This window comes from Uniformispora flossi, assembly GCF_049534875.1.
Classification (GTDB): Bacteria; Actinomycetota; Actinomycetes; order Streptomycetales; family Streptomycetaceae; genus Yinghuangia; species Yinghuangia aomiensis.
This window is the reverse complement of the sequence record NZ_JBMULZ010000001.1, coordinates 686438-744108: the sequence shown is the minus strand read 5'-3', so window position 1 is coordinate 744108 and position 57671 is coordinate 686438. Positions and strand designations below refer to the sequence as shown.

Here is a 57671-nt window from a genome sequence, read left to right as displayed (position 1 = left end):
CGACCGCTTCGGGTGTTCCTGTCCGCGCTCGGCATCTCCATCGGCATCGCCGCGATGGTCTCCGTCGTCGGCATCACCGGTTCCGGTCGTGCCGACCTCGACCGGCGGCTCGCCCGCCTCGGCACCAACATGCTCACCGTCAGCGCGGGGCGCACCGTCCTGGGCGACCCCGCGCAACTGCCCGCCGAGGCGGTGCCGATGATCCGGCGGATCGGCCCGGTCGACTCGGCGACCGCGACCGCGAACCTGACGGGCTTACACATCTACCGCAGCGACCTGGTGAACCCCGACGAAACCGGCAACATGCCCGTACTCGCGGCACGCACCGACCTCCTCGACACGATCGGCGCACGACTGGTGCAGGGGGCGTGGCTCGACGACGCGACCGCGTCGTATCCGACCGTCGTACTCGGTGCCAACGCCGCACACCGGCTCGGAGTGCTCCAACCTGGCGCCACCACCCAAGTCTGGCTCGCGAAACGGTGGTTCACCGTCATCGGCGTCCTGGAACCGGTTCCCCTCGCCCCGGAACTGAACTCCGCCGCACTGGTGGGCTGGGCCGAGGCGGGCGCCGAACTGGGCTTCGACGGACGGCCGACCACCGTCTACACCCGCACCCACGACGACGCCGTCACCACGGTCCGCGCCGTCCTCCCCGCCACGGTCAACCCCGAATCCCCGCACGAGGTCAGCGTCTCGCGACCCTCCGACGCCCTGGAAGCCAAACAGGCCGCCGACGGCGCCCTGACCGGACTGCTGCTCGGACTCGGCGCCGTCGCCCTGCTGGTCGGTGGCGTCGGCGTGGCCAACACCATGGTCATCTCGGTCCTCGAACGCCGTTCCGAAATCGGACTGCGCCAAGCCCTCGGCGCCACCCGCGCACACATCGGCGCCCAGTTCCTCGTCGAATCCCTGCTCCTCGCGGCCCTGGGCGGAGTCGCGGGCGCCCTGCTCGGCATCGGCGTCACCGCCGGATACGCCACCGCACGGGGCTGGCCGACGGTCGTCCCACTCTGGGCCTCCGTCGGAGCCGTCCTCGCAACCCTCGTCATCGGCGCGGCCGCAGGCCTGTACCCGGCCTGGCGCGCCTCCCGACTCGCCCCCACGGAAGCCCTCGCCGCACCATGAGGAACGGGCGCGGGCCGCTACGGGCCCGCGCCCATTCCGTCGCGCAACCGCGACGGGAGGGCCACCTCGGGGTCGATCTCGTGCGGCGGCCGGCGCAGCTTGTTCTCGGCCGCGGCGGGCTGGGCGGATTCCTCGCATCGTCGCCCATCCCGGCCCGGGCCTGTCTGCCCTGCCGGTCTGGGGCCGTTCGGCGTAGGTCCCGCAACACGCCGCCTGGCGTCCCGCCCGCGGGCGGACGCGGCTGTCAATCTGTCCTACGAAGATGTCCGCCGACGGCGCAGGTTTGTCCTGCGGGTCGTCCGGCGGAACGCTGGAACCGCCGACGACGGGGGAGACCGATGGCCGCACCGTCCTTCCATGACGGCAACGCCTTGGCGGGCCCGCTGTCCGCCGTCTTCGCCGCCGACATCACCATGGCCGTGCGGCGCTGCCCCGGATGCGGCACCGAGGCGACCGTCGCCGCACTGCACGTCTACGACGCGGGGCTCGCCGCCGTCGCGCGCTGCCCCCACTGCCACGACGTGGCTCTCCGCGTCGCCCGGCACGGCCAAACGCTGTGGCTGGACTTCGGGAGCGGCGGCGCCCTGCGCTTCCGGCTGGACGGCGAGTCCTGAAGTCCGCCTGACCGCACCGGTACCTGCGGCGGACGCCTCAGCCGAAACGCTCGGTGCGGATGCGGGCCTGGTCGTGACCCAGGCCGACCAGCAGGTTCGCGGCATGCTCGACGAAGGCGGTCGGCCCGCATACGTAACACCACGGCCGGTCGGCGGGCCGCCAACCGGCCACGTCCAGGTCGGATGCCGTCAGACGGCCGGCCGGGGGAACCCCTCCGGAGGCCGGCGGGTGTAGACGTACGCAATGCTCGCTCCCGTCCGGTCCGCGCCCATCCTGTCCAGATCGGACGCGAACCAGCGTTGGCCTGGGTCGCGCAGCGAATAGACCAGGCGGAACGGTGCCGGGCCGGAGGCCTCCTCGCGGGCCCTGAGCATCGCCATCAGCGGTGCCACGCCCGACCCTCCCGCGACCAGCAGCACCGGGTCGCGCCACTGGGGACGCCACACGAACCAGCCGCCCAGCGGCCCGCGCACCTGCACGTCCGCGCCGACCGGGAGTCCTTCGGCCAGGTACGGCGACACCTCACCGTCGGACACCGGCTGCACCGAGATCTGCACAGCCCCTTCGCCGTCGGCCGGAGCCGACAGCGAGTAGCTGCGCACCGCCTGGTAGCCGTCGTCCGCGGTGAGCCGCACATCCACGTGCTGGCCCGCAAGGTGCCCCGGCCACGAGGGCACCGCGAACACCAACGTGCGCGCACTTGCGGTCTGGGGGAATCGGTCGACCAATCGGGCACGCAACCACGCTCCGGTCACGGTCAGTCTCCCCAATACCTCTGCTCGCGCCACGGGTCCCCGTAGTCGTGGTAGCCCAGGGCCTCCCAGAAGCCCTGCTCGTCGCGTTCCATGAGCCGCACGCCCGACACCCACTTCGCCGACTTCCAGAAGTACAAATGCGGGATGAACATCCGTGCGGGACCGCCGTGTTCCGCGGTCAGCGGGCGGCCGTCGTACTCGTGGACGACCCACGCCTTGCCGCCCGTGATGTCCGCCAGGGGAACGTTCGTCGTGTAGCCGCCGAACGACTCGACCATCGCGTAGCCGACGTCCGTGCCCACGCCCTCCAACAGCACATCCAACGACACCCCGCGCCACACTGTGTCGAACTTCGACCAGCGGGTGACGCAGTGGATGTCCTTGCGGACATCCTCTTGGGGAAGGCGCTGGAATTCGTCCCACGTCCACTGCCGTCGGTCACCGCGGGCGTCCGTGACCGTGAAGCGCCAATGGGACAAATCGATTGCCGGTGTCGGCCCCGCCGACAGGACGGGGAATCCGTCCGCGACAAACTGCCCCGGGGGCAGCCGAGGGTCGTCGCTGCGATGAAACCGCTTGAAGCCCGGCGACAGCCCACTCACTCAGTGCTCCACTCCTTCGGCAACCTGGTCGCCACGATGGCAGGTTCCGGGAGGTGTGCCCGACTTCCGTGGCTCGTGTTCCCGCTTCACGGCCGATCACCACTCGAACGCCGCAACCTGCCGCCCGCGTCGGAGCGGTGGGCGGTGGCGGGGACATGCGCGTCGCGGAATGGGCTGTTGTGGTGACTTCCGTGTGCCGCCCCGAGAAGCGAAGATCGGGGCGTCCTAGGGTGGGCTGCATGGCGCTCCGCCCGCATCAGATCGGGCTCTTCCCGCATCTGTTCCCCCATCATCGGCCGGGGCCGGGCGCGCCTTCCCAACGGCCGTGGGCGGTGACGGCGATGGTTGCGGGCGGCGGCGCCGCCGGTGCCGCGGCACGCGTTGCCCTGGCGAGATGGACGCCCGACTCCGTGCCCGGGTTTCCTGCGACGACGCTCTGGGTCAACCTCTCCGGTTGTTTCGCGATGGGCGTGCTGATGGGCGTCCTCCACTGCCGCACGCATCCGTCTCTGTGGGCGGGACCGGTACTGGGCAGCGGCTTCCTCGGCGGCTTCACGACGTTCTCGTCGTTCTCCGGCGGCGTCCGCGCGCTGCTGGCCGCCGGACGTTACGCCACGGCCGCTTCCTACGCCGCGGCCACCGTGGTGGGCGGTATCGCAGCGGCGGCCGTAGCCTACGCGTTCGTCGAGCACCTGACCCGCCGGCCACGCGAGTGAGCGCCGCGGACTGGCTGCTGGTGGCGTTGGGTGCGGCGGTCGCCGCGCCGCTTCGCTACTGGGTCGGGGTGTTCCTGAAGCCGACGTGGGAACGACCTTTTCCCTGGGGCACGTTCACCGTCAACGCCGCCGCGGCGCTGCTGTTCGGCATCGCCGCCGAGATGCGGGTGCCGCAGGAATGGATCCAGTCGCTGGTCGCGGTGGGCTTCTGCGGGGCCCTGTCGACGTTGTCGACGTTCGCGTTCGAGGCCGCGGGCCTCCTGATGCGGCATCGGGCCACGGTGGCGGTCGTGTACGTGCTGGCTACTGTGGCGGCGGGCCTTGCGCTGAGCTGGATCGGCTGGCGCGTGGGCACCGCGGTGTGGTGACTGCCCCCGGCAATGCCGGTCGCGTCCGGCAATCAGGCGTCAGCACGCGCAGCCTGCCCCGACAGCCTGACTGTGTCTACGGCTGCCGGGGGAGGCTGCGCGGGCGCGGATCCTGCGTCGAGCGCCGGGCGGCCGGGGTCAGGCGTGGTGAGGCGTCAGGTCGAAGCGGTCCAGGTCCATGACCTTGGCCCACGCTGCGGCGAAGTCGTGGACAAGTGACTCTTGTCCGTCCGCGCTTGCGTAGATTTCCGCGAGGGCGCGAAGCTCGGCGTTGGATCCGAAGACGAGGTCGGTCCTGCTCGCGGTCCACCGAGGCTTGCCGGTGGCCCGGTCGCGGCCTTCGAAGACCGCGGCTTCGGGGCCGGTGGGCGCCCACCTGGTGCCTTGGTCGAGCAGATTGACGAAGTAGTCGTTGGTGAGAATGCCGGGCCGGTCGGTGAGCACCCCGAGCGACGACCCCTGATAGGTCACGCCGAGGGCCCGCATGCCGCCGATCAGCACGGTGAGTTCCTGTGCGGTCAACCGGAGCAGGTCGGCTTGGTCGAGCATGTGGTATTCGGCGGGAAGGGAGCCGTTCTTGCCGAGGTAGTTGCGGAAGGCGTCCGTGGCGGGTTCCAGGTAGCCGAACCCGTCGACGTCGGTGTGTTCTTGAGAGGCGTCCACCCGTCCCGAGGCGAACGGCACCCGCACCGGGTGGCCCGCGTCGCGTGCCGACTTCTCCACCGCGGCACACCCTGCGAGCACGATCAGATCGGCAAGGGAGACGCCCCGTTCCGGAGCGCGCTCGCTGTTGAACGCCTGCTGGACGTCCTCCAGAGCGTGCAGTGTGGCGGACAGTCGCTCGGGTTCGTTGACGGCCCAGCCGCTCTGCGGTTCCAGGCGGACGCGCGCGCCGTTCGCCCCGCCGCGTTTGTCGCTTCCGCGGAATGTGGAGGCGGATGCCCAGGCGATCCACACCAGGTCGGCGACCGGCAGGCCGGAGGCGAGCACGCGGCGCTTGAGTTCCTCGACCGCCGCGTCGTCGAGCGGGGCGTGGACCGGATCGGGCAGCGGGTCCTGCCAGACGAGATGTTCGGCGGCTACCTCGGGCCCGAGGTAGCGGGAGATCGGGCCCATGTCACGGTGGGTGAGCTTGTACCAGGCGCGGGCGAACGCGTCGGCGAACTCGTCGGGGTGGTCGAGGAAACGGCGGCAGATCCGGGCGTAGTCGGGGTCCACGCGCATGGCGATGTCGGTGGTGAGCATGGCCGGCGTACGGCGCTTGGACGGGTCGTGGGGGTCGGGCACGGTGTCCTTGCCCGCGCCGCCCTTGGGCGTCCACTGGTGGGCGCCACCGGGGCTTCGGGTCAGTTCCCACTCGTAGCCGAGGAGGATCTCGAAGTAGCGGTTGTCCCAGCGCGTGGGGGTGTCCGTCCAGATCACTTCGAGGCCGCTGGTGATCGTGTCGTTGCCGTTGCCGAAGTCGCTGCGCCAACCGAGGCCTTGCTCTTCCAGCGGCGCGGCCTCGGGTTCGGGTCCCAGACGGTCCACGGCGGCGGCTCCGTGGGTCTTGCCGAAGGTGTGGCCCCCGGCGCACAAGGCGACGGTCTCCTCGTCGTTCATCGCCATGCGCGCGAACGTCTCGCGGATGTCAGTGGCGGACGCCATGGGGTCGGGATTGCCGCGTGGGCCTTCCGGGTTGACGTAGATCAGGCCCATGGTGTCGGCGGCGAGCGGAGCTTGCAGTTCGCCGTCGTCCTCGTGCCGCTCGTCGGTGAGCCAGGTCGTCTCGGGACCCCAGTACACGGCCTCGTCGGGACCCCAGACCTCCTCGCGGCCACCGCCGAAGCCGAACGTCTGGAAGCCCATCGATTCCAGCGCGACGTTCCCGGACAGCACCATGAGGTCGGCCCACGACAACGCGCGCCCGTACTTCTCTTTGACCGGCCAGAGCAGCCGGCGTGCCTTGTCGAGGTTCACGTTGTCGGGCCAGCTGTTGACGGGGGCGAAGCGCTGCAGGCCGGCGCCGTTGCCGCCGCGGCCGTCGGTGACCCGGTAAGTCCCCGACAGATGCCACGCCATCCGGATGATGAAGGGCCCGTAATGGCCGAAGTCCGCGGGCCACCAGTCCTGCGAGGTGGTCAGAACCGCGAGGATGTCCCGCTTCACCTCGGGCAGGTCGAGAGCGCTGAACGCCGCCGCGTAGTCGAAGTCCGCCCCGTACGGGCCCGGCGCGGGCCGGTGACGGTCCAGGATCGCGAGATTGAGGCGGTCGGGCCACCAATGGCGGATACCGTCGCCCCGTCGCGGGTCCGCGCCCGCCCACGCGGCGGGGCATTCGCTCGAGCCTGTGTTCGCAGGCAGCGCGGCGTTCATGTCGAGGTCGTCATGGTCCTGAGGCATGTCCGACATCAAGGCCTTCAATCCGGGATGAGCGCCCCTCGGGGGCGGAACGGGATGGGAACTGACCAGACTGGGGGTCCTGAAGTAACCCTTGACAACAAATGATCACGTAATGATGCATATTTCGCCTCATTCACCGCTCTTCGCGACCTGATACGAACGAGTGGATTCGGGGCTCGGGCCCCCGCTCTGCGCCCGGCCGTCGCGCCCGCCGACCTCATGCGTTCCGGCCGCCCGCGCGACCCCGAGACGATGGGCCCGTCTGCCATACGTGTGAAAATGCGACTACGGAGAGTCATCTCTTGAGTTGCGAAGCGTGGCGACGCTTGATCGTCTTGAGCGGGGAGGGGACGCCGCCGACAACCGTCGGCGGGAACGCGGGACGCGCGGCCGAGCCGCGGTCCCGGCGACTCCAGCGAAAGGACCGGCGCATGCCTGTCTGCACGACGCGTGACGGTGTCGACATCTTCTACAAGGACTGGGGTCAAGGGCGCCCCGTGGTGTTCATCCACGGATGGCCGCTCAACGGCGACGCCTGGCAAGACCAGTTGAAGGCCGTGGCCGACGCGGGATACCGCGGCATCGCCCACGACCGGCGCGGGCACGGCCGTTCCACCCCGGTGTGGGACGGCTACGACTTCGACACGTTCGCCGACGACCTGAACGACCTGATCACGGGCCTCGACCTGCGTGACGTGACGCTGGTCGCGCACTCGATGGGCGGCGGCGAACTCGCCCGCTACATCGGCCGCCACGGCACCGAGCGGATCCGGTCCGCGGTCCTGCTGTCGGCTGTCCCGCCGATCATGATCAAGTCCGACAACAACCCCGAAGGCGTGCCGGACGAGGTCTTCCAGCAGATCAAGGACGGCATCCTCAACGAACGCTCGCAGTTCTGGAAGGACACCGCCGTAGGGTTCTTCTCGGCGAACCGCCAGGGCAACAAGGTGACGCAGGGCAACAAGGACGCCTTCTGGTACATGGCGATGGCGCAGACCATCGAGGGCGGCGTCAAGTGCGTCGACGCGTTCGCGTACACGGACTTCACCGACGACCTGAAGAAGTTCGACGTCCCGACACTCGTCGTGCACGGCGACGACGACCAGGTCGTCCCGATCGACGCCACCGGCCGCAAGTCGGCGAAGATCATCGCGGACGCCGAACTCAAGGTCTACGAGGGCGGCTCGCACGGCATCGCCGTGGTCCCGGGCGACAAGGAGCGCTTCAACCAGGATCTCCTGGCGTTCCTCAAGAAGTAGGTCGGACCGCCCAGGACTTCAGGGGGCGCGGCCACGACGTGGCCGCGCCCCGGTCGCGTTCCCATGGACGGCGGCGCTACCCACCCACCCCGGCGCGGAAAGAGGATGCACGTGGCAAACCGACAAGCGGACAGGGCCGTATTCGCGGGCGGATGCTTCTGGGGCATGCAGGACCTGTTCCGGCGCCTGCCCGGCGTTCTCTCCACCCGCGTGGGGTACGCCGGTGGCGACACCCCGAACGCCACATACCGCAATCACGGCGACCATGCCGAAGCGATCGAAATCCTCTACGACCCTGAACAGGTGGGCTACCGGCGCCTCTTGGAGTACTTCTTCCAGATTCATGATCCGTCGACGGCGAACCGGCAGGGCAACGACATCGGCCGCAGCTACAGGTCCGCGATCTACTACGCCGACGACACGCAGAAAAAGGTGGCTCTGGACACCATCGCGGACGTCGACGCCAGCGGACTGTGGCCAGGCCCGGTGGTCACCGAGGTCGAACCCCTGGGCGACTTCTGGGAAGCCGAGCCCGAACACCAGGACTACCTGGTCAAGTACCCCGAGGGCTACACCTGCCACTTCCCCCGCCCGGACTGGCGGCTCCCCGCAGGCGAGCAAGCCTGACCGCGCAACGACGCGGCGTCCAACCGCGGGATCTCCCTCTCCTCCGCGCCGGACGCCTTCACCTGGGTGCTGACCGCGCGCGGCAGTGTGGTGTCGGAGGCCACCCGGGACATCGGATCGCCCGGAGGCACCCGCTCCCACTCCGACACATCCTGTAACTCCGTGTCGGCAGACGAGGCGTATGGGACCTGGTCAGGTGACGCCACTGTGGGTCTGCCGCTGATCATGAGGAGCGCTTCCGTACCGGCCACAAAGGTTGGCATGTGCCGAGGGTGTCGGCTCGCGCGTGTTTTGACGCCCTCCGAATTGTCGTGCCGGCACATGCGCAGCCGTTGGAGCGCTGGTTCCAAGATCAGGGTGCGGTCGGGGAGTTGGTGGCGGCAGGTGCGGGTGCAACGCGCCTTGACCGCATCAGGAATGCGGTCTTGGTGCTCTTTCTTCGAGGTCGGCGACCAGGTTCCGGGCGATTAGGGCAGCGCGTGCGGCGGTCGGGCGCCGTGTGGTGCCGATGACATGAATGAGCCGGGTGACGTGCTCGATGGCGGCGTCGGACGAGGTTGCGGCGCAACCACAGCACCGCATGCGGGTGCAGGCCCGGTGCCGTGGAGAAGCCGGCGGCTGCCGCCGCCGAGTTTTGGGGTCTCACGCACAGCTTCCATTGTTTGCTCGTCCTCTCCGGAGCAGACCGGGCGGGAGCGCCGGCTGTGACGGTCGTCGGCGCGGCACCGGGAGCCGACGGCCGGTTCAACGCGAATGCCTGTCGCAAGCGGATTCCTGTCACAAACGGGGAGGCCGCCCTGTCCTGGTGAGCAAACCCTTTGGGAGGAAACCCATGAGCGCTGAGCACGCACATTTGCCACCCGGCGTCGAGGTGGTCGCGACCTTGCCGGAAGCGGGGGCCCGGATATCTGCCGAGGCCGAGGCGCGGACGATTCGTGTCACCTTGGCCCCGGGTGATCCCGGGGCGCCGCCGCACCGGCATCCCGGGCCCGTGTTCGGCTACGTGACCCAGGGCGAGATCCTGTTCGAACTGGAGGGGCAGCAGCCAAGGGTGCTCAAAGCCGGTGATGCCCTGTGCGAGCCGGGGGGTGACGTCATCCACTACCAGGGCGCCAACAACCTGGCGGACGCGCAGTCGCAGCTGGTGGTGACCATGTTCGCCCCGACCGGCACTCCCGTTCTGACCGTGGTCGGCGAGGAGGAGTTGGCCGAGCGACGGCACCTGCGGTACCCGCAGATGAATCAGGCCGACCGTCGCGGCGATGCCGACGTCCGCGGGATCACCACGGTGGAAAGCCTGCGCGAGCACCTGCAATGGGCCATCGAGCTGGAACACGCCACGCTGCCGCCCTATCTCACGGCGCTCTATTCGCTCGACCCGAACCGGAACGCGCAGGCGGTGGAGCTGCTGAGCAGTGTGTTCGTGGAGGAGATGATCCATCTCGCGCTTGCCGCGAACCTGCTGAACGCGGTCGGCGGACGGCCGCACATCGACACGCCGCAGATGCTCGCGCCGTACCCGCGGCCGGTACCCCACGCCGATCCCGCCATGGAGCTGTCCTTGCTTCCATTCGGGAAAGGGGCGCTTGCGATGTTCCTGCGACTCGAGCAGCCGGCGCACCCGGGCGACCCGGGGGAGAGCGACAATTACGAGACGATCGGCCAGTTCTACGACGCGATCGAGAGCGGACTGCGCCGCCTCTGCGCCGAACTCGGCGAGGAGAAGGTCTTCGTCGGCGATCCCGCGCGGCAGGTGACGGCGGGCCCGTTCGGTCACACGGGCGGGAAGCTGAGCCCGGTCACCGACCTTGCCACGGCGCTTGCCGCCTTGGAGGAGATCGTCGAGCAAGGTGAGGGCGCGGCTCGCACCGACGTATGGGACGGGGACATGGACATGTTCCACCCGCAAACCAAGGCCGTGTCCCACTACTACCGGTTTCAGGAACTCGCCGCGGGGCGCCGCTACCAGGCCGGTGACACACCGGCAACCGGTCCTACCGGCGAGGTGGTTGCGGTGGACCCGGCCGGTGTGTACCCGGTCCGCCCGAACCCGCGGCTGGAGGATCACCCGGTCGGCAGCGAGATCCGCACCGCGCAGGAAGCGTTCAACGAGACGTACTGCGAGGTGCTTGAGTTCCTGGAGCACGCGTTCGACGGCGAGCCCGAGATGCTGAAGATGGCGGTGCGGGCCATGTACGCGCTCGAGAAGAACGCGCGGGCGCTGATGGCGATGCCCGACGGCGAGGGCCTGAGGGCGGGCCCGACGTTCGATTACGTGCGCCCGGAGGACCGTCGCTGAACCAGGTCTCCCGCGCCCGAGGCGCCCGGCTGTCACCACAGCCGGGCGCCTCGTCGCGTTACGCGGACTTCCGGTGCAGCAGCCGTTCGCCCCCCGCTCGGCTCCGCACTGCGGAGCGCAGCCGGACTCGTGCCGGGCCGCGCTCGCTCTCCGTCGTGCCGCCCCAGATGCCCTCCACGGGGCCGAAGCTCCGCGCCCATTCCAGGCATGTGTCCTTGACGGGGCAGCCGGCGCAGACAGCCTTCGCCTCGTCGACCTGGACCGCATTCGGTCCGGCCCTGCCGATGGGGAAGAAGAGGTCGGGATCGGAGTCTCGGCAAGCTGCCTTTTCGCGCCAGTACACGGCAGCGCTTCCTTTCTCGTCACGGGTCGAGCGGGTCCTGCCGGCGCCGCCCCGCAGGGCGGTCACACGGTCGGCGTCGGTAGCGCGGGCTGTTTCATGCGCAGGCTCTCTCATGCGCAGGCCGCCTCGTCCCACCGGGCAACGCCGTCGTCGGTGAGTGCCGCTTCCAGACCGCGGAGTTCGCCCGTCCGGGCTGCCACGACGATCGCCTGGACCAAACGCCGATGGGCGTCCGGGTCGACCTGCTGCTGGTGACGGCGGTTGCGCAGCCTCTCCTGCGCGCGGGAGACCTGCTGTCGCGCGTTGGCGACCGTCAAGCCGAGGAGTTCGCCGATCTCGTCGTAGGAGTAGCCGAACGCCTCGCGGAGCACGTACGCGGCACGCTGCTTCGGCGTCAGGGCCCGGAGCAGCAGGAGTACTGCCTGCTCTACGCCCTCCCGCTGCTCGGCGAGTGCTTCCGGGGCCGTGCCGTTGTCCGCCGAGTCCGGGAGCCAGGGCGTGGCACTGGACTCGCTCCGCCTCCGCGCCGAATTGACCAGGTTGATGGACAGCCGAACGGTCGTCGTCCTGAGCAGCGCCAGCGGGTTCGCGACGACGGCGCGGTCCGTGCCCTGCCAGCGCAGCCACGCCTCCTGGATGACGTCCTCGGCGTCGCCCGGATCTCGGAGGATCCGGCCGGCGATCTTGAGCAGCCCGGGGCGGGCGCTGACGAACACGTGGGTGGCGTCGTTCAGTTCGGCCGTCGCGGATGCGGCGGTGACCGTCGCCGTCTGCGGGCTCTGCCGGGTTGTGATCGCAGATGTGTCCACGATCGGCTCCTTTGCTGCCTTGGTATCGGCGGCCTCAAGGCCGCCGATACCAAGTTCGCGCCGGCAGTCGATCCGTCGCGCCCCGGAACGTCCGTAGGCGACCCCGTGGTCACCCCGTGGTCACCACGTGGTCCGAACGAGTGCCCACGGGGGAGCGCGTTGCCGCGTAGGGACGATCGCGCCCGGCAGAGGGCGCGGAGCTGCGGAGCGAGCAGCACCCGGGAAGAGCGGACAGCCGGAGGTCAGGAAGGCGCCGGCTTGCCGCCCGGGAGCACCGCGCCGAGCTGTTTGCGGGACTTGATCCCGAGCTTCGTGAACACCTTCCGCAGATGCCACTCGACGGTGTGCGAGCTGAGGAAGAGCTGCGCGCCGATCTCTTGGTTCGTCAGCCCCTCGGCCGCCAGACGCGCGATCTGCGCTTCCTGCGGCGTGAGCGCCGCGTCGCTGCGCTCCGTGCGCGTGTGCACCGTTTCGCCGGTGGCCTCCAGCTCTTGGCGGGCACGCCGGGCGAAGGCTTCCATGCCGCCTTCGTCGAGAATCGCGTAGGCGGCGGAGAGTTGTTCGCGTGCGTCGCCGGGCCGGTTCTCACGGCGCAGCCATTCGCCGTACAGCAGTTGCGTGCGCGCCAGTGCCGTCCGCACCTGCGTGCCCTTGAGCGTCTCGATGGCTTCCCGGTAGTGGGCCTCGGCGGCGTCGCCTTCGCCGACCAGCGCACGCGCGGCCGCCGCGGTGCCCGACGCCCACGCTGTCTCGGTGGCCTGCGCGATCTCCGTGAGGCGGGCGGCAGTCTCGGCCGCGAGGCCGTGCTGTCCGCTGCGAGCCGCGGCCTCCACCAGCTCGGACAGGGAGGAAAGGGCGAGCCCCAGCTCCTGAGGGTAGGCGCAGCCTTGCACGGCCGCGGCGCATGCCTCCTCATACCGGCCGAGACCGTTGTACAGAACCGCCAGCGCCCACTGCGACGCGGTGAGCACCTTGCCCTCGCCGCTCAGGTTGCCGTCGAGGGAGACCGTTTCGATCGCCTGGAGCGTCTCGGCCTCGCGTCCCCTCCAGGACTCGATCACGAGCGACCCGTAGTGGGACAGGAAATGGCTGCCGGTTGCTTCCGCGATCGTCGCCGCCTCCGCGGCGAGCGAGTCCGCGTCGGCGAGGTCTCCGGCGAAGACCCGCGTCGCGAGGTGGAGCAGGAGGGCCGACGGCAGCACCGACAGGGCCCCGGTCTCGCGTGCCAGATGGACCAGCTTCTCGGCCAGGATGCTCCAGACCTCGAAGTCCCAGACGTTGTGGGCCATACGGCAGGCGAACGGGAGCCAGCTCAACGCTTTGTCCGCGGTGAACCCGCCGCACTTCAACGTGCTCAAGGCGTACCGCAGCTGCAGGGCGCCCGCGGTGTATCCGTCCGTGGTCGCCACGGCGAGGCCGTCGAGCAGAAGGTCCGTGGTCGCCGGGTACGGCGGCTGCGGCGCGGTGCGCACCGCGGCGGCGACCTCCTCGAGGCCGGGCCCGGTCGAGATCCGGCCCGCCGTCAGTGCCGCGTAGAAGGCGTCACGGTAGGTCTCGCGTGCGGCGCCGACATCGAGTGGCTCGAGTTGCTTGGCCGCGGTGAGCAGCAGCGGCACGGTGGCGCCGGCGCCGCGGGATGCGAAGGTGATCTGTCCGCGCAGCAGGCTGGCGCGGGCGCGCTGCCGATCGTCGAGGGTGTCCAGCTCGGCCACGCTCAGCAGTTCGAGCGCCGCGTCGAACGCGCCCGCCAGGTACTTGGCCCGGGCCGCCGCCAGCGCCCGGGTCCTCCGGCGGGCGGGATCGGGCGTCAGCTCGACGGCTCGTTCCAGGAAGGCCGCCGACGCGGCGATACCGCCTCGTGCCTGGGCCCGGTCGGCGGAGCCCACCAGTTCTCGGGCCACGTCCTCGTCCGGTCCCTCCGTGGCCCGTGCCAGATGCCATGCCCGGCGATCGGGGTCGGATCCGGCGTCGGTGGCCTCGGCCAATGCCCGGTGCGCGTCCCGGCGTTCCGAATGCTCCGCCGCGTGGTAGGCGGCCGTGCGTACCAGCGGATGCCGGAACTGCACCCGGGTGCCTATCGTGAGCAGCCCGGCCGCCAGAGCGGGAGCCGCCTCGTTCATGGATATGCCGAGGACGTCGGCGGCGCTTCGGAGCAGGGAGACGTCGCCGACGGGTTCGGCCGCCGCCAGCAGCAGAAAGCGACGGGTCTCCGCGGGCAGCGCCTGGACCCGTAGCGCGAAGTTGTGCCGCAGGGTGCTGGAGAGCGGTTGTACGTCTGGCGAGGCGAAGCCTCCGGCGATCTCCGCGGGGGAGGAGGCACGCGGCAGCTCCAGCAGCGCCAGCGGGTTGCCGCGGGCCTCGGCGAGGAGTCGGCTCCGGACCGTGTCGTCGAAGCCGCCGGGGAGCACCGACTTGAGGAGGGCGCGGGCTTCGGGTTCGCTCAGTCCGCCGAGCGCCAGCTCCGGCAGCCCTTCGAGGGCACGCTCACCCTCGGGCTCGCGCACGGCGAAGATCAGCCCGACGCGCTCCGCGGCCAACCGCCGGGCAACGAACGCGACGACCTGCGCCGAAACGCGGTCGAGCCACTGCACGTCGTCGACCAGGCAGACGAGCGGCATCTCTTGTGACACCTCGGCGAGCAGGCTGAGAACCGCAAGGCCGACGAGGAAACGATCCGGGGGTGTCCCTGCGCTGATGCCGAAGGCAGTCTCCAGGGCCGTGCGCTGGGGATCGGGGAGACGCCCGAGGTGACCGAGGAAGGGCGCGCACAGTTGGTGGACGCCGCCGAAGGCCAACTCCATCTCGGCCTCGACGCCCGCCGCCCGCACCACGCGGAAGCCATCGGCGCGGTCGGCCGCGTACTCCAGCAACGCGGTCTTCCCGATACCGGCTTCGCCCCGCAGCACGAGGACGGCGCTTCGGCCGGCCCGCACTTTGGCCAAGTGTCGGTCCAGCACCGCACGTTCGCTTTGCCGGCCTTGCAGGCGAAGGCCCGGGTTCCTACCTTGCACGAACACTCCAGTGAGCGTATAGGGAGGCGGCGACTTCGCAAATCCGTTCGCGCGGCCATCCCCTCCGTAAGCGCCCTGAGCGCCGGGTCCGCCGCTCACCGGGGCACGGTGGCGAAGCGATTGCGCGAACCGATGAAGGCGGCGATCTTGCTCGGGTTGAACACCCACAGCACCTGGTGGATGCCCTGGTCCGAGGCTGCGATCGTCATGAAGACGATCGGCTGCTCTCCCTGGTACAGCAGAACCGCGCTCCTCCCGTTGGCCTCGACGACGCGGGCCTCGCCCGGCCAGAGCCGCGGAAGCGCGGACGCGATGTTCGCCACACGGGCGCGGCCGACGACCGGGATGCGCGAGGCGCCGCGCAGCCCGTTGCCGTCGGACAGGCTGACGGCGTCGGGCGTCAGGAGCGCCTCCAGCGAAGCGACGTCTCCGTCCTGGGCGGCCGCGATGAAGGCTTCGAGCAGTCTCGTGTGCTCGCGGTTGTCGACGCTGCCGTGCTGGTCGTCCGCGAGGTGCTTGCGGGCCCGGCTCACGATCTTCCGGGCGTTGACGGGGGAGAGGCCCAGCATTTCCGCGATCTCCGCGTAGGCGTAGCCGAATGCTTCCCTCAGCACGTAGGCGGCCCGCTCCGTCGGTGTGAGCCTCTGCAGCACGAGGAGCAGCGCGAGCTCCAGGGCATCGGTGGGCTCTGCCTCGGCAATCGGATCGATGGCGGTGTCCACGGGTTCGGGCAGCCAGGGGCCGACGTAGGTCTCGCGCCGGACGCGGGCCGACTGGGCCACGTTGATGGCCAGCCGCACTGTGGTACTGGACAGGAACGCGGCGGGGTCGACCACCGCGGACCGGTCGGTCCGCTGCCAGCGCAGCCACGCTTCCTGCACCACGTCCTCGGCTTCCACCGTGCTGCCCAGCACGCGGTACGCGATGCCGTAGAGGCGCGGCCGCAGCTTCGTGAACGTGGCAACAGCCTCGCCGAGGTCCTCCTCGATCGCGGATGCCTCTGGGCGCATGCTCCTGCCGACTCCGTTTCCCGGGCCACCGGGTTGTCCGGGGGCGCGATCACAAGGTGCAGCAAAGCCGCGCATTCGTCCAGTCCGCGACGAAAGGAGCGCCCGCGGGACGGCGGGCGGCACCGCTGCGGAAGCGGGCGCCGTGTCACAGATCGGGGACGCCCGCTGTCTCATGATCGAAGGGCCGACCCGGACAGGAGAAAAGGGTGAGCGTTCCGAGAACCGCACCGAAATTCGCGCGTGGCACCGCGGAATCCGCAAACCCGAGAAAGGGGCCGAACACAGGGGGCCCCATTCCGCGGCCATATGGTCTCGGCACCAAATCGCGCGGCTTGGGAAATTCCGCCGTGGAGGCGGCACCGGTCCGGCGGGGCCGCGGCCGGCCCGGTCCGGTCACGAGAGCGGACTACGACATGATCACTCGGGACAAGGCGGTGCTGGAGCAGGGCCTGCGGCCCCGGCCGGCGCCGCACGGTGACGGCTTCGCGACCGCTTTCCACTACACCCCCGGCCGTTCGCACACGCTCCTGGGCGGCGACTTCTGCGATGTCGTGCAGACCACGGACGGCACCGTGCATGCCGTGATGGGCGACGTGTCCGGGCACGGCGCGGCCGAAGCCGCCCTCGGTGTCCATCTGCGCCTGGCGTGGCGCGCCGCCGTGCTGTGCGGGCAGGAGCCGCTGGACCAATTGCGCCTGCTCGAAAGGGTCCTGGTCGAGGAACGGCCGAATGAGGACACCTTTGCCACGGTTCTTTCCTTGGTCCTCCGGCCGCACCAGGGCGCGTTTCGCATGATCAGCGCCGGCCACCCCGGACTTCTGCAGAGGCATCGCCGCACGGTGCGGTGGGTGGACCCGCAGCCCGGCATCCCGCTGGGCCTGTTCCCCGGTCTCGGCGACTGGCACGAGAACGAGATGGCCCTGTCGGACCGGGACGGTCTGGTGCTGCTCACCGACGGCCTCTACGAGGGCCGAACCCCGTGCGGACGACTCGGCGAACAGGGACTCCTTGGCCTTGCGGCCCGCTACGCGAGCCTGCCGTCGCAGGCGTTCGTCGACGCCTTGGTGCACCACGTGTCGCTGATGGCCGCTCCGTTCGGCGGCTTGGCCGACGATGTCACCGTCCTTCACCTGACCTGTGACCGCCGAATCCGGCGGGACGGTGCCCGAGCGACCGGATAGAGCCTCGTTTTGTGACGTCCCCCGGGCCTTTCCCGGCGTGGAAGTCATCACAGCTTTTCCGTGCGGAGTGCCGGGGCTGCCTTGGGTAACGTGGCAAAGGCCGTCCCAAAACCCTGGGGGGGATTCCCCGGATTCCCAAGGAGCCGCAGAGCATGCGCGCCAGCCCGCCTCTCGGCCTCGTCGGCCGGCATCGTGAGTGTGCGGCGCTCGACGGCCTGCTCGCGGGTCTGCGCACGGGCGGGCCTCGCGTTCTGGTCGTCCGGGGCGAGGCGGGCATCGGGAAGTCGGTGCTTCTGGAGTACGCGGCCGCTCGGGCCTCACGGGTTCAGGTGACGTGGGCGCACGGCATCGAGGCCGACATGGAACTGCCGTACGCGAGCTTGCACCAGCTGTGCGCACCGTTCCTGACGCGGCTCGACGAGCTTCCGGAACCCCAGCGCGACGCCCTGTGCGTGGCATTCGGGATGGCGGCCGGCGACCCGCCCGACCGTTTCCTCGTCGGCCTTGCCGTGCTGACACTCCTCACCCGGGCATCGGAGGCGCGGCCGGTGCTCGTCCTGGTCGACGACGCCCATTGGCTGGACCAAGTATCTCTGCAGACATTGGAGTTCGTGGCACGGCGACTCCTCGCGGAACCGGTCGCGATGGCGTTCGCGGTCCGGGATCCCGAAGGACAAGCCGCGCTGGGCGGTCTGCCGACGCTGCGGGTGACCGGCCTCGACACAGCCGCGGCCGGAGAGCTTCTCGACAGCGCCGTCGGCGGACGGCTGGAAGGACGGGTCCGGGACCGCTTCGTGGCCGAAATGCACGGCAACCCGCTCGCCCTGCTCGAATTCTCCCGCGGCCGCAGCGCCGCCGAGCTGGCCTACGGCCTCGACTCGTCGAGCTTCCCGGGCCTCCGGGAGCCGGTCGCAGGCCGGGTGGAACGCGACTTCGCCGAACGGCTCGGTGCCCTCCCTGCGGCGACCCGCACCCTGCTGCTGGTCGCCGCGGCGGAACCGATCGGCGACGTGCGCCTGTTGACCCGGGCCGCCGCATCTCTGCACATCACCCCGGACGCCGCGCCGGCCAAGGCGGCCGGTCTGATCGAGTTCGGCGAGTCGGTCCGCTTCCGGCACCCGCTGGTCCGTTCGGCGGTCTACCGCCGGGCGGAACCCGCGGAACGCCGGGCGGCCCACCGGGCGCTGGCCGAGGCCACGGACCCGGTTCTGGACCCCGACCGACGCGCCTGGCACGCGGCGCAGGCGGCCGACGGACCGGACGAGGCGGTGGCCGCGGGCCTGGAACAGGCCGCCGACCGCGCGCGGCAGCGCGGCGGTATCGCGGCCGAGGCGGTTCTGCTGGAACGCGCGGTGGAACTGACGCCGGATCCCGGGCCGCGGGCGCGCCGTGCTCTCGCGGCCGCCGAGGCGTATTTCTCCGCCGCGGCACCGGAACGGGCCACGGAACTGGCGGCCGTAGCCGACCTGCATGCCCTCGGCCCTCTGGACTACGCCCGCCTTTCCCGGCTGCGGGCCAGAATCCTCTTCGCCCGCAGCCGCAGCGACGAGGCGGCACCCCTGCTCCTCGACGCGGCAGCGCAGTTCTCCGCCGCCTCGTCGCCCCTGGCAGGGGAGACCTACCTGGAGGCGATCAGCGCCACCATCTTCGCGGGCCGGGTCCACGGTCCGAGCGGTGCCCGGGCTGCGGCGATCGCCGCGCGTGCGTCGGGGGCGCCGTCCTCGGGCTCCGCGGCGGCCGATCGACTCCTGGACGGGGTGGCAGGTCTTCTCGCGGACGGGCCCGAGATCGGAGTCCCGGCCCTGTACGAGGCGCTGGACCTGCTGACCGGCGAAAAGCTCGACACCCGGGAGGCGACCGTGCGCTGGCTTCTGCTGGCCCCCGTCGCGATCGAGTCGTTCATCCACCACGCCTGGGACCTTCATGCATGGGACGCGTTGTCGAGTCGTGCGGTGCGCCTGGCACGCGACATCGGCGCGCTCGGCGCACTGCCGCCGGCCCTGATCTACGCCGGCGGGGTCCACATCCACTACGGCGAGTTCGCCAAGGCGGACCGGATGATCGACGAAGCCGACGCGATCGCGGCCGCGACCGGTCACGCCCCGCACAAGTACGCCACGCTCGTCTTGGCCGCATGGCGCGGAGAGGCCGACATCGCCGCCGCCATCGTCGAAGAGACCAGGGAAAGCGCCGTACAACGGGGCGAGGTGTCCCTGATCGGCGCGATGGGGTACATCCAAGGCGTGCTCTTCAACGGCCTGGCACGCTACGAAGAAGCCACAGTGGCGGCTCGAACGGGGATTGAACACGACGGGTTCAACTTCACCGGACTTTCCTTGGTGGAGCACATCGAGGCGGCGACCCGGTGCGGCGAGTTCGACCAGGCCCGGACCTCGCTGGCCCGGCTGACGGAACTCACGCGGGCCGCCGAATCCGGATGGGCCCGAGGAGCGACCGCCCGCAGCGGGGCGCTCCTCGCCGACGGCGACGCGGCGGACCGCCTCTACCGCACCGCGATCGAGGAGTTCGGCCGCGGCGGGGTGGTCGTGGAGGTCGCGCGCACTCACCTTCTGTACGGCGAGTGGCTGCGCCGCGGCCGCCGCCGCGCGCAGGCCCGGGAACACCTGCACACCGCCCATGAGATGTTCGAAAGGATGCCGGCGCACGCCTTTGCCGAGAGGGCCCGCCGTGAGCTGCTTGCCACGGGCGAGCACGTCGCGGTCCGGGAGACCAAGGACACGAGCGCTCTCACGCCCCAGGAGGCGCAGGTCGCGGCGCTTGCCGCGGACGGCATGACGAACGCGAAGATCGGTGCGGAGCTGTTCCTGAGCCCCCACACCGTCGAATGGCATTTGCGCAAGGTGTACACAAAACTCGGCATCAGCTCGCGTCGAGCGCTCCCGGACGTCTTGGGGAGATAGCGGCCGAACCGCCTCGGCCTCCGCAACGCCGAACAACGGGGCGTGCCGCGCGGAGTGCTTCCGCACGGCACGCCCCGGTCGGCGCGCCGCTCAGTCCTGCGGTCCGTCGACCGCGTCGAGGATCGTGGCGGCCACTTCCTCCGGTCGGCTCACCGCAACTGCGTGCGAGGCGCCGGCGACAGCGCGGGTCCCGCGCGAGTCGGCGCGTTTGGCCATGAACCGCAGCGCCTCGGCGGGGATGTTGCGGTCCATCCCTCCGAAGACGAACCACGAAGGGATGGTCCGCCAAGCCGGTGTGCCGGTCAGCCCTTCCGTCAGCGCGCGCTCGGTGACCGGGCGTTGCGTCGCCGCCATCAGGTCGGCTTCGTCGGCGTCCGCGTCGGCGCAGAACTGCTGGTGGAAATGCGCGTCGGCGATCCGGAATTCGATGCCGCCCGACGGGACGGGGTAGGCGGTCAGCACGTCGCGCAGCGTGCTGCCGGGGAACTTGGCGGACAGCTGGATGGCGGACTCGCCGGTTTCGGGGGCGAACCCCCCGACGTAGACCAGGGATCGCACCGCCGCGAGGTCGGCCGCGGCCTGGCTGATCACCATGCCGGCGTAGGAGTGGCCGACCAGGACGACGGGCTGGTCGATGCCCTCGACGACGTCGCGCAGGTAGGCGGCGTCCTCGGCGAGGCCGCGCAGCGGATTCGCGGCCGCGACCGTGCGCAGGTCGCTGTCGTTCAGCAGCCGGATGACACGGTTCCAGCTCGCCGATTCGGCGAAGGCTCCGTGGACGAGGACGATCACGGGCTTGTCGGTGGTCTTCACGACGCGTCCTTTCCGCTGTGCAGTACGTGCCGGAGGACTGCCGCGGCCTGCGCGACCGCGGCAGTCGTGGCCTGGGTGTCCCGGACGGGGTTGAGCATCATGAAGTCGTGGAGGGTCCCGTTGTAGCGGACGCTCGTGGTCGGAACGCCCGCCTCGGCGAGCCGCCGGGCGTAGGCCTCGCCTTCGTCGCGGAGTACGTCGTTCTCGTCGACGATGACGAACGCAGGTGGAAGTCCCGAGAGTTCGTCCAACGTGGCGCGGAGCGGCGACGCGGTGATCTCGGCGCGTTGAGCGGGATCGGTGGTGTAGGCGTCCCAGAACCACGCCATGGCCTTGGCCGTGAGGTATGGGCCGTCGGCGAATTCGCGGTAGCTGTCGGTGTCCTGGGCGGCGTCGGTGACGGGGTAGTACAGCGACTGGTGGACGAACGTCACGTCGCCGCGCTGCTTGGCCATGAGGGTCAAGGCAGCGGTCATGTTGCCGCCGACGGAGTCACCCGCGATCGCCATACGGGAGGTGTCCAGATTGCCCTTGGCGCCGTTCGCGGTCAGGAACTGCGCGACAGCATAGGCCTGTTCGATCGCCACCGGGTAGCGGGCTTCCGGCGAGCGGTCGTACTCCACGAAGGCGACTGCGGCGTGTGCGGCTACGGCGAGGTCGCGGACCAGCCGGTCGTGCGTGCCCGCGTTGCCGAGGACCCAGCCGCCGCCGTGCACGTACAGGACGACCGGCAGCACCTCCTGGGCCGTTCCGGCGGGCTTGACGATCCTGACCCGTACGTCACCGACTTCGGCCGGAACGGTGAGCCAGGTGTCGTCGACATCGGGTGCGGCGACCGGCTGGGCCTGGATGTCGTCCAGGACTTTGCGGGCCGCCTCCGGTTCCAGTTGGTACAGGAACGGAGGCTGCGCCGCCGCGTCGGCGATCGCCTGCGCCGACTGCTCCAGGACATGGCGGGTCATGGTGTCCTTCCTTCAATCGGGGTGCCGGGTTCCTCGCGGAAACCGATCGCGCGGTGGGTGCCGTCGCACAGCGGTTTGCCGGAGGAGTGGCCGCAGCGGCACAGGGTCGTGCGGTTGCGTGTTTCCAGCGGTCGGCCGTCCGCGCGGTGCACCGGGACACCGCCGGTCACCCACAGCGCGCTCGCCAGGCCGTGCTCTTCTTCGAGTACGGACACGGCTTGCGGCAGGTCGACCTCGACGGTCTCGCCGCCGCGTTCCAGCGCGTAGGTGTAGGAACCGGAGGGGCAGTGGTCGATGCGCCCCATGATGTTCGCGCGCATGTCGGGGTCTCCGGTGTCGTCGAGCATCTTGGCGATCGGCCGTGTTGCGCCGATGCAGAACGCCGCGTGAATGCACAACTCGCCGACGCGCTGCGCCGAGATACCGGTGCCGTCGTGCACGTGCTGGAGTTCGCGGTAGGGCGTGACGACGGCGTTCTCTGTCCCGTCGAAGCCGACGAAGGCGTGGGTGCCGTCGCAGAACGGCTTGGCCGACGAGCGGCCGCAGCGGCAGAGCGCGTAGGTCGGCTCGGTGGTCAGGTCGGGGCCGGTCCGCCAGGTCAGCGCGTCGTCGTTCTCGGGGGAGACGATCTTGGTCTTGCGGCGGAGCGGGACGCCGCCGTAGACGAGGTAAGGGCCGTCGGGCAGGACGACGATCCGCCGTCCGCTGTCGGGCCGCCGACCGCCGCCACGCTGTTCGGGCGCGACGTAGTCGAAGGTGGGCCCTGCCGTGGTGCCCTCGCCGTCGGGCATGGCCATGAGCGCTTCGGCTTGCCGACGCAGGCGGTACATCGTGCCGGTCGCGACCGCGAGCAGCCGGGGGCTGCCGTTGAACGACTCCTCCAACTGGTGCAGGAGATCGCCGTAGGTGCGGTTGAACTCGTCCTGCGCGTCGCGGATCGGGCTGCCGGGCGGGTGGTCGCCAAGACGCGGGTTGGGCCGCATCCGGCGTATGCCTTCGGGGTCCACGCGCAGCGGTTCGCCGGTGGGCCCGGACTGCGGGGTGTCACCGCGCCGGTAGCGGCGCCCGATCCGCAGCTCCTGGAACCGGTAGTAGTGCGCGACTTCCGCCCGGTCCGGGTCGTGGACGTCGCGGTCGCCATCCCACACCTCACCGCGCAACAGGCCTTCGCCCTGGTCGACGATCTCCTCGAGGGCCTTCAACGCCGAGGCGAGATCGCCGACTCCGTCCAGCCGTCCGGCCGTATTCCGGAAATGGCGATCCCGCACTTGGCGGGCGGGGTCGCCGGAGAACACCGCCTTTTCCCCCAGGTCGGCGCACAGATCGCGCAAGCCGTCCTCGACGGCGGCGTAGAACTGGCCGATCGTCGCGTACCCGTCGGCTTGGGCCGGCGCGTCCGGCGGAGCGGGCTGCTCCAATCGGAGGAACTGGTCGAGGGCCTTGGGGCCGAAGGGGAGCAGGGAAAGTTCGAACGACGGGTCGCCGTGCGGCAGGCGCCGGGGGTGCGGCGGCAGCATCCTCGGCGTGTCCAACCGCGGTCGGCCGCCTACCGCGTTGAGCAGGTTCGCGGCCAAGGCCAAGTGCAGCATTTCTTCCACGAAGACGCCGGTCACGACCCGGACGGCCTTGGGATTCCTCTGCTGGTCCAGCGAGTACAGCGCACACAGGTACTGCGGCAGCGTCGCGTGCTCCAACTCGACTGCCCACTGAAGGTGTTCACGGAGTTCATCGAGTGTGGCGATCCGCGGTGCCGCGGTGCCGCGGACGGAGCGCTGCCGTACCGGAGCGCTCATCGGTCTCTCGTTTCACGGCCGGACCGGTCGGCATCCCCGGGGGCCTGCTCGGCCGGCGGCCCTTTGGGGTCGTGCTCGATCTCGTCGAAGAGCGCGCCGAACAGACCACGGGCTGCCATCGTCAGTTCCAGGACCAGCTCGGCGTCTTCGTCGTCGCGGGCAGCGGGGGGCATTGCTCCTCCAGGGTGGGTCGGCGGCCCCGCCCCGCGTTCACCGCCGTGAACGCGGGGCAGGGCGGACCTGGTTCGGGTCGGGAAGGCGCTCAGGCACCGGACCGCTGCAGCCACTCCTGGTAGGAGATCTCGCCGAGGATGGCGCCGTCGACGGGGACGAGGGTGGACTCGTCGGGTACCGCGCCGAAGTAGTGCGCCTGCGGGTCCGTGACGACCTCGCGCGGGTCGTCCCACGCCACGAGGGCCTTCCGGAAGAATTCGTCCATGCGGTACCGGTTCGGCCCGGCGATCTCGATCATCGTGTTGAACGGCGCGCCCGCGGCCGTCCGGCCCACGGCCCGCGCCACGTCCTCGGCGGCGATCGGCTGGAACGCGACGGGGGCGATGTGCACCTCGTTCCCGGTCGTCGCCTCGTCCGCGATCCGCCGGCCGAACTCGTAGAACTGCGTTGCGTGCAGGATCGAGAACGGGATCGACGAATCCCTGACGAGCTGTTCCTGCGCGGTCTTCGCCCGGAAGTAGCCGATGTCGGGACGGCGGTCGCTGCCCACCACCGACAGCACCACGTGATGTTCCACCCCGGCCTTCTTCTCGGCGGCCAGCAGGTTGCGGGTGGAGGTGGTGAAGAACTCCAGCACGGCTGTGTCCTCGAACGACGGGGAGTTCGAGACGTCGACGACGACGTTCGCTCCCTTCATGACCTCGGCCAGTCCTTCGCCGGTGAGGGTGTTCACCCCGGTGTTCGGCGCCGCCGCGACCGCCTCGTGCCCGTGCTCGCCCAGCAGGGCGACGACCTTCGAACCGATCAGGCCGGTGCCGCCGATGACCACGATCTTCATGTCAGCTCCTCGTTCCTCCGGGGACGCCGTCGTCACCCGGACGACAGGTATGACCGGGGACCTCGGGAGGCTGTGACAGTTCGCTCGGAAGTCCGGGAAGACGGCCTGCCGGCCTGGACGGTGTCACAAGCGCGGGTCGCGTCCGGTCTTGTCTGACGGCAGCCGGACTGACGGACCCAAGGAGCGAGAACGTGCCCCCAGCAGTCGACGAGTACCGGATCCGGATCCGGATGACCGGTCGCGCGGCCGACGAACCGCACCGCACCGCGAGCCCGCTCGAACTGCTCTTCGACCTCACGTTCGTCGTCGCCGTCGCGGCCGTGACCGCCCAGTACGCGCACCGGATCGCGGCCGGGCACGTCCTTTCCGGCCTCGTGCCGTTCCTCGAAGTGTTCTTCGCCGTGTGGTGGGCGTGGATGAACTTCACGTGGTTCGCGTCGTCCTATGACACCGACGACGTCGCGTACCGGGTGCTGACGATGGTGCAGATGGCAGGCGTACTCGTCCTGGCCGCGGGTGTGCCCGCCACCGGCGCGGACGCGGACTTCCGGCTCGTCACGGCCGGCTATGTCGTCATGCGCGCCGCGCTCGTCGCGCAATGGCTGCGTGCCGCGGTCGAGCACCCGGAAGGACGACGCACCGCCGTGCGGTACGCGGCGGGCATCGCGCTCCTCCAACTCGGGTGGCTCCTGCGCCTGGTCCTCGCGGAAGCGGAGGCCCTGCCGTCCGCGGCCGAGATCCCGTCCTTCGCCGCGCTCGCGATGCTCGAATTGTGCGTGCCCTGGTGGGCGGAACGCGCCGGCGGTACGGCCTGGCATCCGCACCACATCGCGGAGCGCTACGGACTGTTCACGCTCATCCTCTTCGGTGAGAGCGTGCTCGCCGTGTCCAACGGGGTTCGCACGGCGCTGGACGCGGCCGACATCGGGGGAGAGACCGTCGTCGTGGCCATGTCCGGCCTCGTGCTGCTGTTCGCGTTGTGGTGGCTCTACTTCCGCCTCCCGGCCGGCCGCGGACTCTTGGACCGGCGGGAAGCTTCCTATTTGTGGGGTTACGGCCACTATGGGGTGTTCGCCGGGCTCGCGGCACTGGGGGCGGGGCTGGAAGTCGCGGTCGAGCAGTCGGGGCACCCGCTCGCGGCGTCACCGCTCGCGATCGGCTACGCCGTGGCCGTCCCGACGGCCGCCGTGGTGGTGCTGCTGCAACTGATCCACGCGCCCATCGTCCCCGAGTACGTGATGCGGCCGCGGGCGTTGCTGGGCGCCGTGGCGACGGTCCTGCTCCTGCCGTTGGCGGCACCGCGCATCGGCGTCATCGCCGTCGCGGGAGCGCTGGCGGCCGTCGGAGTCGCGATGGTCGTCGCCACCTTTCCCGCGGTAGCCCGGCGTTGCTGAACGGTGGCCGGTCCCCGACGACCGTCCCCAGGCTCCGGCGCGGGAGCCCCACGAACCCCTCGACGAAGGAGAACCCGATGAACGGCCTCGAACGGCGGCTGTCCACCCCGGTCCTGGTGATCGGCACCGGCGGTGCGGGACTGCGCGCCGCAATCGAACTGGCCGAACGGGGCGTCGGAGTGCTGGCGCTCGGCAAGAGGCCGAAGTCCGACGCACACACCACGCTGGCCGCAGGCGGCATCAACGCGGCGCTGGGGACGATGGATCCGCAGGACAGTTGGCAACAGCACGCCGCCGACACCATCCAGGAGAGCTACCTCCTCGCTCACCCCGACGTGGTCCGGATCGTCACCGAGAATGCCGCCCGTGGGATCGACGACCTCGTGCGCTACGGCATGCCGTTCGCCCGCGAAGCGGACGGGCGGATCTCCCAACGGTTCTTCGGCGCCCACACATGGCGGCGCACCGCGTTCAGCGGCGACTACACGGGCTTGGAGATCCAGCGCACGCTGGTCCGGCGGGCGGCGGAACTGGCCGTCCCGATCCTGGACACCGTCTACATCACCCGGCTGCTCGTACGGGACAACGTCGTCTTCGGCGCCTACGGATTCGACCTGGCGGACGGCAGCCGGTACGTGATCCACGCGGACGCGGTGATCCTCGCCACCGGGGGCCATACCCGGATCTGGCGGCACACGTCGTCCCGCCGGGACGAGAACACCGGCGACACGTTCCGGCTGGCCGTCCTGGCGGGCGCCCGGATCCGCGATCCCGAACTCGTCCAGTTCCACCCGTCGGGGCTCGTCGAACCGGAGGACGTGGCCGGAACGCTGGTGTCGGAGGCCGCACGGGGTGAAGGCGGGCGCCTGCTCAACACCCTCGGCGAACGCTTCATGACGCGGTACGACCCCGAGCGGATGGAGCTTTCCACACGCGACCGGGTGGCACTGGCCGCCTACACGGAGATCAAGGAGGGGCGCGGCACTCCCAAGGGCGGTGTCTGGCTGGATGTGTCCCACCTCCCGCGCGAGACGATCATGGAGCGGCTGCCGCGCGTCCACCAGACGCTGCTGGAACTCCAGATGCGCGACATCACACAGGACCCGATCGAGATCGCACCCACCGCGCACTACTCGATGGGCGGTGTATGGGTGCGCGCCGAGGACCACGCCACCGACGTCGAAGGGCTGTACGCGATCGGAGAGGCGGCGAGCGGCCTGCACGGCGCAAACCGCCTCGGCGGGAACTCGCTGATCGAACTGCTTGTGTACGGACGGATCACAGGCGAGGCCGCGGCCGCGTATTCGGGCGCGCTCCGGGCCCAGCAGCGCTCGGCGGACGCGGTCGCCGAGGCGCGCGCCGAAATCGACGGACTCCTTGCCGTCGACGGGCGGGAGAACGTCCGCGTCCTCCAACGCGCCATCCGCGACACCATGACCGAGCACGCGGGAGTGGTCCGCGACGAGACGGGTCTGCTCCGGGGCCTCGTGGAACTGGACGCGACCGAGAACCGGATGGCCGACCTCGGCATCCACCCCGATATCGCCGGATACCAAGACCTCGCCCACGCCTTCGACCTGCGCGGCACCGCATTGGCGGCCCGGGCGACGCTCGAAGCCGCGCTCGAACGCCGGGAAACACGGGGCTGCCACAACCGCTCCGACTACCCGGCCACTGATCCCGCCCTGCGGGTCAACCTGGTGTGGTCCGGTCCCGGCAAGCTGGAACGCGAGGAACTGCCCTCTGTGCCTGCGGACATCACCTCCCTTATGCGTGAGGTCTCGTCCGCGGGGAAGCTTGTGGAGTGACCGCAAGACTCGTAACGAGGGGCGTTCGCACGACGGACTCCCCGGCTCGGGCTCGGGCTCGTGTGCGGCCTGCGTCACCGCCCCTACTGCACCTGCTACCGCTTCGGCGCCCGTATCACCGACAGCCCGGACAGCTCGAGCGGCCACGCCGAATTCCGTTGCCCGGCCGACCCGGTAACACGTCCTCCATGAACGTCCCGGACGGATACCCAGGGAACTCGCGGTGTGCCGATCGCGCCGGCGTCCGTGGGCTTGAGCGACGTGCCGTTAGTCCGGCGGCGGACACCCCTGCCATCAGGCGAGGACGAGAGGCCCGGCGTCGGGCCTTTCCACCATGGAGAGTTCCGCGCCGCGGGCGAGTATGGAGATGACGGTCTCGGACACATAATTGCCCCACGAACTTCGGTTTCTGGGCAGCGTTGATCGGCACCCGTGCTTGGCCTCGGCCGAGGCGGGTGTTCGTCGTTTCCGGGGTCTGTGTCTGGCGGTCGCCTCCTGACGGTTCGGGGTGAGTGTCGGTCGCGCTCTGACCGGGTGTCCGAGACCGGTCGGCGCTGCGGGCTCTAACGTCCGATGGCGATCCTCTCCTTCTTGTCGGTGTCGGCGGTCACGGTGCGACCGTCATGGTTGTAGATCAGCCCGATCCCGTCGGCGCGGAGGCGCGCGACTGCACCCGCCGGGCCAGGTGCCGTTTCCTCGCCGGTGTGCATCAGATGGAGCGCCGGCAGGCGGGCGAGGACGTGGTCTTCGCGCACATACGCGTTGGGCGTTCGGTTCGTGTCCCGGGGTGTGGCGCTGGAGTGTCCGTGTCGGCAGCGGTAGGCGGCGCGGCCGTTCGACCAGCATGATTCCATCCGCCGTTGGCAGTGTCCGCAGCGCAGCAGTCCGGCGAGCTGGTAGGTGTGCTCGGGTGCGGTTTTGTCGGGGCGGATGCTCTGTGCGGCGATGAAGTCCGCCTCGCTCACGAGCGGAGGGTGGGCCTGCTTCGCGGAGATCACCCACTCGTCCGGGGTGTTGCGGCACATCACGTCACGGTGGCCGAGGGTGGTGTTGTCCGGGTCGATCAGCTCGTGGTCGGTGCGTTGCCGGTTCCAGACCTGTCGTCCGGTGTAGCGCGGGTTGCTCAGCACGGTGTGCACGGACGTCAGTGTCCAAGCTTCGGCGGTGCGGTGCGGGTTGCGTTCGGGGTCGGCGGCGGCCGGGCAGGGGATCTTCATGTCGTTCAGCGCGCGGTTGATGCGGGCCATGCTGTGGCCGGCGAGGCGCTGTTGGAACATCCAGGTGACGACGGGGCCGTTTGTCGGGTCGATGTCCAGGCGTTGGGCGCGGGCTCCGCGGCGGGCCCAGGCGCGGTTCGGGTGCGGTCCCGCATCCACGAGACGGTAGCCGAAGGGCGGTCGACCTCCGAGGTAGCGGCCCTGGTCGCGCGCTTGGACGGTCATGGAGGTGCGTGCCCGCATCCGGGCACGGACGACTTCACGTTTGCTGATGATGCCCAGGAGCACCATCAGTTCGTCGTGGGCGACGATCTCCGGGTCGACTTCGCCACCGAGTTCGGGCAGCCATACGGGGACGCCGTAGTGCGCGAACAGCGGCGCCATATTCGCGAACTGCTGCCCGTAGAAGGCCCGCTCGCTCGACCCGATGACGATCGCGTCGAAGCCCCGGTCGGGGTCGGCGAGTGCGGCGACCAGTGCGGCGGCGTCGGGCCGGCGGGCCAGGGCAGTACGCGGGTGTGCCCGACGTCGAAGAACTCCACGACGATCCGGCCGTGCCCCGCTGTCAACCCTTGCGCGTTGCGGAGCTGCCAGCCTCGCGACGTCTCGGGGTCTTGGTGGTCCTCGGTGGATACCCGCCCGTAGAACGCAAAGCGCAGGCTCGATCGAGGTGCGGCGGACTGGCCGGTGTCGTGGCGCTCAGCAGCCCAGGAGGCCAGTGCGGCGCCGCTTGTGGGGGCTTCTTCCGTGACGGCCATGGCAGTTCAGGTCCCTTGGCTCAAGCCGGAGCACCGTGCTTCTCCGTCCGACCATGTGCCAAATGCCGCCGGACTGCTACGGCGCGTAGAGGCAACCGCCGCCAGCGGCTGCCTCTCACCGCGCCGTGGGTTTCCTACGCACGCGGTACGCGAGCCGCAAGCGCACTCCCGCACCGCTCTCGGAACCCGGGGCACCCGCGGGCCACCGATCCAGTCACCACCGTTGGAACCGACGCTGCGGCCGGTGTAGGTGCCCGGCGGGCGATCCGCAGCATTCCACCAGCGGGTACCGGCGTTGGAGACACCCGGCGACGCAGCGGATCTTGCGACAGATCCGGAGCCTCGGCGAGCAGGGGCTGCTTGACTGCGGGTTGCCCAGGCTGCGGACTTCGGGCCAAAAGGTGTCCAGGTCGTCGTCGAGAGGCAGCACGCGGTCCTGACACAGGGCGCCGATGGATGCCAGACGGCGACCACTTTGGTGAGGCTGACGACGTCAAACACGGTGTCAGGGCTCATCGGGAGGTCGGGCTCGGCGGTAACCAGGACACTGAGGGCGCTGTGAGCCTGCAACGGCTCGGCGGCAGGTGGCCGGATGGTTCTGGTGGACGAGTTCGTGTGGCGCGACATCGTGTTTGTGCTGGATGCGCCGGTGTTCCTGGAGACCGGCCGTGTGGTGGCGGAGCGGAACCGGTGGCTGGTGTCCGTCGCGCAATAGGGGGTGGCGCGCCTTGAGCCTTGAGGGCGGAGATGTCGGTCGCGTTCTGCCAACGGTACGGTGGGAATGCCGATTTCTTCTTCCCGGGCGCCGCTGGGTGGACTGACGACTACTCATGCGGGTGTTCGACCGGAAGCTAGAATCCGGCGGGGGTGAGAGCCATCGTGGCAACGGCCAAGATGCCCAATCCGTACGACCACCGGCATCCCGTACGCCGGCCGGGGATGTTCGCCGGCCGGGCGCTCGAGCTGGCGGCCATCGCGGCCGAGCTCGACCAGATGGGCCCTGAGCAGCCAGCCGGGTACATCGCGATCCACCGGCGCCGCGCGGCGGGCAAGACAAGCCTGCTGAACAGGACCGAGGCCATGGCGCGCGAGCGCGGAATGCTGCCGGTGCGCGTGGATCTGGTCCCCGGTGATGCGACAGCTCCGGCCTTTGTCCGCAAGCTATACGAGGAGATCACCGTTGCGGTCGCCGCCGATGGGGCGGGCATCTCCGAGGAAACCGCTGTCGAGGTACGCCGTGTCCTCGCTGGCAAGACACCGGCGGCGGACTTCGCACTTCAGTTCCCGGAGGCGTGTGCGCTGCGCGGCGGCGACGGGAGCATCCCCGAGGTTGCGCTGCGCCACGATCTGCAGCTGTTCGTGAGGAAGTCGGGCCGACCTCTCGTCATCCTCGTCGACGAAGCCCAACTGATCGCGGGGGATGGGGGCATCCTGTCCCTCCTCAGGACGCTGGGCAATCGTCTCAACGGAGCCCTGTTCGTCTTGGCGGGGACAGCCGATCTGATACGCCGGATCACTGAAGTGTTCTCCCCTCTGCTGCGGCAGTTCGTGGAAATCGAGTTGACCCGCTTCGTCGAATACGAAGACGTGGCCGACTGCATGTTGCGGCCGCTGCTCGAAGTGGGTCTCGGACAGGGGGCATTCGCCGACTTCCACGCCACGGTCATGGACGTGCAGCGACTCACGGACGGCAACCCCTACGAGATCCAGCTGTACTGCCACGAGATGTTCGCCCGACAACAGGCGGGATCCGACCCGGCCATGAGCCTCTCGCTGCCCATGTTCGAGAGCGTGCTGTCCAGGCTGGAGGCTGGACGGGACGTTCTCGAGCGCCCCCTGATCCAGGCGGTGCGGTCCATGTCGGACGACGAGCTGCTGTCCTTCAACATCCTCTGCTCGGCCCTGGGCCACGCCACCGCCGAAGAGGTGTGGCTGGCGTACCGCGTCATCGGAAACTCCGACATCACCTGGGAGTTCCTGGCCGCGCACCGCGACCGGCTGGTCGCCGACGGCGTCCTCCGAGACCAGAGCGTCATCCAACTTGTCGAGGGCGCGGAACTCTTCGACGAGACGTATATTCGCCTCTGGATCGTCAACAAGGTCACGCAGAAGCACCGGCAGATCATGGGCCGGCGGAACTTCGAGGAGTTGTTGAGCCGCAGGCTCACGTGCCTTCTTTCGGAGCTGGTCGAGATGCCCGGCGGCATCTTGAAGACGTGCTGCCTGGGCATGGATTCGAGCCACCTCAATGCGGCACTCGACGCCTTCGACCTCATGTGCGTTGACTCCGGCGGGGCGATGCCGTTCGCGGTCGACTTTGTGCATGCGGCGCTTTTGGATTCGGGGATGCCGGGCGCGCTGGACCTCTCCGCGGTCACCTGCACGTTCGGGGACGCCTCGGCAGTGCGCTGGGCGTACTCCGCCGACAGCGCCGACGTCGATCTGTCCGCGCACGCGGTATTCGCCGCGGCGGCTGCGCGGGTGGCCGAGCTCGGCGGTGCCCTGACCGTGGAGCGGACGCGGCAACCAGTCAAGCCCTGGGACCGGATGACGGCCTGGCTGCGGTCGTCGGAGCCGCCGCTGCGCGACAGATTTGCCGACAACCACTTGAGCGCGTCGATGGCCGGTTACGGTGCCGGGAAGACCGACGCCGCCCGAGAACATCTGTCGTTCGGTTTCGAGCTGCGACCGACCTGGGCCGTGGCGAACAACAGCGCCTATCTGTGCTTGGCAGAGGGGGATTTCGACGGCGTCGCCACCTGGGCGGATCGGGCCCTTGGTCTCGCCACGTCGGCCAGGCAGCGTGCCTTGACGCAGTACAACGCGGCGGTGGCCGCGCTGAAGTCCGGCGACGCGGACTTGGCCCGGGAGCGGTTCCGAGCGACCCGGGCGGAATGTGAGCATGCCGGCGCAAGCGAGTCCGTGGCGGAGTTCCTGTATGTGCCGCGGATCCGCGACGGCGAGTTGGTGGTCGTGGAGGAGAAGGGCATCCAGCTCGGCGAGGCGACCGAGTCGGCCTGCCTGCTCCTGGGGGTGGACACGTCCCCGGACACCGGGGAAGTCGATGCGGCGGCGTTGCAGGCTGTCGTTCCAGGCGAGCCGAAGGCGCCGGTCGTGCTGGCCGTGGCCACGGAGTGGAGTTCCGCGTTCGGTGGGCTCAGCACGCTGAACCGGAACCTCTGCCAGGCGTTCGCCGGCGCCGGGGCGGTCGTCTACTGCGTCGTGCTCACGGCGACCGAGCAGGAGATGGCCGAAGCACGCGGCGCCGGCGTCGAGCTGCTTGCGTCGGCACGGATTCCGGGTGCCGAGCCGAGTACCCAGTTGACGCGTAGGCCGCGGATGCCGGACGGCGTCGTGCCGGATCTCGTCGTCGGCCACAGCCGGATCACCGGGCCGGCTGCCCACGCCTTGGTCGGCGACTTCTTCCCAGACGCCAAGCGGCTGCACTTCGTACACATGGCGCCCGACGAGATCGAATGGCACAAGACCGACCGCCTGGACGAGGCGGCGCAGCGAGCCGAGGAGCGGACCGACGTCGAGCGCAGCCTCGGGGAGACCGCGCACCGCGTGGTGGCGGTAGGCCCCTGACTGCACAGCCGCTTCCTGAACGAACTGCAGGATGTCCTTGTCCCGCCGTTGCGGCTGGATCCCGGTTTCGACACGGGCGACTGCGTGCCCCGAACTCCGCCGGAGGGCCTGCCGCTCAAGGTGCTGCTGGTCGGTCGGACGGAGGATGCCCGGATCAAGGGCGTCGACCTGGCGGCCCGTGCCTGCGCGACGGTCGCCTCGTGGCGTCGGCGTGCCGGGCTCGACCGGATCAGCCTGTTCGTCCGCGGCGCACCTGTGGACGGGGCGGACGAACAGCGCGCCCAGATCGCGGAGTGGGCCGACAATCCGGACCTGGAAGTGATCGTCCGGACCTATGCCACGCAGCAGGATCGGCTCACGGCGGATATCCGCAGGGCGAGCCTGGTCGTCATGCCGTCGCGTTCCGAGGGGTTCGGCTTGGTCGGCCTCGAAGCGATCACCCATGGGGTGCCGACGCTGGTCAGCGCGTCCAGCGGCCTGGCGGAACTCCTGACCGAGGTCCTGGACCGGGAGGTGGTCGGCCGCGTGGTGGTCCCGATGTCGGGCTACGACGAAGAGGACGCGGAGTCGTGGGCCCGGGCGATCGACGCGACTCTCCGGGATCGGACCGCAGCGTTCCGACGCGCCGCGGAACTCCGTGCGGTCCTGGCCGAACGTGTCACCTGGAAGGCCGCCGCGGAACTCCTGCTGGAAGAAGCTCGGGAGACCGCCGGCCACTGACCCGGCGCGCGCCGCTGTGCTGCGGAGCAGTGATTGGTACGAGTCGAAAGCCGAGAGACGAGTGAGTCGGCACCCACGGAGAACTGGTTCGCGCGTCGGGCTCGCACTTGATGCGATGTTGGCGCCGCCACCCCGATGAGCTGCGGGAGCGGGCGGTCCGCGAGGTCCGCACCTCCGGGCGGCCCGTCGCGCACGTTGTCCGGAACTGAGCGTCCACAAGGAAGCCCTCCGGGGCTGGGTCCGCCAGGCCGAGGCCGACGCCGGGGAACGCGCCGACCGGCTGACCACCGAGGGGGAAATAAGGCAAATACGCAGGGAAAGCGGAGTTGGGACGGGCGCAAGAGATCCTGAAAGCCGCCTCGGTGGTTTTGGCCAGGAGATCGACCGTCCCCGGGTCTCGGGGGTCGATCCCGTATGCCGGGTGCTGGACCTCTCGCCGTCGACGTACTTCGCGCGCAAGAAGCGCCCCAAATCCGCCCGCCGGCTGCGCGACGAGCAGCTGATGCGGTTGATCGAGGCCGAGTACGCCGATTCCGGGAGCACCTACGGGGCCGAGCGGATCACCCGCGCCCTGCGGCGCAAGGGCGCGGTAGTCGCCCGCTGCACGGTCGACCGGCGGTTCATCGGCGACGGCCCCGACCGGCTGTGGGTCGCGGACCTGACGTATGTGCGCACGTGGTCCGGCTGGGTGTACGCCGCGTTCGTCCTGGACGTGTACTCGCGATGATCGTCGGCTGGCAGGTCGCCGAGCACCTGTGGGCCGAACTCCCGCTCGAAGCAATGGAGATGGTGCTGTGGCGAGGCCGGATCAAGAAGGACTGGTCGCGACTCTCCTCGGGATGCAGTCGACGGTCGGTTGATCGACGAGTTGGTGGCGTGGGCCCCTGCCCAGGGTCTGGAACTGGTGGGTTGGCAGAGAGCGGCCCTTCCGATCGGCACGGGACCTTGCAGCCGCTTCCGGGGTTTTGCGCGAGCCAGGCGTGGGTGCCGTGCCGGCCGACGTCGGTGAGCGCTCGTCCGTGCGTCGTGGAAGTCAGGAACGCTGCGGTGCCGGTGCCTGGCCCGGCTGGTCGGCACGGGATCATCCCACTGCGCCGCCATGCCGCACACCGGGCACGTCCGGGGCCGCAGCGCCCACGCGGCACCGCGCGTAACGCCGGAGTGGCGGCCGAGCGGGCCTCGCTGCTCGTCGAGCGGCGGCTGATCCGCCGAACCGCGCTTGCGCGGTGTAAACGCGGGTGGACACCAGGTAACGACGCGTTGCCGACACCGCAGCCGAGGTCCTGCTGCTGCACCTCACCCGCATCGCGGCCGGACCGGCCGACCGCACCCCACACGAACCCGCGGAGGCCTGATGTCCATCACCGTCCAGGCCCCGCGTCTGCCCGCGGCCGGTTCGGGGGATTTCGCGGCGACTCTTGTCAGCCCGCAAACTGCATGCAAAAGTGTAGGCACTTACTAGGAGGTGGTCGATGACCTCGGACCTTCGCGCCGTCGGCTCCAGGACGGACGTATACGCAGAGGTTCTGGACTGGGTGCACACCGAGGCCGAGCTTCTGGACGACTACCGCGAGCGGGAGTGGCTGGAGCACATGGTCAGCCGCGACGTGACCTACGAGATTCCACTGCGCCAGACCGTCGAGCGTGCGCGGGGCAAAGGCTTCTCGACCGACGCCTTCCATCTGCGCGAGACCTACGGCTCGCTGGACAGCCGGGTGGCCCGCAACGAGACCAAGTACGCCTGGGCCGAGGACCCCCCGTCGCGCATCCGCCATTTCGTGACCAACCTGCGGGTGCGCGAGGACGAGACGTCCGGTGAACTGCACGTGCGCACGAACCAGCTCGTGTACCGGACCCGCCAGGACCAGGCCGACCCGCAGCTTCTCGCATACGAACGCGCGGACGTGCTGCGCCGCGAGGACGGGCGGCTGATGCTTCTCCGCCGCGACGTCCTGCTGGACCTGACCGTCGTCAAGACGCACAACCTGGCGATCTTCTTCTGATCCGCCGCCGGATGCCCGATGTCCACCGCCCGATGTCCGGGCTCTTCGCACGAACCGCTTCACCGTCCGCCGAGGAGGACCAATGACGAGTCGCACCACTGGCCCAGGGACCGCCCCGGGTCCGGTCGGCGGCCCCGACGCCGACCGGCTCGTCGGCGAACTCGCCGACGGGCTCGGGCGGGGCGAGGTCCCCGCCGCGATCTTCGGCAACGAGGACGTCTACAAGCGCGAGTTGCGCAGCATCTTCGGCCGCTGCTGGGTCTTCATGGCCCACGAGTCCGAGATTCCCGCAGTCGGCGACTATGTGCTCCGCAAGATCGGCGAGGACTCCTTCATCGTGGTGCGCGACGACGAAGGCAGCGTGAACGTCCTTTTCGACGCCTGCCGGCACCGCGGCGTCCAAGTGTGCCGTGCCGATTCCGGCAACACCTCGCACTTCCGCTGCCCCTACCACGGGTGGACCTACAACACGAAGGGCAACCTGGTCGGGGCACCACTGTGGCGCAACGCCTTCGGCGGGATGAACAAGGCCGACAACGGCCTGGCCACCGCCGCCAAGGTCGGCGTCCACCAGGGCCTGATCTTCGCCACGCTCGACTCGGACGCACCGCCGCTGCTCGACTACCTCGGCGGCATGGCCTGGTACCTCGACCTCATCTTCGGCCTCAACGAGCACGGCATGCAGGTGCTCGGTCCGCCGCAGCGGTTCGTCATCGACGCCAACTGGAAGTCCGGGGCCGACAACTTCTCCGGCGACGACTACCACCTCGGCACCCTGCACCGCTCGGTATGGGAGATCGGCGCGTTCCCCGTGCCGTTCCGCGAGAACATGATGGGCTACCACATCCAGGCGTCCCCGGGACACTCGCTGTCCTTCTCGATGGCCGCGGACGAGCAGGAACCGGGCCCGAAGTTCTTCGGATTCCCCGAGGAACTGGTCGCCACCTTCAACACCTCCAACATCACCGCCGAGCAACTCGATGTCGCCCGCCGGTCACGGGTGTTCGTCGGCAACGTCTTCCCGAACTTCTCGGTGCTCGCGCTGCCCATGACCGAAGACGGCGCCAACCACGCGCCCACCGGCATCCTCACCATCCGCACCTGGCAGCCGCACGGCGCCGGGCAGGTCGAGGTGTGGAACTGGTTCTGCGCGTACAAGAACCTCAGCCCCGAGCAGAAGGACCGCGCCTACCGTGCGGGCCTCGGCACCTTCTCCATGGGCGGCGCGTTCGAGATGGACGACACCGAGCCGTGGATCACCGTCGGCCGCACCGGCCGGTCCACCGCGGCCGAGATCCTCGACTTCAAGCTCAACTACCGGATGGGGCAACCGGGGGTCGGCATCGCCGAACCGGTCCGCGAATGGCCCGGTCCCGGCCGCGTCTACTGGACCCGCTACGAAGAGGGCGTCCAGCGCAACCTGTTCGAGTTCTACGCGAAGATGATGGGTGCCGAGCCCGGCGAATGGCCCGCGCTCACCTTCCCCGAGGACACTCCGGAGACCGCATCCGACGACGCGGCCGTGCCGGGCGGCGGGGCCGAGGCATGACCGGGCGTCTCGAAGGCCAGACCGCGCTGATCGTCGGCGCGGCGGGCGGCCTCGGCGCCGCCGTGACCCGCCGCTATCTCGCCGAGGGCTGCGCCGTCGTCGCGGCCGACCGCGACCCGGAACGCGTCGCGGCCCTCGCCGCGTCGGCGGGCGATCACCCGCGTCTGCGGGCGGTCACCGCCGACGCGGCCACGTGGGAGGGCAGCCGGGAGTTGGCCGCCGAGGTCCGCGACACGTTCGGAGGACCCGACGTGTTCGTCTCCTGCGTGGGCGTCTACGACCACGGCGCGCGCCTGGCCGACATCGACGGGGCGGAACTCGGCGCCGCCTTGGACGAGTGCTACCGGGCCAACGTCGGGTCCGTCCTGCTCAACCTCCGCGCCGTCCTGGAGCCTCTTGCCGCCCGGCGCGGGCGTGTGGTGCTCACCGCGTCGTATGCCTCCTACCGTGCGGGCGGCGGCGGGGTCCTCTACACCTCGGCCAAACACGCCGTTCGCGGCCTAGTCACCCAGCTCGCCTACGAACTCGCGCCCGCGGTCCGGGTCAACGCGGTCGCGCCCGGGGTGCTCCCGACCGTGATGAGCGGCCTCGGCGCGCTCGGCCAGCAAGCCCGGGACGCGGTCCTGCCCGGCACCGAGGACGCCCTCCCGCTGCACCGGGTGCCGACACCCGACGACATGGCCGGCCTGTACGTCATGCTCGCCGACCCGGCGGACACCGTCGCGGTCACCGGCACCACCATCGTGGCCGACTCCGGGCTGCTCTCGCGCGGTCTCGGCACCCCCGCCGGCGGGGACGACCTGTGGGCCGCCACCGAAGGCGGGGACCAGTGAACACCAGGACGTCCGCGCAGGTGATGCACGCGTACCGGGCCCGGGGCATCGGCGGACGGCTGGCACCGGTCCGACGGCCGGCCGTCCTGGTGGTCGACCTCGTCGACGGGTTCACCGACCCCGCGTACCCGCCGGGCAGCGACCTCGACGCCGTCGTCGAGGCGACCCACATCCTGCTCGACGCGGCCCGCGGCACCGGCGTGCCGGTCGTCTTCACCACGATCGCCTTTGCCGAAGACGGTGCGGAAGGCGCGGCCTGGCTGCGCAAGATGCCCGCGCTGCGGGTGATGACCGAGGGCAGCCAGGCCGTCTCGGTGGACGCCCGGCTCGGCCGGCGCGCCGGCGAACCCCTCGTCGTCAAGCGCGCGGCATCCGCGTTCGCCAACACCGGGCTCGCGTCGCTCCTCGTCTCCCTCGCGGCGGACGGCGTGATCATCACCGGCGCCACCACGTCCGGCTGCGTCCGGGCCACCGCGGTCGACGCGTGCACGGCGGGCTACCCCGCGTTCGTCGTCCGCGACTGCGTCGGCGACCGCGCCCCCGAACCGCACGAGGCCAACCTGCTCGACATGGACGCCAAATACGCCGACGTCGTCACCCTCGACGCGGCGCTGCGGATGCTCGCGGAGGTGAGCACACCATGACTGCCACCCTCTCCACGCCCCTGGCCGAAGACGCGCGCGCGTTGCCCGCCCGGGCGGCCGCACACCCCGGGATCGAACCGCGTCTCGCCGTTCCGGCAGCCGCCGACAGACGCTTGGACCTCGCTGCCGAGCGTGCCCTCGGCACCTACCGCAACCCGCTGGCGGACGGCATCGTCGGCGAGCTGGAACGCGCCGGACTGCGCGGCCGCGGCGGCGCCGCGTTCTCCGCGCACGTCAAATGGCGGACTGTCGCGGCCTCGACCGGGGCCACCGTCGCCGTTGCCAACGGGGAGGAGGGCGAGCCTGCGTCCGCCAAGGACCGGTGGCTCCTCACCCACCGGCCGCACCTGGTGCTCGACGGGCTGCTGCTCGCGGCCCGTACCGTCGGCGCCGCACGGGCGATCGTGTACCTGTCGCACGAGGAGACAGCCGCGGCGGTGCGGGACGCCATCGCGGAACTCGCCGCCGACGGCGACGCGGCCGCCGCGTCCCTGGAGGTCCACGAGGTCGCGTCGACGTACGTGGCCGGCGAGGAGAGCGCGCTCGTGCGGGCGATCAACGGCGGCCCCGCGCTGCCGACCGCCAAGCCGCCTCGCCCCTTCGAACGCGGCGTGGACGGACTGCCGACCCTGGTGTCGAACGTCGAGACGCTCGCCCACGCCGCGGTGATATCGCGGATCGGCGCAGAGGCCTTCCGCGCCTACGGCACCGCCGCCTCGCCCGGAACCGCGCTGGTGACCCTCTCCGGGGCGTGCGGAAGGCCCGGCGTCTACGAGGTGCCGCTCGGCCTGACCGTCGAGGAACTGTTCGAGCAGGTCGGCGGGGGACTCGTGGACGGCGTTCACGGATTTCTCGCCGGCGGCTGGTTCGGCGGCGTGCTGCGCCGCGACCGCGCCGGCACGGCCTGCTGCTACGACGCGCTCCGCGCGGCCGGCTCGGGCCTGGGTTGCGGCGCGTTCACCGCGCTCGGTCCGGACCGGCCGATCCTCGCCGCCGCCGCCGAGATCGGCGCCTGGTACGCCGCCGAATCCGCCGCTCAGTGCGGTGTGTGCCTGAACGGGACCCGGGCCATCGGCGAGACCTTCGCCCGGGTCCGTGACGGGCAGGGGCGCGCGGACGACCACGCCAAGCTCGTGCGCTGGGGGCAGAGCCTCCCGGGCCGGGGTGCGTGCGCGTTCCTCGACGGCGCCGCGACGCTGGCCCGTTCGGTGGCGGGGGAGTACCCGGAGGAGTTCCCCGGGGAGAGCCCGGCACCCGGGGACGCCGGGTCCGCCGGAAGCGCGCCTCCGATACCCGACCGGCCGGGCCCCTGACCGGAGGCCCCGCACCCGCCCCCACGCACCCGGACCCGGTCCGTACCCCGGATCCGCACCCGCACCATCCGCAGACGAAGGACACGTCATGAAAGCCACTGTCGACGCCACCAAGTGCAGCGCCTACGGAACCTGTGCCGAGCACTGCCCGTCGGTCTTCAGCCTGGACGAGTGGGGTTACGCCGCCGTCGCGGGCGATGGCACGGTCCCGGCCGACGCCGAGGAAGCGGCGCGCACCGCCGCCGCGGACTGCCCCGAAGGCGCGATATCGCTCCTCGAAGCGTAGGCCCGGTCCGAGCCGCCCCTCCGCCCCGCACGTTCGTCCGCAAGGAGCACCACTCATGGACCTCGAACTCCACGGCAGGATCGCCGCGGTGACCGCCGCCGGCCGAGGCATCGGCGCGGCCGTCGCACGGCGGTTCGCCGCCGAGGGCGCCACCGCCGTCGCCGCGTCCCGCAGCGCCGCCCCAGCCGAGGCGACGCCCGGCGTCCCGGGCGGTGTCGTGCCTGCCGTACTGGACCTCGCCGATCCCGCCGCCACAGCGGAGTTCGTGCCCGGTGTCGTCGCCGCCCACGGCCGCCTCGACATCCTGGTCGTGAACACGCCCGGGCCGCGCCTCGGCCCGTTTCTCGACACCACCGACGCCGACTGGGCCGCCGCCTACGACCTGCTCCTGCGCCCCGCAGTGCAGCTCGCCCGTGCGGGGGCCCGCCAGATGGCCGCGCAGGGCGGCGGCTGCATCGTCTTCCTCACCTCCACGTGGGTGCGGCAGCCCGCGCCCGGCGGGGTGCTGTCGTCCGCGTTCCGCTCGGCGATTTCCGCTCTGTCCAAGCAACTGGCCGCGGAAGTCGCGCCGCACGGCGTCCGGACCGTGCAGGTCATGCCCGGCGCCACCGGCACCGACCGGATGCGCGACATCGTGAACGCCAAGTCCGCGGCCAACGGCACCACCGCGGACGAGGAGATCGCCCGCGTCGTCGCGGACATCCCCCTCGGCCGCTGGGCCGAGGCCGACGAGATCGCCGACGCCGTCGCGTTCCTCGCCTCTCCCCGTTCGTCGTTCACCACGGGCTCGTCGTTCGCGATCGACGGCGGCGCCATCAGGTCCGCGCCCTGACCGGATCCGCCGCGACCCCCACCAGCCCGACCAGGAAGAAGTGATCCCCCATGTCCCGCACCCTGCGCGAACTCTTCGTCGAGCAACTCAAGCTCTGCGGGCTGCGGCCCGACGAGCAGGTCGCCGTCATCGCCGAACTCGGGCACAAGGCCGAATACGCCGAGGCCGTCGTGGCCGCAGCCCGCGACCTGGGTGCTTCCGCGCTGGTGCTGACCGCGTCCAGCCTGTCCAACCCGATGCTCCCGCCGTACGCCCCGGACGGCCGCGAAGTGCCCGCGCTGCTCGCCGCCGCCGCGGAATGCGACCTGGTCGTGGATGTCACCGTCGGCGGCCTCATCCACTCCGACGTGCGCACGCGCATCACCGGCAACGGCAAGCGCATGCTGTTCGTCGCCGAGCCAGCCGACGTCCTGGAACGCTTGATGGGTGACGGCGACCTGCGAGCCCGGGTCGAGGAAGGCGGCCGCCGCCTGAAGGCCGGACGCGAACTGCGCGTCACCAGCGCGGCCGGCACCGACCTCGCCGCCGACATCTCCGGCGACGACCTGCCCGTCACCCACCAGTGGGGCTACGTCGACGAGCCGGGACGCTGGGACCACTGGCCGAGCGGCTTCGTCGCCTGCTTCCCGCACGACCGCACCGCGCAAGGCCGCATCGTCCTGCAGCCGGGGGACGCGCTGATCCCCTGGCAGCGCTACGTCCGCGACGAGGTCGTCTTCGAGATCGACAAGGGCTTCATCACCGACGTGCACGGCAAGGGGGCCGACGCGGTCCTGCTGCGCGACTACTTCGAGGCCTGGAACGACCCCGAGGTGTGGGCGGTGTCGCACATGGGCTGGGGCCTGCTGCCCGCCGCCCGCTGGTCGGCCTTCGACGTGTACGACCCGCGCAGTCTCTACGGGCAGGAACTCCGTTCGACTGCCGGCAACTTCATGTGGTCCACGGGCCCGAACCGGTTCGCTGACCGGGAGACCCCCGCGCACCTCGACATCCCGATGAACGGCTGCACGGTCACAATCGACGGCGACGCGGTCACCCGCGACGGCCGGCTCGTGTGAAGGAGGTCCCATGGACAGCACAACGCTCGAAAACGCGATCCTCACCCTGGCCCGCGACCGGGACCTCCTGGCCCGCTTCCGCGCGGAACCGGCGTCGGAGGGCGCGGCCCTGGGCCTCGACCCGGAATGGGCCCGGGTCATCGCCGCCGGCGACCGCGACCGGTTGCGCTCGGCCGGGCTAAACGACGGCGTCACCATCCTGGTGAGCCGCTGGTTCTCCGACGATATTGGGGACTCGACGAGCCAAGGCCGGTTCCACGTCGACACCTCGTCGCCCCTGCCTGCCCCGGACGTGCCCGCCAACCTGGTGTTCGCGGGCGGCGCGTCGCACGTCCCCGACTTGCTCGCCCGCCCCGAGATCGACCCGCCCGAAGCGGTCGCCCGGCTCCTCGCCGGCTACGACCGGCTGAAGGCCGCCCTCGCCGCCGCCCGGCCGGACGTGCTGCTGGTCACCGCCGACTGCCACTTCCAGTCGTTCCGCACCGGCGCGTTCGTGGTCGGCACCGGCGACCGGCACCGCGGATCGATGGAGTTCTTCAACCGGCCCGACCTCGATCTCGACCTGGCCGGTGCGCCCGTGGTGGCCGCCGCCCTCGTCGACGCGGTGCGCGGTGCCGGGCTGGAGGTCGAGGAAAGCAGCGACGTGCAGCTCGACCACGGCCAGGTCGTCCCGCTGCGCCTGATGCTGCCGCGCCCCGACCTGCCGGTCGTGCCGATCACCACTCAGCCCGCCCGGTCGTTCTCGCCGTTCGGCGCCCGCGCTTTCGGGGCGGCACTGCGGAACGCCGTGGCGGAATCCGGGCTTCGCGTGGCCATGCTCGCCACGGGGGGCCTGTCGCATTGGCTCGACCCCGGCAAGTTCGGCCACGTGGACGTCGAATTCGACACCTACCTGCTGGAGATGCTCCAGGCGGGACGGGGCACGGACATCGCGGCGCTGGAACCCTACGCGCTGCTCGACCACGGGCAGTACGAGTTCCCCAACTGGCTCATCATGCTCGGCCTGGTCGGGCCTGGCGTCCGCGGCGAGGTCTTCGCCTATGAGCCGATGCAGGCATCCGGCGGCGGATGGGCCGTCGTGGAGATGCGCCTTCCGGAGGAGACGGCATGATCGGCGAAAACGCGGCGGACCGCGTTCTGAAGGTCGGACTCACCCAGTGGCACGCCACCCGCGACGTCGCCCGCAATACCGACCTGGCGTGCCGGGCGGTCGCGGAGACCGCGGCGGCCGGCGCCCGGCTGGTGCTGCTGCCGGAGAACGGCCTCATGCTCGGCACCAACGCCGAGATGCGCGAAGCCGCCTTCGCCGAGGACTCCCCGGAAATCCTCCGCCTGTCCGGCCTGGCGCGCGAGCACGGTGTGACCGTGGTCCTCGGCGGGATGAAGAACCGGACTCCGGACGGCGTGTTCAACTCCGCGCTGATCCTGGGACCGGACGGCACGGTCCGCGGCCGTTATGACAAGATCCACCTGTTCGACGCCCGGGTGGGCGGCACGTCTTTCGAGGCGTCGGGCGTGGAGCGGGCGGGTGCCGGACCGGTGCTGCTGGACGTGGACGGCGTACGCGTGGCGGTGACCATCTGCTATGACCTGCGCTTCCCGGAGCTGTACCGGGCGGCGGCCGCGGCGGGCGCCGAGGTGCTGCTGGTGCCGGCCGCGTTCACCCGGATCACCGGCGAGGCGCACTGGGAGGTGCTGCTGCGTGCCCGGGCCATCGAGAACGGCGCGTTCGTCGTCGCGTCCGCCACGGTGCACGGCGCGGACCCGAACGCCGACGCGTTCGCCACGTACGGGCACGCGCTCGCCGTGGGCCCATGGGGTGAGGTCCTCGCCGACCTCGGCGACGACCGGGCCGTGTGGCGGGTGGTCGACCTCGACATGACGGAGGTGGCCCGCGCCCGGACCACGCTCGCCGTCTTGCGGCAGCGCAGGCCCGACGCCTACGCCGCCGAGCCGCGCGTGGTCGCGGTGCGCTGAGCCGTTCCTGCGGGTATGTGCCGCGACCACCAGGGCTTTGCCCTCGCACCTTCGAGCCAGGAGATTCATCGTGACCGCTGACCACGGGACGTCGGGCGGCGCCGCACACCCGGCGCCGAGCGACCGCGGCATCGTCCGGACCGGCGAATGGTTCGGCATCGCCAACGAGTTCACCGGCGTCCGGCTGCGCAAGGTGTGGACGCCGCAGGGCGAGCGGCTGGAGATCGAGGTACCCCGCCAGGGCACGTCGATCCTGCTCGACGCGATGCAGCTGGAGATCGTTGCGGCGCAGAGCCCGGAGGCGTTCAGCGACCTGTTCGCGATCCGGATGGGTGCGGCGGACGACCTGGCGGAGGCCCCGCGCGGCGACAGGCCGGGCGACGAAGCAGGCGACCTGCCGGGTGGCAAGGCAGTCGACGAGGCGGGCGCGGAGGACGTGCGGAAGTCCGGTAACGAGGTAACCCCGGGGGAACAGCCATGGTGAACGTGCGGCCCGGCAACGTCGTCGACGACATCGCCCGCGAACTGCGCGAGCGGATCATAGAAGGGCTCTATGCACCCGGCGTGCGGCTGTCGCAGCAAGGCGTCGCGGACGAGCTGAACGTCTCGCGCACCCCGCTGCGCGAGGCTCTCAAGCAACTGGAGGCCGAGGGACTTGTGGTCGGCACTGCCAACCGCGGCTTCGAGGTCGCCCCGGCCCGCCACGACGACGTGGAGCAGTCGTACGCGGTGCGGCTCCTGGTCGAGCCGCCGCTGGTGGCCGCGCTCGTGGACCGCGTCGCCGAGGAGGACATCGCGGCGATGGCGGAGGCTCTCGCGGACATGGAGCGCGCGGGGCTTCGCATCCGCGACTTCCAGGAGGCGCATTTCCGGTTCCACGACGTGCTGCTGCGCCGTTACCCGCCGATGATCGCCCAGATGACCGCGCAGCAGCACTCGCGCATCTACCGCCACCAGCGGCTGTACCTGTCCCGTCCGGCGATTCCCGCCGACTTCGCCAACGTGGACCGGGCGTTCCTGGACGCGGTTCGCGATCGCGACGACGAGAAGGCCCGGCAACTGCTCGAACTGCACCTGATCGACGCCGTTTTGGGCATCGTCCTCGATGCGTCGCCCGATCACCGCTTCGATGCGCTGCTGACCACCCTGCGCGGTCTCGGCCTGGAGCTGACCCACGACCCGGACGGCCGGATCGTCCGCCCGGCCGACCTGAACTGGCGGCGCCCCAACGCAGTGGTTGTGGGCGACACCGCCACAAGCAACCTGTGCTACCGCGCCTCGCGCAGCGACCCTCGGTAAGGGGCGCGGCGTTCGCCGCCGGGTGCTGCGCGACTTGCCCGGCACCGCGTCCGTCATTGGCGGGCGGACCCACGGAACGGAGAACAAAACACCCATGTCCACCACTTCCAAGACCGATGCTTACCGCGTGGGACTGATCGTGCCCAGCTCCAACACCACGATGGAGACCGAGATACCGGCCATGCTCCGGGCCCGGGAAGCCGAGCGACCCGAGCGGTTCACCTTCCACTCGTCGCGTATGCGCATGAAGCACGTGACGCCCGAAGAACTCGCGTGTATGGACGCCGACTCCGACCGGTGCGCGGTCGAACTCGCCGACGCCGACGTGGACGTCATGGCGTACGCGTGCCTGGTCGCGATCATGGCGCAGGGCGCGGGCTACCACCGGGCCAGCGAGACCCGGCTGGCCGCCGCCGCGGCGGCCGAGAGCGGTCGCGACGCGGCGCCGGTGGTTTCCTCGGCCGGGGCGTTGGTCGAGGCTTTGGACCATCTCGGCGCCAAGCGGATCTCGGTCGTTGCGCCCTATATGAAGCCGCTCACCGGCCTGGTGTGCGACTACCTCGAAGGCGAAGGCCTCGACGTGCACGACGCGCTTAGTCTGGAGGTGCCCGACAACCTCGCGGTCGGCCGCCTCGATCCGGAAGGTCTGCTGGAGCACGCTCGCACCGTCGATACCAAAGGCGTCGACGCCCTGGTCCTCAGCGCGTGCGTCCAGATGCCCTCGCTGCCCGCACTCCAGCGCGTCCAAGACGCTTTCGATATCCCGGTCGTCACCGCGTCGGCAGCCACCGTGTGGCGTACCCTCCGCGCGCTCGACCTGGAGCCGTACGTGCCGGGTGCCGGCGCGCTGCTCGCCGGTTCCTGACCCGCGCGAGTGTGGGGGAGGGAAGACGCCGAGGGCTCACTGTACTGGGCGAGTGCATGCATTTTTGATGCACCTTGTTGTGGGTCACCCGCGCCCGCCGCGCGCCCGTTGGGGCGCGACGTCGGCAGGCCCGGAGATTCAGGTGAGGGGATCGATGCGAAGCTGATTCGGACACATAATTGCCCCACGAACTTCGGTTTCTGGGCAGCGTCGATCGGCACCCGTGCTTGGCCTTGGCCAAGGCGGATGTTCATCGTTTCCCGGGTCTGTCTCTCGCGGTTGCCTCCTTGCAGTTCGGTTTGGGCATCGGTCGCGCTCTGACCGGGTGTCCGACACCAGTCGAGCGCTGGCTGGCTTATCGGCCGATGGCGATCCTCTCCTTCTTGTCGGTGTCGGCGGTCACGGTGCGGTCGGCCTGGTCGTAGATCAAGCCGATGCCGTCGGCGCGGAGGCGGGCGAGTGCGCCCGCCGGGTCCGGTGCCGCGTCCTCTCCGGTGCGCATCAGATGGAGCGCAGGCAGGCGGGCGAGGACTCGGTCCTCACGCACGTACGCGTTCGGCGTCCGGCTCGGGTCCCGAGGCATGGCGCTGGAGTGTCCTTGGCGGCAGCGGTACGCCGCCCGGCCGTTCGACCAACAGGACTCCATACGCCGTCGGCAGTGCCCGCAGCGCAGCAAACGGGCGAGCAGGTAGGTGTGCTCAGGTGCGGTCTTGTCGGGGCGGATGTTCTGTGCGGCGACGAAGTCGGCTTCGCTGATCAGCGCGGGGTGGGCCTGCTTCGCGGAGATCACCCATTCGTCGGGGGTGTTGCGGCGTTGGATGTCGCGGTGGCCGAGGGTGGTGTTGTCCGGGTCGACGAGGTCGTGGTCGGTGCGTTGCCGGTTCCAGACCTGGCGGCCGGTGTAACGGGGGTTGCTCAGCACGGCGTGCACAGAGTTGAGTCTCCATGCCTCGGCGGTGCGGTGTGGGTTGCGTTCGGGGTCGGCGGCGGCCGGGCACGGGATCTTCATGTCGTTCAGCGCCCGGGTGATGCGGGCCATGCTGTGGCCGGCGAGGCGTTGCTGGAACATCCAGGTGACGATGGGGCCGTTCGTCGGGTCGATGTCCAGGCGTTGGCTGCGGGCTCCGCGGCGGGCCCAGGCGCGGTTCGGGTGCGGTCCCGCATCCACGAGACGGTAGCCGTAGGGCGGCCGGCCACCGAGGTAGCGTCCCTGGTCGCGCGCTTGCACGGTCATCGCGGTCCGTGCCCGCATCCGCGCACGGACGACCTCGCGTTTGCTGATGATGCCCAGCAGCGCCATCAACTCGTCGTGCGCGGTGATCTCCGGGTCGACTTCGCCGCCGAGTTCTGGCAGCCACACGGGGACGCCGTAGTGTGCGAACAGCGGCGCCATATTCGCGAACTGCTGCCCGTAGAAGGCCCGCTCGCTCGACCCGATGACGATCGCGTCGAAGCCGCGGTCCGGGTCGGCGAGGGCGGCGACCAGCGCGGCGGCGTCGGGTCGTCGTGTCCAGGGCAGGACGCGGGTGTGCCCGATGTCGAAGAACTCGGCGACGATCCGGCCGTGACCCGATGTCAGCGCCTGGGCGTTGAACAGCTGCCAGCCCTTCGACGTGCCGGATCCTGATGGTCCTCGGTCGACACTCGTCCGTAGAACCCGAAGCGCAGGCTTGTCTGCGGGGCGGGTCGGGCTGAGTCGTGTCCGTGTCGTGTCGCCCACGCTGTCAGCACGGTTCCGGTGCTGGGTGCTTCTTTCGCTTCAGCCATGGCGGTTCGGGTCTCCTGGGTCCCATGACGAGCGCGCCTACACGCCTTTCGATCGTGAACCCGCGAGTCCATGTGCGCTACGGCGGCAGGAGGCAACCCGTGGTGTCGGCCGCCTGCCGGCGTGCTGCGGGGTGGCTGCGATGCGCCGGCCGCGAGGCGCACGTGCCGGTGCTCCAGGGCGAGCCGCCAGTGCTCGGGGTTGACCTTGGTGCCATCCAGGTGGACGGCGCGACCTTCGCGGACCACCCTCCCGGAGTCGGCGTCGCAGACGACGACCTTGCAGGACTGGGTGGAGGAGTCGACCCCCTCGACGAGGCGGGCGGCCATGTCAGCGGGCTCCGAGGATGTGCTCGACGGCGAGCTGATCCAACCGCTCGTAACCGAGGCCGCGTTCGGCTGCGCGGTCGGCGTCGAAGTCGTCCGCGGAGAGGTCTGCGTACGTCTCGCCCGGTGCGAGGGTGGGCACAGCGAGCCGGTCGAGGCCGGCCGCGGCCATGGCCTCGCGGACCTCCGCGTCGGCGCGGTACGCGCGGGCCCGTTCGCGCAGCAGCGGGGCGCAGCCGGGACCGTCATCGCGCGCATCCTCGCCGACCCCGGCGCGCTGGCCTGACGGGCGCGCCGGGGCCGGCCGCCCCGAGGCGCCAAGCGATCGATCCCCGCCGGGCGCTCGGCTCCAGGCGCGGGACTTGAGGACAGCAGCGGCTCTTGGATGCCACCGAACCGCGCGGCCGATCTTGTTTTCGACGCGAGCAGAGAATAGATTTCTGCGCCCGTCGAAAATCATGCGCAGCGTTCGTGGCCACCTGGTGGCCGAAGGGGTGGCCCCATGTCCAGCCAGTCGAGCAGCGGGTTCGGCAACCCGGTCGTCCCGGGGTTCCACCCGGACCCGAGCGTGTGCCGGGTCGGCGACGAGTACTTCCTCGCCACATCGTCGTTCTCGTACTTTCCCGGCGTGCCGGTCTTCCGGTCGACCGACCTGGTGTCCTGGACGCAGATCGGCAACGCGCTCGACCGCCCTTCGCAACTCGACCTCGGCGCGGCGGACTTCACCTCGCTGGGGGTCTTCGCTCCGACGCTGCGCCACCATGCCGGGCGGTTCTGGCTGATCACGACGGTCGTCGACATGAAGGGCATGCGGACCGTCTTCGTCACGGCCGAGGACCCGGCAGGCCCCTGGTCCGATCCGGTGCCCGTCGCGATCGACTCGATCGACCCGGACCTCGCCTGGGACGCGGACGGCACCTGCTGGGTCACCCATTCCGGCATCCGACAGTGCCGCATCGACGACTCCAGCGGCGAGATCCTCGAAGGCCCCTACGACCTGTGGCCGGGCACCGGTCTGCAACACCCCGAAGGCCCCCACCTGTTCGAACGAGACGGGTCCTGGTACCTGCTCGTCGCCGAAGGCGGCACCGGCCCCGGCCATGCGGTCTTGATCGCCCGCGGCCCGTCCCCCCGAGGGCCGTGGGAGCCGTGCCCGGCCAACCCGGTGTCCGCGTGTTCCTCCACCGCGATCAAGGCCCTCCGGTGCCGGTGTCCGTGATCAAGGCGCCTGGTTCAGGCGCTTGGCCAACCCGTCGAGGACCGTCTCCAAGTCGAAGAGGAACTGGGCTTCCGGGTCGAAACGGTCGGCGCGGGCCGCGCGCATGAGCGGTAGGTCGGCGTTCGGGTCCTTGAGTGCCTTGGCGACGGAGATCCGGTGGGGTTCCTGTCCGGCCTCGCGCATGACGAACACCGCGCGGGCGTTGACGTGGACGAGTTCGGCGATGAGCGTGACGCAGCGCTCCGCGTCGGCGGCGTCGAATCCGGCGCGCACCAGGACGCCGAGCAGTCGTTCGACTTGCGCGAGTTGCCGTTGCCCGGCGTCGCCTTCGAGGAGGATGTACTCGGCGAGCGCGGGTTCGGCCAGGAGCCGGCTGCGGATGCTGACCGCGAAGCCGGTGAGCCAGGCCCGCCAGTCCGTGTCGTCGGACGGCATCCATGCTTCGTCGAGTTCGTGCTCCAGGCGGGCGAGCGCGACCATCGCCACGAGTGCGTCCCGGTCGGCCACGTGGTGGTAGAGGGCGGGGCGGGCGACGCCGAGGTGTTCGGCGACGGCCCGCATGCTCAGCGGCCGCCCCGCGGTATCGATCGCCAGCGCGGCCTCGATGATCATGCTCCGGTCGATGCGGGCCGGACGTCCCGGCCCGCGCCCGCCGCTTGGCACCGCGCCTCCCTCGGTTTCGGCGGCCGTGGCCGCGCGGGGCAGCGCCCGCGCCTCCGGCCGGGAACGGCGTACGCACACGCGACCCTAGAAGTTGTTATCGACTGTGTCAATAACCCTTGCGAGCTGCAGGATCGGCGGCGCGAGAGGGCTTGGAAACTAATTCTTGACACTGTCGGTTATTGCTCCGATGCTGATGCCCTGCTCCGGCCCGCGAGCCCGCCTCCGGGTCACCGCGCCCCCCACCCGGTCCGCACGCAAGGAACATCCGATGCGCTCAAACCCGACGGACGCCGCCGACGTCCCCCTGATCGACGTGTTCTCCGCGGACGCCTACGAGAACGGCATCCCGCACGACGACTTCGCCGTGCTCCGCCGCGCCTCCCCCGTGCACAGGCATCCGGATCCGGAGCTGCCCGAGGGCTTCTGGGCGGTGACCCGGCACGCGGACGTCGTGACGGTCTCGCGCAACCCCGAGGTGTTCTCCTCGTACGAGCGCTTGTCGCTGCTCGGCGAGGCCGAGGGCGAACTGCTCGACACGCAGCGGCTGATGATGCTGAACATGGACCCGCCGGAGCACTCCCGGCTGCGGTCGCTGGTGAACCGCGGCTTCACGCCGCGGACCACGCACACGCTCGAAAGCACGATCGAGGCGGCGTGCGAGCGGATCGTCGCCGAGGCCGTGGAGCTCGGTGAGGGCGACTTCGTCGCCCTGTGCTCCGCCGAACTGCCGCTCGTGGTGATCGCCGACCTGATGGGCGTTCCCCAGGAGCACCGGCACCGGCTGTTCCACTGGTCGAACATGCTGGTCGGCGCGGACGACCCGGAACTCGGCCTCGACCCCGACGCCGGACTCGCGGCCCAGATGGAGATGTTCGAGTACGCCGACAAGCTGGGCGCCGAGAAGCGCGCCTGCCCGGTCGACGACATCGTGTCCAAGCTCGTGTGCCCCGACCGCGACGGCAACGAGCTGACCCCGCTCGAATTCGACCTGTTCTTCATGCTGCTCGCGGTCGCCGGCAACGAGACGACCCGCAACGCCATTTCCGGCGGCATGCTCGCCCTCACCCGGCACCCCGAGCAGTGGGAGCGGCTCAAGGCCGACCCGGAGGGCCTCGCGGCGACCGCCGCCGACGAGATCGTCCGCTGGGTGTCGCCCGTCAACGCCTTCCGCCGCACGGCGCTCCGGGACACCGAACTCGGCGGCACCCGGATCGCCGCGGGGGACAAGGTCGTCGTCTTCTACTCGTCCGCCAACTACGACGAGGACGTGTTCGCCGACCCGCGTTCCTTCGACATCGGCCGCGACCCGAACCCGATGCTCGGCTTCGGCGGCGGCGGCCCGCACTTCTGCCTCGGGCGCCATCTCGCGAAGCTCGAACTCGAAGTGATGTTCAGGACCCTCGCCCGGCATGCCGACCGGGTCGAACTCACCGGCCCCGCCCTGCGCATGCGGTCGAACTTCCTCAACGGGATCAAAGAGATGCCGGTGCGCATCGTCCCGGCCTGACCCGGTCCCGCGTGACCGCGGCCACCCGCGTCCGGCGTTCGCCGACCACCACGATTCCCCGCCTTCCGACGGTCCAGGAGCCCCCCATGACCAAGCCCGCTTCCAGACGCGCCCGCCGTCCCCTCCGCGCCGCGGCGGCCCTGTCCGCGGTCGCCGTGCTCGCCGCCGCGGGCTGCACCGTCGAGTCGAAGGACTCCGGCACCGCCGCTCCGGGCGCCGGCCCGGCGCAGAGCACGGCGGCTCCCGGTCTGACGTCCGACACGATCAAGCTCGGGATCGCCTATCCCGACCTGGACGCCGTGAAGGCCTTCGTCAACATCGACAACGGCAACTACGAAACCGCCTTCCGCGCGGTGGTGGACAACATCAACGCCGGCGGCGGGATCGGCGGCCGCAAGATCGAACCCGTCTTCGCCAAGGTGAACCTGCTGTCCCCGGCCGCCCAGCAGGAGACCTGCGTGAAGCTCACGCAGGACGCCAAGGTGTTCGCCGTCCTGTTCGCCATGCCGTACGACGCCACCTGCTACGTGCAGACCAACCGCACCGCGGCGATCGGCACGCCGCTGACCAAGGAGCAGTACGCCCAGGCCCAGGCCCCGGCGTTCGCCTACACCTCGGCCGAAGCCGCCGCGGAAGCCGTCCGCGCGCTGGCCGCGCACGGCGACTTCGCGGGCCGCAAGGTCGCGGTCGCCGCCATCACCACCGACCAGGCCCAGGTCGACCAGCAGGTCACCCCGGCGCTCCAGGTCGCCGGGATCACCCCGGTGGTCACCGGCTACATCCCCGCCAACGCGACCGACCCGGCGGCGTTCGCCCAGCAGACCAACGTGCTGTTCCAGAAGGCCCAGGCGTCCGGGGCGGACACCCTCCTGATCGTCGGCGGCGCCGCGCACAGCCTGCCCCAGGCACTGGAGAAGGCCTCCTGGCGGCCCCGCCTGATGTTCACCACCGTGCCGAGCAGCTATCTCGGCGCCAAGGGGCAGCACGACTTCTCGATCCTGAAGGACGCGGTCGCCGCCGAGCCCCTCACCACGTGGCAGGACGACCAGGAACTCATGTCCTGCGCTGCGGCCCTGGGCGTTGCCGACCCGAGCCTGAACCTCAAGCTGCTCGACCCGCGCACGGTGCCCGCGGGCCAGCCGAACCCCGGCGCCTCCCTCCAAATCGCCTGCCAGACCCTCACGTTGTTCAAGGCGATCGCCGGGCGCGCGGGCAAGGACCTGAACTACGCCTCGTTCCAGCAGGCCGGGCAGACGCTTGGCGGGCTCCACATACCCGGCTACCTCGACCCGGCGAACTACACCCCGCAGACCCCGAACGGGGCCATCCCCGTCGCGGTCGTGGGCTACGACCCCGCGGGGAACCGTTTCGGGCGCGCGACGAACTGACGCGGCCGCCTCCCCGTCCCAGGCCCGTCCCCCCGAACAGCGGCGGGCCGCACACCCCAGACAGACCGTCCAGGAGAACTCCCATGTCCCACCCCGCCGCCGACCGCGACGGTGCCGCCGCCATCGACTCCTCCGAACTGGGTAAGCTCGTCGCGCAGTTGACGCTCGACGAGAAGCTGCAACTGATCACCGGGGAAGACGTCTGGTCGATTCCGGCGATGCCGCGCATCGGCCTGCGCAAGATACGCCTGTCCGACGGCCCGGTCGGGGTCCGCGGCGTGACGGTCGACGAACGCGACAGTTCCGTCCTGGTGCCCAACCCGTCGGCGCTCGCGGCGGCCTGGGACCCGGAGGTGTCCCGGCAGGCGGGCGCCCTGCTCGGCGCCCAGGCCCGCGCGAAGGACATCCAGGTCCTGCTCGCGCCGACCGTCAACATGCACCGCACGCCGTTGGGCGGCCGGCACTTCGAGTGCTACTCCGAGGACCCGCTGCTGGCCGGCCGTACCGCCGTCGGCTACATCGAAGGCGTGCAGTCCATGGGAGTGGCCGCGACCGCGAAGCACTTCGTGGCCAACGACTGCGAGAACGACCGCATGACCTACGACGTCCAGGTCGACGAACGCACCCTGCGGGAACTCTACTTGGCCCCCTTCGAGGCCGCGGTGCACGACGCGCGCGTCTGGCTCGTGATGTCCGCGTACAACGGCGTCAACGGCGCCACCATGACGGAGAACTTCCGTCTCCAGAACGGCATCCTCAAGGACGAATGGGGCTTCGACGGCGTCGTGGTCTCCGACTGGATGGCCGTCCGGTCCACCGAACCCGCCGCCGTCGGCGGCACCGACCTCGCCATGCCCGGCCCCCTCCCGCAGTGGGCCGAGCCGCTCCGGGACGCGGTCCGCGAAGGCCGCGTCGACGAAGCCGTGCTCGACGACAAGGTCACCCGCATCCTGCGGCTCGCCGCCCGCGTCGGCGCCCTCGGCGACACCGAAGCACCGGAAGCCGCGCTGCCCGACGACGCGCCCGCCCGGATCCGCACCCTCGCCGCCCGCAGCATGGTGCTCCTGCAGAACCGCGGCGGCACCCTTCCCCTCGACCCGTCCGCCCCGCGCCGCGTCGCCGTCATCGGCCCCAACTCCCGGCGCCTGTCCGCGCAAGGCGGCGGCAGCGCACGCTGCTTCCCCGAGCATGTCGTCGAAATAGCGGACGGGGTGCGCGCCGCACTCGGACCGGACACCGAGACGACCGTCCGCGACGGCGCCTTCACCCACCGGCGGCTGCCCGGCCTCACCCGGCACAACTCCACCGACCCGATCACCGGTGAACCCGGTGTCGGCCTGGAGTTCCGCGGGCTCGACGGCACCCTGCTCGGCACCGAGAACCGGCTGGGCTCCTACATCGTCCTGTGGCCCGGCCTCTTCCCGGAAGGCACCGCGTCCATCACGGTGCGCACCCGGGTCGCCCCCGAAACGGACGGCGTGCACCTGCTCGACGTCCTCGGCGTCGGCACCTTCACCCTCGGCATCGACGGCGCCGAGCAGACGGTGGAGCTGGTCACGGAGACCGGCGACATCGTGGAGGGCCTCATGCGGCCCGCGCTGCGCCGGGTCGAGGTCCCGGCCCAGGCCGACGTGCCGGTCGAGCTGTCGCTCACCTACGCTCCCGACACCGAGGTCCTGGTCGCCGGGCTTGGCTTCGGCTGGGGCACGCCCCGGGCCGCCGACGACGACGAGATGCTTGCCGCGATCGCCGACGCGGCCGCCGCCGACGTCGCGATCGTCGTGGTCGGTACGACCGACGACATCGAGTCCGAAGGCTTCGACCGCGACACCCTCGCGCTGCCCGGCCGCAGCGACGAACTCGTCGCCGCCGTCGCCGCCGTCAACCCCAACACCATCGTGGTCGTCAACGCCGGATCGCCGGTGCTCATGCCGTGGCGCGACGACGTCGCGGCCGTGCTGTGGGCGTGGCTGCCGGGGCAGGAGGGCGGCGCCGCCGTCGCCGACGTGCTGTTCGGGCACGCGGAACCCGGAGGGCGCCTGCCGACGACGTTCCCCGCCGCCGAAGCGGACACGCCGATCCTGTCCACCGCCGCGGTCGACGGACGGCACGACTACGCGGAAGGCCCGCACATCGGGTACCGCCTGTGGGCACTCCGCGGCGCCCGGCCCGCCTATCCGTTCGGCCACGGTCTCGGCTACACCGACTGGGAATACGGCGACGTGCGGGTCGACGGCGACGCCGAACAGGGCCTCGTCGTCGAGGCGGCGCTCACCAACACCGGGGCCCGGTCCGGCCTCGAAGTCGTGCAGGTCTACCTCGAACCCGCCGACGGCACGCTCTTCGGCGAGCCGGAACCGTTGCGTCTCGTGGGGTACGCCGTCGCCAAGGCCGCCGCGGGAGAGACCGCGACGGTCCGGATCACGGTCGACCGGAAGACCCTGCGCCGCTGGGACACCGAGGTGGGCGGCTGGTCGGTGGAACCCGGCACGTACCGCGTCGCCGTCGGCCGCAGCGCCGGCGACGTGCGGCAGCGCGTCGACATCACCCTCTGAGCCGCCCCCATCCCGCACACATCCCCTGGAGAACGCATGAGGTTCGCAGCACGCCGTCCGCGGGCGTCCGGAGGGCCGCCCGCCGGCGGCCTCGACGCCGCGGAGGAACGCACGTCCGAAGTCGCGGGCTTGGCCGCCGGGCTCGTCGACGCCGAGGCGGAGCGGGCCCGCGAGGCCAAGGCCGACAGCGACGTGCTGTTCGCCGACGATTTGCTGCCGGGGGTGGGCGGCGAGCAGCTGACGTTGCGTCAAGGACTCGCCGCAGGTGGGTCGGCGACGTTCGTCACGCTGATGATGCTGGGCGCGTTCGACGAGTTGGAAAGTGCCGCGCTCGGGGTGCTGGCGCCGGACATCCGCGACTCGTTCGGGATGAGCGACGGGGCGATCGTGTTCCTGTCGGCGGCGTCGGGCGCGTTCCTGGTGCTGGGCGCGCTGCCGATGGGTTGGATGGCCGACCGGTTCCGGCGCGGCAAGGTCGCGGCCTTCGCCGGGCTCGCCTTCTCGGTGTTCGTGTTTTCCTGCGGGCTCGTCGCCAACGCGTTCCTGATGTTCCTGGCGCGGCTCGGGGTGGGCGTCGCGAAGTCGAGCACGCTCCCGGTCCACGGGTCGCTGACCGCGGACACGTACCCGATCGGGGTGCGCGGCCGCTTGGCGGCGACCAGCGGGATCGCCGGACGGCTGGCAGGCGTGCTGAGCCCGCTGGCCGTCGGCGGGATCGCGGCGCTGGCCGGCGGGGACGAGGGCTGGCGCTGGGCGTTCTTCGTGCTCGGCGTGCCCAGCGCAGTCATCGCCTTCTTCGCCTTCCGGCTGCCCGAGCCGCCGCGCGGACAGCACGAGATGAAGTCGGTGCTCGGCGAGGTGCTCGCGTCGGACAAGCCGATGCCGATCTCGGTGGAGGCGGCGTTCGCACGGCTCATGCGGATCCGCACCACCCGCACGGTGGTGATGGCGTTCGCCGCGATGGGGTTTGGCCTGTTCACCGGCCCGGTGCTGACGAACCTGTGGATGGAAGACCACTTCGGGCTCGGGACCTTCGAGCGCGGGGTGTACGGGACGATCGGCGGCATCGGTGTGCTGGCCGTGCTGCCGTTCGTCGGGCCGCGCTACGACCGGCTCTACCGGACGGATCCGGCGCGTGCGTTGCGCCTGGTCGGCTGGCTGATCCTGCCGGTCGCGGTGCTGCTGCCGATCCAGTGGGCGATGCCGAACGCGACCGCGTTCGTCGTCGTGCAGATGTTCCCGCTGATCCTGCTGTCCTCGGCCTTCGCGATGGTCGGCCCGGTCATGCAGTCCGTGACGCCCTACCGGCTGCGCGGACTCGGCGCGGCGCTGGCCGCGATCTACATCTTCTTCATCGGGGCCACGGGCGGCTCGCTGCTGTCCGCGCTGTTCCTGGACTCCTACGACGCGCGCGTCGCGGCGCTGCTGATCGGCGTCCCGTCCACACTCGTGGGTGCGCTGATGCTCATCCGGTCGGCGGCATTCATTCGCAACGACC

45 protein-coding genes and 3 pseudogenes (2 of these 48 running past the window's edge) are annotated in these 57671 nt (G+C 70.7%); 32 read left to right on the top strand and 16 right to left on the bottom strand.

All coding sequences use genetic code 11. The features are described from left to right. Positions 1-1128, top strand: partial view of an ABC transporter permease gene (locus ACPA54_RS03300; RefSeq protein ID WP_423526549.1) — the 3' portion only. 84 nt of this gene lie to the left of the window's left edge; 1128 of the gene's 1212 nt are visible here — the last part of the coding sequence; its start codon lies off the left edge, out of view; the stop codon is at positions 1126-1128. A 338-nt stretch (positions 1129-1466) separates the two neighbouring features. Next, entirely contained in the window at positions 1467-1742 is a 276-nt protein-coding gene (locus ACPA54_RS03295; RefSeq protein WP_423526547.1) for a DUF6510 family protein, read from the top strand. A 37-nt stretch (positions 1743-1779) separates the two neighbouring features. Here the strand turns inward: ACPA54_RS03295 and ACPA54_RS03290 are convergent. Further along, positions 1780-2504 (bottom strand): annotated as a pseudogene (locus tag ACPA54_RS03290) (ferredoxin reductase). Further along, entirely contained in the window at positions 2501-3100 is a 600-nt protein-coding gene (locus ACPA54_RS03285; protein ID WP_423526545.1) for a sulfite oxidase-like oxidoreductase, read from the bottom strand. Before ACPA54_RS03285 ends, ACPA54_RS03290 begins: the two are co-directional and overlap by 4 nt. A 239-nt stretch (positions 3101-3339) precedes the next feature. On the opposite strand from ACPA54_RS03285, the gene ACPA54_RS03280 reads away from it, so the two are divergent. Together ACPA54_RS03280 and crcB are read left to right on the top strand one after the other, a co-directional pair. Further along, the gene (locus ACPA54_RS03280) at positions 3340-3816 is read left to right on the top strand and encodes a fluoride efflux transporter FluC (protein ID WP_423526544.1); all 477 of its coding nucleotides are present in this window, start codon (positions 3340-3342) and stop codon (positions 3814-3816) included. After that, positions 3813-4184: a fluoride efflux transporter CrcB gene (gene crcB, locus ACPA54_RS03275; protein ID WP_423526542.1), complete on the top strand. Its 372-nt coding sequence runs from the start codon at positions 3813-3815 to the stop codon at positions 4182-4184. The genes ACPA54_RS03280 and crcB overlap by 4 nt, the downstream gene beginning before the upstream one ends. Positions 4185-4322: 138 nt before the next feature. On the opposite strand, the gene katG is transcribed toward crcB, so the two are convergent. Then, a complete protein-coding gene (gene katG / locus ACPA54_RS03270; RefSeq protein WP_423526540.1) occupies positions 4323-6566 on the bottom strand; it encodes a catalase/peroxidase HPI in 2244 nt (747 codons plus the stop codon). Positions 6567-6997: 431 nt separating this feature from the next. Between katG and ACPA54_RS03265 the strand changes: the two genes are divergently transcribed. The 3 genes from ACPA54_RS03265 to ACPA54_RS03255 all read left to right on the top strand — a co-directional run bounded on the left by ACPA54_RS03265 (position 6998) and on the right by ACPA54_RS03255 (position 10751). Further along, positions 6998-7825 carry an alpha/beta fold hydrolase gene (locus ACPA54_RS03265; protein WP_423526538.1) on the top strand — a complete coding sequence of 276 codons (828 nt, stop codon included), beginning with the start codon at positions 6998-7000 and terminating at the stop codon, positions 7823-7825. 111 nt (positions 7826-7936) lie between these two features. Beyond that, positions 7937-8452 (top strand): peptide-methionine (S)-S-oxide reductase MsrA, encoded by a 516-nt coding sequence (gene msrA, locus ACPA54_RS03260; protein WP_423526537.1) that lies wholly within the window; start codon positions 7937-7939, stop codon positions 8450-8452. 805 nt (positions 8453-9257) lie between these two features. Then, a complete protein-coding gene (locus tag ACPA54_RS03255) occupies positions 9258-10751 on the top strand; it encodes a ferritin-like domain-containing protein (RefSeq protein WP_423526536.1) in 1494 nt (497 codons plus the stop codon). Between the two features lie 58 nt (positions 10752-10809). Here the strand turns inward: ACPA54_RS03255 and ACPA54_RS03250 are convergent, their stop codons facing one another. The 4 genes from ACPA54_RS03250 to ACPA54_RS03235 form a co-directional block, all read right to left on the bottom strand. After that, on the bottom strand, positions 10810-11208 hold the full coding sequence (locus tag ACPA54_RS03250) for a WhiB family transcriptional regulator (RefSeq protein WP_423526534.1): 399 nt from the start codon (positions 11206-11208) through the stop codon (positions 10810-10812). After that, the gene (locus tag ACPA54_RS03245) at positions 11205-11903 is read right to left on the bottom strand and encodes a sigma-70 family RNA polymerase sigma factor (protein ID WP_423526532.1); all 699 of its coding nucleotides are present in this window, start codon (positions 11901-11903) and stop codon (positions 11205-11207) included. Before ACPA54_RS03245 ends, ACPA54_RS03250 begins: the two co-directional genes overlap by 4 nt. 242 nt (positions 11904-12145) lie before the next feature. Then, on the bottom strand, positions 12146-14914 hold the full coding sequence (locus tag ACPA54_RS03240; protein ID WP_423526530.1) for an ATP-binding protein: 2769 nt from the start codon (positions 14912-14914) through the stop codon (positions 12146-12148). A 95-nt stretch (positions 14915-15009) separates the two neighbouring features. Then, on the bottom strand, positions 15010-15924 hold the full coding sequence (locus tag ACPA54_RS03235) for a sigma-70 family RNA polymerase sigma factor (protein ID WP_423526528.1): 915 nt from the start codon (positions 15922-15924) through the stop codon (positions 15010-15012). 413 nt (positions 15925-16337) lie between these two features. On the opposite strand from ACPA54_RS03235, the gene ACPA54_RS03230 reads away from it, so the two are divergent. After that, positions 16338-17105: a PP2C family protein-serine/threonine phosphatase gene (locus tag ACPA54_RS03230; RefSeq protein ID WP_423526526.1), complete on the top strand. Its 768-nt coding sequence runs from the start codon at positions 16338-16340 to the stop codon at positions 17103-17105. A gap of 152 nt (positions 17106-17257) precedes the next feature. Next, a complete protein-coding gene (locus tag ACPA54_RS03225) occupies positions 17258-20026 on the top strand; it encodes a helix-turn-helix transcriptional regulator (RefSeq protein ID WP_423526524.1) in 2769 nt (922 codons plus the stop codon). 90 nt (positions 20027-20116) lie between these two features. Here the strand turns inward: ACPA54_RS03225 and ACPA54_RS03220 are convergent, their stop codons facing one another. The 5 genes from ACPA54_RS03220 to ACPA54_RS03200 form a co-directional block, all read right to left on the bottom strand. Then, on the bottom strand, positions 20117-20839 hold the full coding sequence (locus ACPA54_RS03220; RefSeq protein WP_423526522.1) for an alpha/beta fold hydrolase: 723 nt from the start codon (positions 20837-20839) through the stop codon (positions 20117-20119). After that, positions 20836-21801, bottom strand: a complete 966-nt coding sequence (locus ACPA54_RS03215) for an alpha/beta hydrolase (protein ID WP_423526521.1) — start codon at positions 21799-21801, stop codon at positions 20836-20838. The genes ACPA54_RS03220 and ACPA54_RS03215 overlap by 4 nt, the downstream gene beginning before the upstream one ends. After that, on the bottom strand, positions 21798-23594 hold the full coding sequence (locus ACPA54_RS03210) for a ferritin-like domain-containing protein (protein WP_423526519.1): 1797 nt from the start codon (positions 23592-23594) through the stop codon (positions 21798-21800). The genes ACPA54_RS03215 and ACPA54_RS03210 overlap by 4 nt, the downstream gene beginning before the upstream one ends. Further along, complete coding sequence (locus tag ACPA54_RS03205; RefSeq protein ID WP_423526517.1) at positions 23591-23767, bottom strand: hypothetical protein; 177 nt, start codon at positions 23765-23767, stop codon at positions 23591-23593. The genes ACPA54_RS03210 and ACPA54_RS03205 overlap by 4 nt, the downstream gene beginning before the upstream one ends. An 89-nt stretch (positions 23768-23856) precedes the next feature. Further along, the gene (locus tag ACPA54_RS03200) at positions 23857-24606 is read right to left on the bottom strand and encodes an SDR family oxidoreductase (RefSeq protein WP_423526515.1); all 750 of its coding nucleotides are present in this window, start codon (positions 24604-24606) and stop codon (positions 23857-23859) included. A gap of 191 nt (positions 24607-24797) precedes the next feature. On the opposite strand from ACPA54_RS03200, the gene ACPA54_RS03195 reads away from it, so the two are divergent. Together ACPA54_RS03195 and ACPA54_RS03190 are read left to right on the top strand one after the other, a co-directional pair. Beyond that, the gene (locus ACPA54_RS03195; RefSeq protein WP_423526513.1) at positions 24798-26000 is read left to right on the top strand and encodes a low temperature requirement protein A; all 1203 of its coding nucleotides are present in this window, start codon (positions 24798-24800) and stop codon (positions 25998-26000) included. A gap of 77 nt (positions 26001-26077) precedes the next feature. Beyond that, entirely contained in the window at positions 26078-27808 is a 1731-nt protein-coding gene (locus tag ACPA54_RS03190) for an L-aspartate oxidase (RefSeq protein WP_423526511.1), read from the top strand. 563 nt (positions 27809-28371) lie between these two features. Here ACPA54_RS03190 and ACPA54_RS03185 read toward each other — a convergent pair. After that, the gene (locus tag ACPA54_RS03185; RefSeq protein WP_423526510.1) at positions 28372-29409 is read right to left on the bottom strand and encodes a recombinase family protein; all 1038 of its coding nucleotides are present in this window, start codon (positions 29407-29409) and stop codon (positions 28372-28374) included. 966 nt (positions 29410-30375) lie between these two features. Here ACPA54_RS03185 and ACPA54_RS03180 point away from each other — a divergent pair. From ACPA54_RS03180 to ACPA54_RS03105, 16 genes and pseudogenes are all read left to right on the top strand, one after another. After that, positions 30376-30498: a hypothetical protein gene (locus tag ACPA54_RS03180; RefSeq protein WP_423526508.1), complete on the top strand. Its 123-nt coding sequence runs from the start codon at positions 30376-30378 to the stop codon at positions 30496-30498. A gap of 179 nt (positions 30499-30677) precedes the next feature. Then, positions 30678-34091 (top strand): annotated as a pseudogene (locus tag ACPA54_RS03175) (glycosyltransferase). Positions 34092-34512: 421 nt separating this feature from the next. Further along, positions 34513-34818: an IS3 family transposase gene (locus tag ACPA54_RS03170; RefSeq protein WP_423526506.1), complete on the top strand. Its 306-nt coding sequence runs from the start codon at positions 34513-34515 to the stop codon at positions 34816-34818. 745 nt (positions 34819-35563) lie between these two features. Then, positions 35564-36094: an aromatic-ring-hydroxylating dioxygenase subunit beta gene (locus tag ACPA54_RS03165; protein ID WP_423526504.1), complete on the top strand. Its 531-nt coding sequence runs from the start codon at positions 35564-35566 to the stop codon at positions 36092-36094. An 82-nt stretch (positions 36095-36176) separates the two neighbouring features. After that, positions 36177-37643 carry an aromatic ring-hydroxylating oxygenase subunit alpha gene (locus ACPA54_RS03160; RefSeq protein WP_423526502.1) on the top strand — a complete coding sequence of 489 codons (1467 nt, stop codon included), beginning with the start codon at positions 36177-36179 and terminating at the stop codon, positions 37641-37643. After that, entirely contained in the window at positions 37640-38476 is an 837-nt protein-coding gene (locus tag ACPA54_RS03155; protein WP_423526500.1) for an SDR family oxidoreductase, read from the top strand. The genes ACPA54_RS03160 and ACPA54_RS03155 overlap by 4 nt, the downstream gene beginning before the upstream one ends. Then, entirely contained in the window at positions 38473-39120 is a 648-nt protein-coding gene (locus tag ACPA54_RS03150) for an isochorismatase family protein (protein WP_423526499.1), read from the top strand. Before ACPA54_RS03155 ends, ACPA54_RS03150 begins: the two co-directional genes overlap by 4 nt. After that, positions 39117-40433, top strand: a complete 1317-nt coding sequence (locus tag ACPA54_RS03145; protein WP_423526497.1) for an NADH-ubiquinone oxidoreductase-F iron-sulfur binding region domain-containing protein — start codon at positions 39117-39119, stop codon at positions 40431-40433. The genes ACPA54_RS03150 and ACPA54_RS03145 overlap by 4 nt, the downstream gene beginning before the upstream one ends. Before the next feature lie 88 nt (positions 40434-40521). Beyond that, a complete protein-coding gene (locus ACPA54_RS03140; RefSeq protein ID WP_423526495.1) occupies positions 40522-40719 on the top strand; it encodes a ferredoxin in 198 nt (65 codons plus the stop codon). 55 nt (positions 40720-40774) lie between these two features. Then, entirely contained in the window at positions 40775-41551 is a 777-nt protein-coding gene (locus ACPA54_RS03135; RefSeq protein ID WP_423526494.1) for an SDR family oxidoreductase, read from the top strand. Positions 41552-41601: 50 nt separating this feature from the next. Then, positions 41602-42609 (top strand): 2,5-dihydroxypyridine 5,6-dioxygenase NicX family protein, encoded by a 1008-nt coding sequence (locus tag ACPA54_RS03130; RefSeq protein ID WP_423526492.1) that lies wholly within the window; start codon positions 41602-41604, stop codon positions 42607-42609. A gap of 10 nt (positions 42610-42619) precedes the next feature. Further along, the gene (locus ACPA54_RS03125) at positions 42620-43720 is read left to right on the top strand and encodes a DODA-type extradiol aromatic ring-opening family dioxygenase (RefSeq protein WP_423526490.1); all 1101 of its coding nucleotides are present in this window, start codon (positions 42620-42622) and stop codon (positions 43718-43720) included. Continuing rightward, positions 43717-44586: a nitrilase-related carbon-nitrogen hydrolase gene (locus tag ACPA54_RS03120; protein WP_423526488.1), complete on the top strand. Its 870-nt coding sequence runs from the start codon at positions 43717-43719 to the stop codon at positions 44584-44586. Before ACPA54_RS03125 ends, ACPA54_RS03120 begins: the two co-directional genes overlap by 4 nt. Before the next feature lie 70 nt (positions 44587-44656). Then, complete coding sequence (locus ACPA54_RS03115) at positions 44657-45070, top strand: hypothetical protein (RefSeq protein ID WP_423526486.1); 414 nt, start codon at positions 44657-44659, stop codon at positions 45068-45070. Further along, the gene (locus ACPA54_RS03110) at positions 45064-45885 is read left to right on the top strand and encodes a GntR family transcriptional regulator (protein ID WP_423526484.1); all 822 of its coding nucleotides are present in this window, start codon (positions 45064-45066) and stop codon (positions 45883-45885) included. Before ACPA54_RS03115 ends, ACPA54_RS03110 begins: the two co-directional genes overlap by 7 nt. A 94-nt stretch (positions 45886-45979) precedes the next feature. Further along, a complete protein-coding gene (locus ACPA54_RS03105; RefSeq protein ID WP_423526482.1) occupies positions 45980-46750 on the top strand; it encodes a maleate cis-trans isomerase family protein in 771 nt (256 codons plus the stop codon). A 355-nt stretch (positions 46751-47105) separates the two neighbouring features. Here the strand turns inward: ACPA54_RS03105 and ACPA54_RS03100 are convergent, their stop codons facing one another. Next, positions 47106-48470 carry a recombinase family protein gene (locus tag ACPA54_RS03100; RefSeq protein ID WP_423526480.1) on the bottom strand — a complete coding sequence of 455 codons (1365 nt, stop codon included), beginning with the start codon at positions 48468-48470 and terminating at the stop codon, positions 47106-47108. A 375-nt stretch (positions 48471-48845) separates the two neighbouring features. Next, positions 48846-49067, bottom strand: a pseudogene (locus tag ACPA54_RS03095) (xylose isomerase); the annotation flags it as partial. Positions 49068-49343: 276 nt separating this feature from the next. Here ACPA54_RS03095 and ACPA54_RS03090 point away from each other — a divergent pair. After that, a complete protein-coding gene (locus ACPA54_RS03090) occupies positions 49344-50060 on the top strand; it encodes a glycoside hydrolase family 43 protein (RefSeq protein WP_423526478.1) in 717 nt (238 codons plus the stop codon). Here the strand turns inward: ACPA54_RS03090 and ACPA54_RS03085 are convergent, their stop codons facing one another. Then, entirely contained in the window at positions 50061-50672 is a 612-nt protein-coding gene (locus ACPA54_RS03085; RefSeq protein WP_423526477.1) for a TetR/AcrR family transcriptional regulator C-terminal domain-containing protein, read from the bottom strand. Between the two features lie 319 nt (positions 50673-50991). Here ACPA54_RS03085 and ACPA54_RS03080 point away from each other — a divergent pair, with 319 nt between their 5' ends. The 4 genes from ACPA54_RS03080 to ACPA54_RS03065 form a co-directional block, all read left to right on the top strand. Further along, complete coding sequence (locus tag ACPA54_RS03080) at positions 50992-52230, top strand: cytochrome P450 (protein ID WP_423526475.1); 1239 nt, start codon at positions 50992-50994, stop codon at positions 52228-52230. A gap of 86 nt (positions 52231-52316) precedes the next feature. Beyond that, complete coding sequence (locus ACPA54_RS03075) at positions 52317-53618, top strand: ABC transporter substrate-binding protein (RefSeq protein ID WP_423526473.1); 1302 nt, start codon at positions 52317-52319, stop codon at positions 53616-53618. 83 nt (positions 53619-53701) lie between these two features. Further along, positions 53702-56173, top strand: coding sequence for a beta-glucosidase (locus ACPA54_RS03070; RefSeq protein WP_423526471.1), 2472 nt, complete (start codon positions 53702-53704; stop codon positions 56171-56173). A gap of 36 nt (positions 56174-56209) precedes the next feature. Continuing rightward, positions 56210-57671, top strand: partial view of an ATP-binding protein gene (locus ACPA54_RS03065; protein ID WP_423526469.1) — the 5' portion only. 800 nt of this gene lie beyond the right edge of the window; 1462 of the gene's 2262 nt are visible here — the first part of the coding sequence; its start codon is at positions 56210-56212; its stop codon lies off the right edge, out of view.

Excerpts from the sequence above, each read along its gene's own strand:
- ACPA54_RS03250 (WP_423526534.1), bottom strand. The coding sequence starts at position 11,208 with ATGAGAGAGCCTGCGCATGAAACAGCCCGCGCTACCGACGCCGACCGT.
- ACPA54_RS03155 (WP_423526500.1), top strand. The coding sequence starts at position 37,640 with ATGACCGGGCGTCTCGAAGGCCAGACCGCGCTGATCGTCGGCGCGGCG.
- ACPA54_RS03080 (WP_423526475.1), top strand. The coding sequence starts at position 50,992 with ATGCGCTCAAACCCGACGGACGCCGCCGACGTCCCCCTGATCGACGTG.
- ACPA54_RS03295 (WP_423526547.1), top strand. The coding sequence starts at position 1,467 with ATGGCCGCACCGTCCTTCCATGACGGCAACGCCTTGGCGGGCCCGCTG.
- ACPA54_RS03070 (WP_423526471.1), top strand. The coding sequence starts at position 53,702 with ATGTCCCACCCCGCCGCCGACCGCGACGGTGCCGCCGCCATCGACTCC.
- ACPA54_RS03125 (WP_423526490.1), top strand. The coding sequence starts at position 42,620 with ATGGACAGCACAACGCTCGAAAACGCGATCCTCACCCTGGCCCGCGAC.
- ACPA54_RS03140 (WP_423526495.1), top strand. The coding sequence starts at position 40,522 with ATGAAAGCCACTGTCGACGCCACCAAGTGCAGCGCCTACGGAACCTGT.
- ACPA54_RS03090 (WP_423526478.1), top strand. The coding sequence starts at position 49,344 with ATGTCCAGCCAGTCGAGCAGCGGGTTCGGCAACCCGGTCGTCCCGGGG.
- ACPA54_RS03120 (WP_423526488.1), top strand. The coding sequence starts at position 43,717 with ATGATCGGCGAAAACGCGGCGGACCGCGTTCTGAAGGTCGGACTCACC.
- ACPA54_RS03185 (WP_423526510.1), bottom strand. The coding sequence starts at position 29,409 with ATGGCGCCGCTGTTCGCGCACTACGGCGTCCCCGTATGGCTGCCCGAA.
- ACPA54_RS03105 (WP_423526482.1), top strand. The coding sequence starts at position 45,980 with ATGTCCACCACTTCCAAGACCGATGCTTACCGCGTGGGACTGATCGTG.
- ACPA54_RS03165 (WP_423526504.1), top strand. The coding sequence starts at position 35,564 with ATGACCTCGGACCTTCGCGCCGTCGGCTCCAGGACGGACGTATACGCA.
- ACPA54_RS03085 (WP_423526477.1), bottom strand. The coding sequence starts at position 50,672 with ATGATCATCGAGGCCGCGCTGGCGATCGATACCGCGGGGCGGCCGCTG.
- ACPA54_RS03265 (WP_423526538.1), top strand. The coding sequence starts at position 6,998 with ATGCCTGTCTGCACGACGCGTGACGGTGTCGACATCTTCTACAAGGAC.
- ACPA54_RS03235 (WP_423526528.1), bottom strand. The coding sequence starts at position 15,924 with ATGCGCCCAGAGGCATCCGCGATCGAGGAGGACCTCGGCGAGGCTGTT.
- ACPA54_RS03160 (WP_423526502.1), top strand. The coding sequence starts at position 36,177 with ATGACGAGTCGCACCACTGGCCCAGGGACCGCCCCGGGTCCGGTCGGC.
- ACPA54_RS03215 (WP_423526521.1), bottom strand. The coding sequence starts at position 21,801 with ATGACCCGCCATGTCCTGGAGCAGTCGGCGCAGGCGATCGCCGACGCG.
- ACPA54_RS03180 (WP_423526508.1), top strand. The coding sequence starts at position 30,376 with ATGGTTCTGGTGGACGAGTTCGTGTGGCGCGACATCGTGTTTGTGCTG.
- ACPA54_RS03135 (WP_423526494.1), top strand. The coding sequence starts at position 40,775 with ATGGACCTCGAACTCCACGGCAGGATCGCCGCGGTGACCGCCGCCGGC.
- ACPA54_RS03145 (WP_423526497.1), top strand. The coding sequence starts at position 39,117 with ATGACTGCCACCCTCTCCACGCCCCTGGCCGAAGACGCGCGCGCGTTG.
- ACPA54_RS03210 (WP_423526519.1), bottom strand. The coding sequence starts at position 23,594 with ATGAGCGCTCCGGTACGGCAGCGCTCCGTCCGCGGCACCGCGGCACCG.
- ACPA54_RS03225 (WP_423526524.1), top strand. The coding sequence starts at position 17,258 with ATGCGCGCCAGCCCGCCTCTCGGCCTCGTCGGCCGGCATCGTGAGTGT.
- ACPA54_RS03280 (WP_423526544.1), top strand. The coding sequence starts at position 3,340 with ATGGCGCTCCGCCCGCATCAGATCGGGCTCTTCCCGCATCTGTTCCCC.
- ACPA54_RS03130 (WP_423526492.1), top strand. The coding sequence starts at position 41,602 with ATGTCCCGCACCCTGCGCGAACTCTTCGTCGAGCAACTCAAGCTCTGC.
- ACPA54_RS03190 (WP_423526511.1), top strand. The coding sequence starts at position 26,078 with ATGAACGGCCTCGAACGGCGGCTGTCCACCCCGGTCCTGGTGATCGGC.
- ACPA54_RS03205 (WP_423526517.1), bottom strand. The coding sequence starts at position 23,767 with ATGCCCCCCGCTGCCCGCGACGACGAAGACGCCGAGCTGGTCCTGGAA.
- ACPA54_RS03200 (WP_423526515.1), bottom strand. The coding sequence starts at position 24,606 with ATGAAGATCGTGGTCATCGGCGGCACCGGCCTGATCGGTTCGAAGGTC.
- katG (WP_423526540.1), bottom strand. The coding sequence starts at position 6,566 with ATGCCTCAGGACCATGACGACCTCGACATGAACGCCGCGCTGCCTGCG.
- ACPA54_RS03075 (WP_423526473.1), top strand. The coding sequence starts at position 52,317 with ATGACCAAGCCCGCTTCCAGACGCGCCCGCCGTCCCCTCCGCGCCGCG.
- ACPA54_RS03230 (WP_423526526.1), top strand. The coding sequence starts at position 16,338 with ATGATCACTCGGGACAAGGCGGTGCTGGAGCAGGGCCTGCGGCCCCGG.
- ACPA54_RS03110 (WP_423526484.1), top strand. The coding sequence starts at position 45,064 with ATGGTGAACGTGCGGCCCGGCAACGTCGTCGACGACATCGCCCGCGAA.